Consider the following 57,671-nt stretch of genomic DNA (forward strand, 5'->3'; position numbering starts at 1 on the left):
CTCTGCCGCCGCTCGTGACGGGCGAGGGGTTCTCGGCGTCGAAGGCCGCGTCGGTCGCGGGGCAGTCCGTCCCCGCTCGCGTCTGGAATTTCTTCGCCTCGAAGGGGCTCGCCGCGCATCAGATCGCCGGCATCATGGGGAACGGCAAGGCGGAGAGCGCCTGGAACCCTGCGGCGATCGGCGATGGAGGCGCGGCCCTCGGTCTGTTCCAGTGGAACGATCGTGGTCCGGCCATGCAACGCCATGTCGGCGCGGACTGGCGGAGTGACGTCGACGGCCAGCTCGACTTCGCCTGGAAAGAACTCCAGACGTCGGAAAGCCGCGCCTATCGTGCCCTCCTGAAGGCGACCGACGTCACACAGGCGACGGAGGCCTTCCTCGGGTTCGAGCGCCCGCACGGCTACAACACCGGCGTTCGGAACTCGCACAATTATTCCGGTCGCGTCGCCAACGCCAACGAAGCGTATCGGGAGTTTGGCGGGCAGAACGTCGCGTCATCGACCAGCGACGCGCAGCTGCAGGCTCGCGCCGTTTCGTCCGGCATCGTCGATGCCAATCGCAAGATGGCGGGCGGGTCCGATCCTTGGGGCGGCATGCGGACGGCGACCGTCGCGCCGACCGCCGCAACCGGGATCCGCGTTGGCACGGATGGGCGTCCGACTGGCTGGAACGGGATGTCCAATCCCGGTTCCGTTCTCGGTATCCAGTATCCCGGCTTCACTGCCATGGGCGGCGTCTCTGCCGGTCTCGGCGGCTTTGGTGCGGGATACCAGTCGGGTTCGCCGATCAGCGGCGGCCTGCAGGGCGCCCTCGGCGGCTTCATGGCCGGCGGCCCGATCGGCGGTCTGATCGGCCTCGCCGGTGGCGCCCTCGGCGGCATCCTCGGCGGTCGTGCCAAGCGCAAGGCCGCGCACGAGGAGGCGGCGAAGAAATGGGAGGAGGTCCGCCCTCAATATGAGGCGTTCGATCGCTCGCTCTCGGGCGAGGGCACCGGGGATCTGCGCGCGCAGAACGAAGACCTGTGGGGCAAGCTGAACAGCTTCATGCAGGTCGGTGGCGCCGCCTGGAAGAACGGCACCGGCAACTCGTCGGCGCAGTTCGCCGAGACCTGGCGCAAGGCAGCCGAGAAGATCTTCGCGAGCTATGAGGAGTTCCGCGAGGGCTTCCGGCCCATGCTCGAAGACCTGACGTCGGGCGAGGGGTTGCAGGGGACCTTTGCCAAGGGTCGCGCTGGAGCCAAGGCGCTGGGCGAACAGGTGAAGAACTTCATCGACGACGTGAAGATCGCCTGGGGCTCGGCCGACAACGGTCTGCCGAGTGGTGCGCCAGGTGACGCCGCCGACAAGGAATGGAAGGCCTCGCGTGAGGCTGCGGTGGCCGAGGCCAAGGCTGCCGCAGGCGCCTATGCGCTGACGATGCTCTACACGGCCGACACGACGTCGGACGTGCAGAAGGCCATCGACAGCTTCCGGGGCACGGCGGCGGGTCTGCAGCCGATCCTCGAACAGCTGGGATGGTCGGCCGACGACGCCGCCAAGGCGATCGATGAGCGTCTGACACAGGCGCTCACGAAGATGCGGGGCGACTTCGAAGAGGGCATCAGCGACCAGGTCAACGATCTCGACGGCAAGGGCTATCTCGCCGAGGTACGCGAGATGCTGGAGGTCTTCGAGCAAACGAAGAAAGACGCCGAACTGCTCGGCGCCGACACGTCCCTCTTGCCGAAGCTGTTCGAGCTGCAGGGGCAGGCGATTGTCGACGGGGCCGAGCTGACCGGCGATGCCTTCGACGAGCTGATCAAGGCGTTTCCGGTCCTCGCCGGTGTCGTCGAGGCCTTCGTCGAGGGCGCCGTCAAGCGCACGGCGTCGCAGCTGAAGGACGTGATCACCGGCTATGGCGATCGCACCTTTGCGGCGACGAACGACGCAAGCGCCTTGGCGGGGCAACTCGCCATCTTCGACCGCCAGGCGCAGAAGGAGCGCGAGGCTGAGACTGCCGCTGGCGGCAAGGCTATGGCGGAGCTGGAGCGTGCTCTAGCTGCCGAACGCCTGAAAATCGTTCGCGACAGCGGGCGACAGATCGCCATGACGGCTTACGATGCCTCGAAGGCGCAGCTGCAGAGCCTGTACGATGGGCTCGACAGCTTCTCGACGAGCCTGAAAGAGTTCCTGTCCGGGATGAAGATCGGCGACAGCTCCACGCTGTCGGCGAAGGACAGGCTGGCCGAGAGCAAGCGGATCTATGAGGAGACCTTGTCGAAAGCGAACGGCGGCGACGCCGAGGCGCGCGATCGGCTTCTCGGCGTGACGCAAACCTATCTCGACAATGCGAAGGGCTACTTCGTGTCGTCGGAAGGCTACGGGAAGATCTTCGACGAGGTGCAAGCCTCGCTGAAGGCGACGGACGTGAAGACGACGTCGCAGCTCGACCTGATGCGTTCACAGGCGTCGTGGTTGTCGAAAATCAATGACAGCACCTTGTCGGTGGCGGATGCGCTCAAGGATTACCTTGCGGCGCAAACGACGCTGAACGCGGCTCGCAACTGGGGCGACCCCGGGTTCGAGAACCGCAACAAGGCGATCGTCGGCGATCTGTCGAACGCGGGCATCAGCTACACGGGCGATTTCGGCGGGGGCAAGTTCCTCGACTGGACGAACGCGCAGCTGCCCTCGCAACAGGCGATCATCAACGCGATCGTCGATCGGTACGACCGTCAGTTCCAGCTGAACGGCTATGATCCCAAGTACAAGGGAACGGCTCTTTACAAGGGCATGCAGCTCGGCGGGATCGTCGGCGCCTACCAGGGCGGCGGCACGGTCGGCAACGGGGTCTGGAACGTCGACAGCGTTCGCGCCCGCTTCGCCGGGGGCGGCGATATCGCCTTGGCCGGCGGCGAGGGCGTGCTCACGGCGCCGGCAATGCGGATGCCTGGCGTCTCGGCTTTCATGGAAATGGCGAACCGGGGTGTCGCGCCCCGTGTGGTCGACGTGCGCCGTCAGGCCGCAAACAGCATGGGGGGCAGCTCCTATGCCTCGCGCGCTGAGATGACGGCGCTCGGCGCCAAGCTCGATCGTCTGATCGACGTGACGAGCGGCGGGTTCGAGGGCTCGATCGCGGCCACCGATCGCGTCGGCTTCGCAACCGAACAGTCGGCCGCCGCGAGCCGGCGGGCGGCATCGAAGTCCGTACAGAGGGCAGCATGATCTACCTGATCGAGATCGAGGCGGCCGACGAGGCGACCGGGGCGTTGACGACGCTCCGGTTTGCCTCGCGGGCCTACACGACCCGGCCCGACGACGAGCCGGCGAATGCCGTCTTCCGGTCCCGCCTGAAGGATCCCGGCAATTATGAGCGGTATCTGTTCGGGCAGGGCCGGACGTTCGGCGAGAGCGAGGTCGGGGCAGGCGAGGTCGTTCTCGTCAACACCGATGGCGCGCTCGACTTCATGCTCGATCTCGCCTTCGACGGCCGGGCGCTGCGCATCTACTCGCTGAAGCGGGTGAACAGCGCCTGGTCCTCGCGCGAGACGGTTCTCATCGCCACGATGGAACAGGCGAGCTTCAATGGCCGCGAGGTGGCGATCCGCCTTCGCGACCGCCTCGAACTCCTGCGCGATCCCATCCAGTCGGCCGTCTACCTCGGCACGACGACGGAAGGCGGGCGGGCGGATGCCGAGGGCAACTCCGACCTGAAGGACACGAAGAAACCGATGCTGTTCGGGCGCGTGCTGAACGTCGCGCCCGTGCTCGTCGACCAGTTCGATAACATCTACCAGGTGTCGGCTAACCCGCTGGCGGCCGTCACCGCCGTCACCACGGCGCGCGATACCGGCGTCAAGCTCTCGGCCGCCGGCGACTTCCCGTCGCTCGCAGCGCTGAAGGCGGCGCCCATCCCGCAAGGGCATTACGGGACCTGTCTCGCCTCCGGCCTGGTGCGCACCTATGCTCGGCCGAACGGGACGATGACGGTCGACGCGAACGAGGGCGCAACGCTCGCCGATCGCTCGGCCGCGCGGATCGTGCGGCGGATCATTGGCGCGATCGGCGCAGTGAGCGAGGCCGACTTCGAGGCGCTGCATGCGGCCAACCCGGCCGAGTGCGGGATCTTCATCGCGCCGAGCGAGACCACGACGCTGGCGGTGGCGAGCACGATCCTCGCCTCGATCGGCGGCTTCCTTTCGGTCGACCTCCTCGGCGTCTTCCGGGTCGGCCGTCTCCTCCTGCCGAGCGGGCCGCCGGAGGCGCGCCTCATCCGCAATCGGATCATCGATCGCGGCGAGGGGTTCGCCCGGCTGCCGACCAACGATCCCGGCGACGGCGTGCCGGCATGGAAGATCACCGTCCGCTATGGGCGGAATTACACGGTGTTCTCGGAAAGCGACCTGAAGGAGGTCGCCACCGATGACGCCTTCCGCACCTTCGCGACGCTCGAATGGCGCCAGGTGATCGTCGAGGACGCGGCGGTCAAGCAACGCCACCCGAAGGCGTCCGAGCTGGTCTTCGAGACCTGTCTCCTGAACGAGGCGGACGCGCGGTCCTTCGCCGCGCATCTCCTCGCGATCTACTCGAAGCGGCGCGACCTCTTCCGCGTGGTCCAGCCAAGCGCCACCGTCGCCGGCGTCGACCCGAACGACGTCGTCGAGCTGGCGATCGACCGCTACGGGTTCGGCGCCGGCAAGCTGGTCCGGGTCCTTGGCGTCGTACCGACATTCTCCACCAATCTCACCGAGCTGGAGGTCTGGCTTTGAACAATCGCAAGATCCTGAAGCTCCTCGGCGACAACCGCAGCGACCAGCCCTATCCCGGCCGGTTCGGCCCGGTGCCCGGCGCGACGCTGGACGGGGGCAGCTGGACGCTACCACTCGTCAACCTGCAGGACCCGGAACTGGCGCTGATCGCTCGCTCGCAGTCGGCCAATGCGGACCATGCGCGCTTCTCCGTCCGCTTCACCCGCGAACAGACGCTGAAGGCGTTCTTTCTTGGGTACACGAACCTCACGATCTCGGCGGCGATCTCGCTCACCGGCTACTTCGACGAGGGGCGCACGGACATCGCGTGGCGCAAGCGGTTCCAGGCCTACCCGCCCGTCGCTTTCACAGGCGACCTCGACTGGCGGGCGCCCAACTGGTGGTCGGGCAAGCCGCTTGTGGAAAGTTTGGAAGGGTTTACGCAAAACGCCTTCGTGGTCTTCGATGGCGATGTGCGGGCACGGGTGATCGACGTCGAAATCGAGGATCCCGGCAACCCCGATGGCTTCATCGACTTCGGCCGTCTTCTGTGTCTGAACGGGTGGCAGCCGGTCTCGAACTACGTCCTCGGCGGCAGCCTTGCGTTCGAGACCGACACGGTGATCGAGAAGTCCATGTCGGGTGCTGAGTTCGCCGACGTTCGCGAACCCTTCCGCGTCTACAACGTCGGGTTCCAGCACCTGCCAGAGCAGCAAGCCCTCGACCAGGGGCTGGAGATGGTCCGGCGACAGGGCATCCACGGCGAGATCCTTGTCGTTGACGACTTCGCCCCGCTCAACCTGCATCGCCTCTCCTTCCTCGCACGACCACGCCAGATGGCCGCGTGGGAACGCTCGGCGCCCAAGCGCGCCAATATCGCTTTCCAGCTGAAGGAGCGCCTTCCATGAGCTTCACGCCCAACGAAGAGAACTCCGGGGATCGGCTGAACCGCTACAACGGGGGCAGCTACGATCCGACGACGAACCCGCTCGGCTTTGATGACGGTGGCAATCAGGCCGGCGTTTTTACCGCCATGTTGAAGGACGTTGTCACCTTCGGCCGAGGCGTCGTTCGTGTCACTCTGGAAGCGCTGGCGGCGATGAACACGACGGCCGCACGCTTCGAGGCGGCGGTCGCGGCGATCAAGGCCGGGCCGGTGTCGAGCGTCAACGGCCAGATCGGCGCCGTGACGATCGACCTCTCGACGATCTCGGCCGAGGTCGAGGAACAGCTCGCCGAGGTCAAGGCTGCACAGGCCGACCTCGTCGCAGCGCAGGCTGGACTCCTCGACGACGGTATTGCTTACACACTCGCATTCGGGAACTGAGCTATGTCTCGCACCGCAGCAACCGGCGGCGTCTCACTGACGACCGCGCTCCAGACCCTCGTGACGAACACGGCCGCCGACGCCAAGGTGCGGACCTACGTCATCGACTTCCTCAACATCAAGCCGGCGAACGCCACCGTCGACCCGGATGTGACGCAATGCGTCCTGATCGACGTCAGCGCCTCGAACGTGTCGCGGCCAATCCTGCCGACCAATGCCACCGTGAAGAAGCGCGACGCGCTCTCGCGCACGATCATTCTTGATCCCGGTGACAGCATCCAGGCGGCGGCATCCGAGTCATCAGGTGTCTATGCGCTGGTCCAGAAGAAGTTCGAGGAGCAGGCATGACGCGATCATTGAAAGGGGGGCTGGCCCGCTCGTTTGACCGTCTCAGCGACCGGCTTGGTGGGGTGAAGCCGGTCTTTGCTTCATTCGGCCCGGGCGACGCTAGTTGGATCGCGCCTGCGTCCGGCACGGTCATCATCCGCGCATGGTCTGGTGGTGCTAGCGGCGCGGTATTCGGCGGCGGATCTTCACCTCAGACCGTGACGGGTGGCGGCGGCGGCGCCTATGGCGAGAAGCGCCTTGAAGTCAGCTTGGGTCAGTCGCTGAGTGTGTCGGTCGGTGCTGGCGGGCCACCTGTCTCCGGCTATGGAGGGTCAAGCTACGACGGTAAAGATGGAGGACCTACGTCAGTCACGTTCCCCGGTGGTGGGTTGGCGCTCACGGGGGGGCGAAAGGGCGTCACTGCCGCTAACGCATCCCCCTCCGCAGGCGGGGTTGCGAGTGGTGGAGATGTCAACCGTGATGGTGGACGGGGTGGAACGCCCGCTCAGGCACCAGAGGTCGGTAGAGGAACCAATCCTGGCGCACCAGGAACGAATGATACGCAAACCCTCGTATACGGCGGCGGAGGGGCCGGCGGGCCTGACGACAGGGCTCCGGTTGGTGCGGGGCGTGGAGGATCGTACCTAACCTATGAGACAGGTGGCCCCGGTGCCATGCCCGGTGGCGGCGGGTCAACGGGATCCGCGTCGTCGTTCCGCGGCTTGAGCGGCGCCGGTGGCGACGGCTTGGTGATCATCGAGTTTTACGAAGGAGGGATGGCAGGATGATCGACCTCTACCGCCGTAGTGGTGGCGTGCCTGAGCCGCTGCCCTCGATCGCCTACACCGACGACGGTTACACCCGGACGAACCTTGCAAGCGAAGCCGATACTCGTTCTGAGCTAGGGTTCGAGTTCTTTGCGACCATCGATCCGGCGATGCAGCGAGTGGTGAAGCGGGGAGATGCCTACCTCGTCGAGATCTTGCCGCCCGATCCCGTGCGGGTCTCGGCCGATCTCGTCACCATGCGCCAAGCGCAGATTGCTCTTCTGGACGCCGGCTTGCTCGATCAGGCCGACGGCGCCATCGCGGCGATGACGGGAACGGCCGGGCGCCTGGCGCAGATCGAATGGGCGAAGGCGACGGTATTGCGCCGCGATCATCCGCTCATCGCGGCGCTCGGCTCGACGCTCGGCCTCGACGAGGCGGCGATCGATGCGCTCTTCGCGAAGGCCGCGCAGATCACCTGACGCCAACCAAGCCCCGCCCATCCGATCAATAGACCCGGCCGCCGAGAGGCGGCTTTTTCGTGTCCGCACTTCAGAGAGGGCCTTCCATGGTCTCGCAAACTCGCATCCGTCAGAACAAGACCAGCCTTGCCGGCGCGATCGGCGCCGGCGTCCTGCCGCCTGGCGGCGGTGGCGTCACGCCTCCGGTTCTCAAGGGGCTGACGTCCTCGATCTCCGCCGGAGCCGTAGGCTCTCCGCTCTCGGCGGCGATTTCGGGCAAGACGTCCGGGTCGGTGCTGTCTCTGACTGGCGCCGGCGCGGCGGGACTTTCGGTTTCGGGCGCAACCGTATCCGGCACGCCGACCGCCGTTGGCGACGTCAGCGTAATCGAGACGCTGGCCGGCGCAGCCGGCTCCCCGAAAATGTCCGGCCCGCTGATCTCTGTGAGTGCCGCCGCCGCAACCGTCCCGGCCGCGATGGCGGCGCCGTCACTGGTAGCCGGAAGCGGGCAGATCGCCGTTACGCGTGCCGGCGCGCCGGCCAATGGGGGGGCGTCCATCACGGGTTATGATATCCTCTACCGCACGGGCACCGGAGCCTTCACCGTGATTGCGATGACGTCGAACCCGCAGGCTCTGACTGGCCTGACGAACGGCGTTCTCTATGAGGTCACGACGCGCGCTGTGAATGCCGTCGGCGCTGGCCCGGCCTCACCGAGCGCCAGCGCGACGCCTGCCTTAAGCGTGTTCTTCGCTGACATGCCGCTGACGGACTCCGGTGACAGCATCACGGCGCTGAAGGACAATAGCGGGTGGCTGCCCTGGGCCGAGTTCCTATCCTATGGCCGTTTCGCTCTGCGCAGCGGCGCGGACCAGGCTATCTCTGGGTCGCAGATCAACGAAGCCAACGATGAACACGACGTTCTCCTGCGCGCCGATCGCCGGAGTTATTACACGTCCCAGCTCGGCCCCGGCATCGCCGCCCTCATGGCGATCGGCACCAACTCGATCGACCTGTCGGATACGAAGATTAAAGAGGGTCTGGATCTCGTCTGGGGTGACGCGACTACTGCCGGCTCCCCGAATATGGCGGCGACGATTCTGCCGAGCGCGTCCAATCAGTCGACGAGCGTCACGACCGGACTCGGTACCAGTCCGAAGCAACGCTATGACAGCGTCAACGCCTATATCCGCTCGAAGAAATCGAGCACGTTCCTCGTCGTCGACGGCGCTAGTGCCTGGGGTGAGACGTATGTCGGCCACACGGATACGGGGAACCTGCATCCGAACACGCCTGGAGCGATCAAATATGGCGGCGCGCTGAAAGCTGCGCTGGAGGACGCTGGCTACCCGATCGGATCCTTCTACGGTGCCGATGGAAATCCGGCCGACAACATCATCCCGGCTTCGACCTGGACGATGGACGGCACGACCGGCACGAAGTCCGGTACCTCGACGATCAACGGCACTGTCCCGACCGGCTTCACGATCACGAACTCGGTCGCTGGTCTCATCATCGACGTGTCGGTGATCACGTTGAACGTCCCGTTCATCGTCAACGGCTCGATCGAAATGCGGCCGATGAAGCTCCTGCAGCTGGATCTGTCTGGCTCGGTGACGACGCAAGGCACGATCTCGATCCTGCAGGCTTTCTCGATCTCACCGATCGAACAGGCAGGCGCGACGTTTGAGCATATGCACTATGCCAGCCTCTCGGCCGTCGACGACGTGTCAGCTCCGTCTGGCTGCAACATCGGGTCGCTGACGAACTCTGGCTCGCTGTCCTTCTGGTCGAACGCGAACACGGCTGCCATCGCCGGCGTAATTGATCGGCCCGTGAAGGGCATCGCACGCGGGCGCACGCAGATCGCCAACGCGGCGGTGGGAACGAACGGCATCCTTACACAGCTGCGGGTCGCGACCGGCACGGCGAACATTCGCCTGCGCTACGGCATGGGATACGTCCGCAGGTCGGAACGGGTCGCCTACTCGGCGCCTGGCGTCGTCTACACCGCTCGCGACGATCTCGGCGGACCGCTCGTCGGCCCGACCTTCACCGGCACGGCGGCGAACGGCAACACGCTGACTGGCCGGGTTGGCTACGGCTGGAAGGGCGGGGAGTACACATTCTCCTTCCAGTGGGAGCGCACGGCCGATGCCGGTGTGACTGTCGAGGCCATCAGCGGCGCGACGGCGATGACTTACGACGTCAGCGGGCAGACCGGCTACCAGCTTCGGTTGAAGGTGACGATGGCGGCGACTTCGAAGGGGCCAGCGGTTCCGGCGTACACGCCCTGGAGCGTCAAGCTGGCCTAGTCGCAAGCCTCCTTCCGGTCGACCGGATAGGACCTGGGGATGTTCGTCTGCCGGCCCTTCCAAAAGTGAGCCGCCTTGTACCTACTCGGCATGCTTAACCGGAGGGTGAAATGAAACGACTCATCGCAGTTATGACACTCCTGCCACTGGCCGCGTGCCAAACAGCGTCTGTCGAAAGCAACAATGTCGTTGTGACCGGCAACCCGGAACTTGTTCGGGGATGCCAGTTTCTTGGACAGGAAAGCGGTCGGCAGTACATGATGGGCGGGGTTATGCTCATGGGCGCGGCGCAAGAGGACGCAAACCGTCGTCTGAAGAACAAAGCGGCCGAGAAGGGGGCGACCCATCTCTTAACGACGAACTCGCAGATGGGTATGGGCGGCGCCTCCGCTACAGGTGATCTCTACAAGTGCAAACGGTAACGCACCAAAACTGTCAGAAAACGGAGGCTCCCTAGCGGGGGCCTTTTTCAATTGAGCATCAACCATGCCCGGCCTGCGCGCCGGGTTTTTTCTTGCCTGGAGATATCCCCGTGGAACTCGTCCCTCACTGGCGCCGGGTGCTCAAGCGCGCCTGGTCCATCCGCCTCATGGTGCTCGCCTTCGTCTTCTCGGCGCTGGAGATCTTCCTGCCCGCGCTAGACGGCGTTCTGCCGATCCCCGATCGGGCCTTTGCCGGCCTTTCCGCCCTCACTGCCGGCGCGGCGTTCGTCGCCCGCCTGGTCGCGCAGTCCAGCGTTTCGGAGCCCCGCTCATGAAGTGGTTCAATCCTTCCAAGCTCGTCACCACGTCGAAGGTCGGCGGCGGCTCGCGGCTGTCGAAGTCGAAGACGCTGATGCTCGCTGCCGTCGCGCTGGTTGGCGGTTATGAGGGCCTGCGCACCACGGCCTATCGCGACGTCGTCGGCATCCCGACCGTCTGCTTCGGCGAGACGCGCGGCGTGAAGATGGGTGACCGCTACAGCGTCGAGGACTGCCAGGCGATGCTTGGCACCGCACTCGTCGAGTTCGAGACAGGCATGCGCAAGTGTCTCGTCGCCCCGGACGCGATCAAGGATAAGCCCTACACGGCCTTCCTGTCCGTCACCTACAACATCGGCACCGGGGCGTTCTGCGGCTCGTCGATGGCCCGCCTTGTGAACGCTGGCGACATCCGCGGTGCTTGTGACGCTCTACTGAAATGGAACAAGGCCGGCGGGCGCGTCATCGCCGGCCTCACGCGGCGCCGGCAGGAGGAGCGGGCGCTCTGCCTGGACGGCGCCTGATGCGCGCCTTTGAGGCCACCATCGCGGCGATCATCCTTGTCGCCGGCATCGTCCTCGGCTGGCTCGGCGGATGCTTCTATGCCGACCTCGTCAGCATCCCGGCCGCGCGCGAGGCCGGGCGGATCGAGGAACGGCTCGTCTGGACGAAGCGCCAGGCCGAGGCCGAGGCACGGGCCGCCGCCGATCGCCAGGCGGCGCAGATCCGTATCGACGCGATCGAGCGCGAATACTTCGAGCGCGACAAGGCGCGCGTCCTGCAGATGGACGCGCTCGAACAATCCCTCCAAGAGGAGCAAGCGAATGTCCCGACACCCAGCCCGGCCGCTCGCGGCGCTCCTCCTGTGTGCCGTCCTGCCATCCCTCGTGGGGTGCGCGACGCGCTCGACGCCGCCGGTCGCGGCGCTGCAGCTCGCCCGCCTGCCGGCGAGCCTCCTGCAGCCCTGCGCTGACGTCGCGGATCTTCCCGAACGGGATCTGACGACGGCCGAGACGGCGCGCCTGTGGGGTCGCGATCGGCAGTCGCTCGGCGCGTGCCGCGATCGACATGCCGCACTTGCTGACGCGGCGCAGGCCTTGGAGGCGCAGGGACGCCCGCCGGCGGCACCCGATGCGGGAGGGGGCTAGGCCATGGTGATCGTCGTCCAGTTCGTCCGGCACTTCAGCGTCCGCCGGTTCGAATGGTTCATGGCGCTGGTCTTCATCGGCGTCGGTTGGGCGCTCGCCTCGCCGGAAGATTCATTCGGCAACTCGTCGAGCTATGACCTTCTCGCCCGGTGGGCGACGGAACAAACTTGGGCCGAGATCTTGATCGCGACCGGAGCGCTTCGGGCGATCGTGCTGTTCTTCAACGGCGTCGTGATGCGCCGTGCCGCCGAGATCCGCGCCCTCCTCGGCGTGTGGTCGTTCTCCATTGTCCTGATGATGGCGCTCGGTTTTGACGCCGCCGCCATGGCGCCCTCTACCGCAGCCCCGATTTACCTCCTCATGGCGGCCTTCGAACTGTCCAACATCTGGACGGCTGCGATCGACGCGCATGACCGCCGTGCAGGACGCAAGCATGCTGGACATACTCGCTAAGGCCCCCCCCTGGGCTGCCATGCTGTTCTGGGCGCTATCGGCGGTCTTCGCCTCGGTCTTCTGGGTCGCGGTGCCGAAGCTGAAGTCGATGATCACCCGCGTCGCGCCGGCGCCGCTTCCTGACACGACCATGCGCGTTGTCGGCGCCATGGTGGGGCAGGGGCTCGATGGCGCGAAGATCGCTCACGAGATCGAGCGCGCGGCCGACGCACTGGAGACGATCGCCGAGGGCGTCACGTCTCTCGCAAAGAGTGAAGAGCAAGGAACCGCGCGAACGTTGGCCGAGCTGGTCGATCAGATGCAACGGCTCGATCACAAGATCGACCGTCGGCCGTCAGCTTGAATGGTATTGAATGCAAGCCCCGTCACGGTCTCGGCCGTGACGGGGCTTTTTTCGTTTTGGCTCGAAAAACTTGACATTCAAAAGCATCGGAGTCTCGCTGTAAGCGCTCTGATTCTAGTGCTTTGCTGTCTTGTACTGCTCAACGTGAGGCATCATCTTCGTTATTCGCTAACGAAGGAATACGGTATGTCCCTACATCTCACAGCGGAATATTGCGGGATTGCGCTTGTTGCACCCGAAAGTGCCGTTGCAAACCTCAATGCAACGGTGATCGCGCGTCATTGCCAGCAAGGCGTCTATATCACCCCAAATGGCACTACCTCCGTCAGCCTCCCAGACGGGTCGAATCTCCAGCTGCCCGGGCAGTGGTCGGAGGATGACGTTCGCCAGGCGATCAACAGTTTCCGTGGTCCTATCGGAAACCCCGAGGCGGCGGCGCGTAGCACAAACTTGGGTAAATATCTCTTTGAGCGAGGGGACAAAGCTCTTGAGACGCTTGCGAATATCGCGAGCGCCTATCCGTTCTTTTTCGGATGACCGGTAAGAACGGCCCCCATAGGGAACAACGGTTTGGCCGAAATTCCTAATCTGGGGGCCACTGGTTCGAATCCAGTTGGGATCACCAAAGCGCTCCGGCCTGCCCCCTTTTCGGCAGCGGCGATGAATCGGACGCACTTGCGCTCGGTCGCTGTCCGAGTGTTGCCGGTCGCCATGCTCCGCCGGTTTGCCATGGCCTTCGATGTCGTCCAAATGTCGTTTCGATCGCGATCAGCCGTGCGCGATGACGAGCGATGGCCATCCCGTGGTCTCGTCAGACGCCATCTCGCTATCTTGTGACAACCTGGGATTGGGCGTGGCGCGCGGGCAACCCGGTGCCCTGAAAGGCAGCCGATTCAGTCATGAAGCCGGAGTGTGCGGCCGGCAATGGCAGCGGGAACATGCGGCCGATCGCGCTCTCGGGCGCGCGTCCTTGCCCGGCCGCCCCGGATTTTTTTCGGAACTCCCTCGTATTCCCGACATTGATTTCATGGATGAAGCGCGGGCCGCAACGGCCCCAACCGAACGAGGGTCCCCCATGAAGAAGATCATTCTCGCAGCTTTCCTGAGCACCGCCATGGTTCCCGCCGCCTTTGCGCAGGCCACCACGGCACCGGCAACCTCGACGACCCCGATGCAGTCCGGCACAACCGCGACGGGCACGATGGCGCCCGCGGCCGGAACCGAGGCGGCCGTCACCCCCGCGACGCCGTCGATGGACGGTCCCTTCGTGACGGTGGCCGAGGCCGGCATCCAGCGCGTGTCGGACATCCAGGGTCAGGACGTCTATAGCCGCGCCGGCGAGGACATCGGCGAAGTCAACGACGTGCTGATCGGACCCGATGGTCGTGTTGCCGCGGTCGTGGTCGGTGTTGGTGGCTTCCTCGGCATCGGTGCGAAGAACGTCGCCGTGTCGATGGACTCGTTGCAGCTGCCGACGCTCACCGATGACGATGTGACTGCATCCACCACCGCCGACACGACGGCGATGGCCCCGGCGACGACCACCACGGGCACCGCGATGGCGCCAGCTGCGACCGGCACGGCGATGGCCCCGGCAGCCACGGGCACGGCGATGGCACCGGCAACCGGTACGGCCACGACGCAGGTCGCTTCGGCGGAGACGATGGCGACGCGCATCGTGTTGGACGTCACGCGCGAGCAGCTCGAGCAGGCGCCGGCCTATGAAGGCAACGTGCGCGAAGTCGCGCAGTAACATCGACCGTTTCGGCGGACGGAAAGGGGAGCGCTCGGCGCTCCCCTTTTTCATGTCGGCAAGTGGCAAGCGAGTGACAAAATTCCAGCAACCGCCGTGTTTCGCGCCGTTTTTCCGGAACTTCGAGCGTGACCATGCGGCGCATCCCGTCAATCGGTGCCGCGCCTAGCTTCGTCGTCATCCTCCCGACCGATCGGATCTCATCGTGCTTCTTCGTTTTCTCGTCGTTGCCAGCGAAACCCCGAGCCAGCGCGACGAGCGACGGCGATACACGAATGAAGCCTCCGACGAGAGCTACGCGGCAACGCTGACCAACCTCGCGCCCGGATGCGTCTGCGAGCACGTGTCTTGCATCGACCGTGACGACGTTCCCTCCGCGGGCGAAATCCAATCCTATGACGGCCTCTTCTTCGCGGGTTCACCGATCCAGATGTCCGAGGATAGCAAGGAGGCGCGGCGCGCGGCCCGGTTCATGCGCGCGGTCTTCGCCGCAGGCGTGCCGGCCTTCGGTTCCTGCGCCGGTCTGCAGATCGCCGTCGTGGCCGCCGGAGGTTCGGTGAAGCCTCGCTCGCCCCGGATGGAGGCGGGCTTCGCGCGCGGGATCGTGGCAACCGCGGCCGGGCGCAAGCATCCCCTTCTGGCGGGGCGCCCGCTCACATGGGATGCCCCGGCCATGCATTCCGACGAGGTCGACCGGCTGCCCGAAGGGGCGGTGCTGCTGGCGAGCACTCAGACGACGCCGGTTCAGGCCGTGGAGATCCGCAGCGGTGCCGGGCTGTTCTGGGGCGTCCAGTATCATCCCGAACTGACGCTTGGCGAGATCGCCGCCTCGTTTCGACGGCAGGGCGACGATCTCATCGAAGAGGGTCTCTGCGCCGATAAGGACGACGTCGAACGCTTCGCCGGGCGCGTTGCGGCCCTCGGTGTCGAGCCGCACCGGCGAGATCTTGCCTGGCAACTCGGGCTCGATGCCGAGATGACGGATCCCGTGCGGCGCACCCGCGAACTCGGCAACTTCATCGAGCGCGTGGTGCACCCGCGCGCTAGGGAGCACGGGACGGCGAAGGCGGCCTGAACCCGCACCGGCGACGGCCTCCGCGAAATCCTTGGTGACGGGGGCGGCCCCGGCCGATCTTTCCTGCTAGAAGCTGCGGCGCAAGAAGCGATTCCGATGCGGCAGGGGGATGTTCCCTCGGGGCGCCCGGCGCTTTGCCGGAACATCGGGCGACCGGCCGCCTTCTTCCCACAGCCCCAACGCGGAGACCCGACATGCTCACCGAAGCCCAGACCGACGACATTTCCGAGAAGATCGCCTCGCTGTTCCAGGGCATGGATCTCGAGGACGTCGCCAGCGTCCTGAAGATCCAGATGGCGATGCTCGTCACGCAGGGCACCGACGACGCCGAAGGCGCGATGGAATTCCTCGACGAGATCTACGAGGACGTCGAGCAGATGATCGAGTCCTATCCCTTCGGCGAAGACGAGGACGCATCCGAAGACGGCGAGGACGAGACCACCGACGCTGACGGCAAGCCCGCGAGCAACTGACCAGCCAAGAGGGACCGCTCTCGGGCGGGAACCGCGCACCGGCGGCCGGACTTGTCCCGATGGGAGGTCCGGCCGTTTTCGTGTCTGCAGGGACGTGCCTCGCCGGAGTGTGTGACGATGTTTCTGGCCCGTCTCGACTATGCCGCCGACTTCGAGGGCTGGCGCGAAGCGGCCCGCACGGCCTTGGCGCTGGGCATCGCGCCAGAGGAGATGAGCTTTGCGGTCGGCGACGAGGCCGGCTCACTCTTTGCCGAACCCTTGCCCGAGCGCCCCGCGGATGCCGCGCCCCTGACGGTCGCCAAGGCCTTTCCCGATCTCGCCCGCAAGCTCGTTTGCCATGCCGACCCCGAGCGCTTCACCTTCGCCTACCGCCTGCTGTGGCGCCTGCAGCGCGAGCGCAAGCTTCTGGAGATCGTCTCCGATCCCGACACGGCGCGCGCGGTGGAGATGGAAAAGGCGGTGCGCCGCGACAGCCATAAGATGAAGGCCTTCGTGCGCTTTCGCGAGATCGAGACGGAGGAGGGCCGGGTCTACGTCGCGTGGTTCGAGCCCTTCCACCATGTCGTGGAACTCACCGCGCCGTTCTTCATGCGGCGCTTTCCCGGCATGGTCTGGTCGATCCTGACGCCCGAGCGCTCCGTCCACTGGGACGGGACGGATCTGGCCTTCGCACCCGGCGCCGACCCCAAGGACAAGCCCGGCGACGACGACATGGAGGCGCTGTGGCTCACCTACTACGCCTCGATCTTCAACCCGGCGCGGCTGAAGGTGAAGGCGATGCAGGCGGAAATGCCGAAGAAATACTGGCACAACCTGCCGGAGGCCGTGCTGATCGAGCCTCTGATCCGCGGTGCGGAAGCGGCGTCGCGCCGCATGATCGAAACCGCGCCGACCCTGCCGAGTTTGCGTCACGAACGGCAGGTGGAGCGCGACATGGCGGGCAAGAAAACGGCGGTACCGGCCTTCAACGGGTTCAACCGGCCGCCGGAGGATCTGGACGAGGCGCGCGAGCAGGCGCGCAACTGCAAGGCCTGTCCGCTCTGGGAGCCGGCGACGCAGACCGTCTTCGGCAAGGGCCCTGCCAATGCGCCGGTGATCTTCGTCGGCGAACAGCCGGGCGACCAGGAGGATCTGGCGGGCGAGCCCTTCATCGGTCCGGCCGGCAAGGTCTTCGACGCGGCGCTGGCGAGCGCCGGGATCGATCGAGCCCAAGCCTACGTCACCAATGCCGTGAAGCACTTCAAGTTCGAGCCGCGCGGCAAGCGGCGCATCCACGCCAAGCCGAACATGGGCGAGGTGAAGGTCTGCCGCTGGTGGTTGGAGCAGGAGCGCGAACTGATCCGCCCCAAGCTCATCGTGGCGCTCGGCGCCACGGCCGCCGCCTCGGTGCTCGGGCATACGGTGACGATCCGCGACACGCGCTCGAAGCTGATCGATCTGCCGGACGGCGAGACGAAGCTGCTGGTCACCGTTCACCCCGCCTACATCCTGCGCCTGCCCGACCCGGAGGCGCAGGCGCGCGAGCGCGAAGCCTTCGCCGCCGACATGGAGATGGCCAAGCGCTTCGTCCCGGCAATCGCCCGCCGGGGATAGCGGTCAGCGGCGGCGCAGGTCTTCCAGCTTCTCGCGGATGCGCCGGTAGAGATCGCGATAGGCGTCGAGGATCTGGCCGCGGCTGCCGTTGACGGCGGAGGGGTCTGGCATCGGCCAGAACTCGACGGCGGTGGCGTCGGCCTCGGTCGCGCTCATCGCGGCATGGTGGGCTTCGGGCGACAGGGTGACGATCAGGTCGAAGAAGCCGTCGGCGAGGTCGTCGTATTTCTGCGGCTTGCGATCGCCGAGCGAGAGGCCTTCCTCGGCGAGGATGACGTCGACGAACGGGTCGCGCTCGCCGTCCTTGACGCCGGCCGAGGCGACGTAGACCGACGTCGGCAGGACGGAACGCGCGATGGCTTCGGCCATCGGCGAGCGGATCGAGTTCATGCCGCAGACGAAGAGGATCGAGCCCGGCGCGGCGGAGGGATGCGTCTCGCTCACCGCGATCCCTCCCTCAAGCGGGGCGTTGCGGGGCGTCCGGTGATCTGCCGCATGCTCGAAGCCCCCGCCATTCTCAGTTGCGCCGATGGAGGACGCAGATCAGCGTGAACAGACGCCGGGACGTGTCCATGTCGAGTTCGATCTTGCCGGCCAGCCGCTCGCGCAGAAGGTCCGAGCCGTCATTGTGGATGCCGCGCCGGCCCATGTCGATCGCCTCGATCTGCGAGGGCGTCGAGGAGCGGATGGCCTCGTAATAGCTGTCGCAGATGAGGAAATAATCGCGGATCACCCGCCGGAACGGGGTCAGCGACAGAATGTGGACGGCGACCGGGGCGGCGTCCTCACCGGCGATATCGAAGACAAGGCGGCGTTCGGCCAGCGACAGCTTCAGCCGGTAGAGGCCGCGCTCGTCGCCCGCCGGCTGGAAGACGTTGTCCTCGACGAGGTCGAAGATCGCCACCGCCCGCTCGTGCTCGACATCGGGCGAGCCGCGGCCGATCGAGTCGTCGAGCTCCACCGCCACCAGCTTGCCCTTCGCCGTCATCCCTGTGCTCCTAAAGGTTCAGCCGGATGGCGACGGAGCGCCCGTGCGCATCGAGCCCCTCGACGCGGGCCAGTTCGATCGCGGCGGGTCCGAGTTCGCGCAAGGCTTCGGCCGAGAGTTTGAGGATCGAGGTGCGCTTGACGAAGTCGAGCACCGAGAGCCCCGACGAGAAGCGCGCCGAGCGCGCCGTCGGCAAGACATGGTTGGAGCCGCCGACATAGTCGCCGATCACTTCCGGTGTGTGGCGCCCAAGGAAGGCAGCGCCGGCATTGCGGATCCGGGCGAACAGCGCCTCGGGATCGTCGGTCGCGATTTCCAGATGCTCGGCGGCGATGCGGTCTGCCAGCGCCGGCGCGTCGCGGGTCAGATCCTCGACCACGATCACCGCACCGAATTCATTCCAGCTGGCACGCGCCGTCTCCTGGCGCGACAGGCGCGCGAGCTGGCGCTCCACCGCCGCTTCGACGGCGTCGGCGAAGCCGGCATCGTCGGTGACGAGGATCGACTGGGCGGCGCGGTCGTGCTCGGCCTGCGCCAGGAGGTCGGCGGCGATCCAGTCGGGATCGTTGTCGCCGTCGGCGATCACCAGAACCTCGGAGGGGCCGGCGATCATGTCGATGCCGACCGTGCCGAAGACCTGCCGCTTGGCGGCCGCCACATAGGCGTTGCCGGGGCCGACGATCTTGGCCACCGGCGCGATCGTCGCGGTGCCGTAGGCGAGCGCCGCGATCGCCTGCGCCCCGCCGATCCGGTAGATCTCGCGGACGCCGGCGATGTGCGCGGCGGCGAGCACGAGCGGGTTGAGCGCGCCGCGCATCGCCGGCACCACCATGGCGATACGTTCGACGCCGGCCACCGCCGCGGGGACCGCGTTCATCAGCACCGAGGACGGATAGCTCGCCGCGCCGCCGGGCACGTAGAGCCCGACCGATTCCACTGCCGTCCAGCGGCTGCCGAGCTCGGCCCCGATCGCGTCGACATAGCGGTCGTCGCGCGGGCGCTGGCGTTCGTGGTGGCTGGCGATGCGCCGGTGCGCGAGTTCGAGCGCGGCGATGGTCTCGGGCGCGGTGCTGCGATAGGCGGCCTCGATGGCCTCGGCCGGCACGCGCATCGTTTCGGGCGTCAGCTCGAGCGCGTCGAAGCGGGCGGTCAGCTCGATTACCGCCGCATCGCCCCGCCGGCGCACGTCGGCGACGATGGCGCGCACGGCGTCGTCCACATCTGCCGAGACCTCGCGTTTGGCGGCGAGCAGGTCGCGGAAGCGGGCCTCGAAATCCGGCGCGGCGCTGGTCAGCCTCTGGGGCAAGGGGCAGGTCTCCTTCGCGCAGGTCCGATCGGCCGCCGGTGGCCCCGGTCAGACCCGGTGATCGGGCCGCGACGCGGTGCTCCAGCGGGCGCCGAGATCGGCAAGCTGCGCTTCGATACATTCGACGTCGAGCCTTATCGCGGCTCCGCCTGCGAACACAAGGTCGATCGCGCCGGAGGGCTCGTCGGCCGGGTTCCAGCGGATCGCCAGCAGCGACAGGACCTCGGTTGGATCGCCGGAGGCGAGACCCGTGCGACGTGCGGCCAGCACCCGGTCGAAATGCAGCACCGAACGGCGACGCTCGTCCTGCGGCTTGCCGCCGAAGAAGCGGCGGCGGGGCTTGGCGATCTCCCAGACGAAGCGGTTCATCGTCACCACGAAGCGCTTCTCGCGCGGGCTGAAGACGCATTCGCCGGTCAGCACCACGGCGTCCTGCACATGCGCCGAAAGGACGCCGAGATCCTCGGCGTCGAGCGCCGCGAGGCGGAGTTGATCCATGATGCTGCTGCCTTCCGCGATCCGTCTGCGCGCCAGGCGCCGCTGACAGCTGAACTAGGGCGCCACGCGCGCAATGGCACGCGGCGCGGGGCTGCTCAATTGCTCTCGGCGTTGCGATACTGCTCGCCGACGAGGCCGAACTCGGCCTGGAAACGCCCGAGCGCCACCTGCATCGGATAGAGGCCGATCACGGCCGAGCGGGTGCGAAGCCCCAAAAGCAGCGAACGCGGCGGCGCGGCGGCGAGGAGTGCGAGACTCTTGGCGAGCGTGCGGGCGCGACCCGTGATGCCCCGCCGTGCCCGGTGCTCGATCAGCGAGGAAATGGCGCCGTTGCGCAGCGAGCGCGCGTTCAGCCAGGAGAACTCGGTGCGGCGCGCCGGCATGGTCTCGTGAACCACGGCCTCCGCGCACCAGCCGAAGGCGAAGCCGCGCGCCCGGCAGCGGGCGTAGAAGTCGCTGTCGCCGCCGCCGATGAAGTTGAAGGCGGTGTCGAGCACGGGATCGCCCACCGCGGCGAGCACACTCGCACGGATGCAGACATTGCCCGACGAATAGAGGATCGGCACCCGGCCCGTCGCCGGATAGGGCGGGCGGAACACCGGGTGGTGCGCGAGGAACGCCTGCGACCCCGCAGCGAAGACCGGCACCTGCGGCCCGCCCACGAGATCGGCCCCGAGCCGCTCCGCCGCGCCGACGAGCGCGTCGATCCAGCCGGGCGCGGCCTCCTCGTCGTCGTCGATGACGAGCGCGAAACGCAGCGCGGCGAAGCGTTGGCGCGCCATCGCGAAGCCCGCATTGTAGGCCGAGCAGTTGCCGCGCTCATGCTGCGTCAGGATGAGGCCGGACATCGCGCCGCTCTCGAAGAGACCGCGCGCGACGGCGACGCCCGCCCGCGCCTCGCCGTCGTTCTCTACGAGGATCACCGCGAAGCGCCGGGCCGTCGTCTGGGCCGCCAGCGAGGCGAGGGTTCGCAGCACCGCCTCTGGCCGGCGGAAGGTCGGCAGGATCACGGCGATCTCGACATCGTCGCGAAGGCCCGGCGAGACCGTCTCGACGACGACACCGGACGCGGAGGACAGGGCGGGCAGGGCGGCGGGCTCGTGTGTCATGGGGCCCGAGGCTAGCCCAAACCCTTCAACGTTCCCTCAAGACGCTGGTTGAAATCCGACGGTGATCGCGGTTTGCGGCGTCGTCCTTGACGAATTCGAAAGGCGGCGGGCCGAAGATGACGCAAAGGCAGAGGAGGCCGACCGTTGCATCTTCTCTTCATCTCGTCGCTTCTCCCGGACGGCCAGTGCGCGACGGGTTTCGAGATCGCCAATCAGGCGATCGTCGATGGCCTGCAGGCCGAGGGCACGCGTTTGACGCTGGCGGGCTTCCGCCGGCCGGGCGCCGCGCGTCCGGACACCGCTCATATCGACCTCGGCGAACTCGGCATCGAGAATGCCGGTGCCAGCCGCGTCCAGAAGCTGCGCTGGCTGGCCGATGCCTGGCGCTCCGGCCTGCCGGTGTCGGCTGCCAAGTTGCGCGTGATGGACGACGCGACCCTGCGCGCGCGCCTGGGCGAAGCCGGACCGATCGACGCCGTGGTGCTGTCCTCGGTGCAGATGCCGATCGCGTTTCCCTTCCTCGGAGGGCTCGCGCCCGCGATCCTCGTCGCCCACAATGTCGAGCACCTCTCGGCGCGCGAGAACGCCGAACATGCGCGTCATCCGCTGGCGCGGCTTCTCTATCGGCGGGAGGCGGGGCTTCTGGAGCGTGAAGAGGCCCGGCTCTGTGCGCAGGCGTCCGTCATCCACACGCTGGCGAGCGACGACGCCCGGCGCCTGGGTCTTGCCGACGATCCACGCTCGATCCCGCTCAGCCTCACCGTCGGCCATGCCGGTGCGCGCGGCGACGACGGGCGGCGCGACTGCGACGTCGCGATGATCGGCACCTGGAGCTGGGCGCCGAACCGGGCGGGGATCGACTGGTTCGCCGCCGAGGTCGCGCCGCTTCTGCCCGAAGACATCCGCGTCCACGTCGCCGGTCGCTTCGACGGCGCGCCGCCGGTCGCGCCCGCCAATGTCGCCTTCCTCGGCCGGGTGCCGGATGCGCAGGCCTTCGTGCGCTCGGGCCGCGTCGTCGCGCTCGCCACGCGCGGGGGCACCGGCGTCCAGCTAAAGACGATCGAGACGCTGGAGGAGGGGATGCCGGCCGTGGCGACCCCCGCGGCGCTGCGGGGCCTCGGCTCCGTCCTGCCTTCGAACCTGCGCGTCGCCGCCGAGCCGGCCGCGTTTGCCGCCGCACTGGTCGATCTCGTGCGCCGCGAGCGCGCCGGCGAACCGCTGCGTCTCGACGGCGGCGCCTTTGCCGAGCGCCAGCGCAGCGAGCTGCGGCGCGGACTGCGCGAAGGGCTGAGCCGTCTCGCCGCTCCGGCCATGGAAGCGGACCACGCCTCCCGCGAAAGGCGGACTGCCAGAGCATGAAGACGATCGCAGCGACATTTCCCACGTCGCCGGCTGCCCCGCCGGCGACGACGCAGGCGTCGGAGGGCTCGTCCGCGATCCGCCGGATCGGGCGGCTCGACGTCGCCGCCATCACCGGGCCGGAAGCGGCCGGGATCATCGAGCTGGCGCTGGACGAGGGGCTGGAGCTGCATGTCGGCTTTGCCAACGCGCACTGCGTCAACATCGCCGCGAGCGACGATCTCTATGCGCAGGCGATGCGTCGCTTCCTCGTGCTGCCCGACGGGATCGGGGTCGATCTCGGCTCGCGCCTCCTCTTCGGCGAGCCCTTTCCCGAAAACCTCAACGGCACCGACTTCGTGCCCTTCTTCTTCGCCAGCACCGGCCGGTCGCTGCGCGTGGCGCTTCTCGGCGGCAGACCGGGCGTTGCCGAAGAGGCGGCGGCGCGCTTTGCCGCGCGCTTCCCGCGCCATCGCTTCCTGCCGATCGGACACGGATATTTCGAGCCCGGCCAGGAGACCGAGGCGGTGATCGCGCAGCTGCGGCTGGTGCGGGCCGACATCGCCCTCGTGGCGCTCGGCGTGCCCCGGCAGGAGATCTTCGTCGCCCGCCACCTGACAAAGCGAGAGGTGCCGGTGGCGATCGCCGTCGGCGCGCTGCTCGACTTCACCGCCGGCAAGGTGGCGCGCGCGCCCCGCGTCGTCAGGCGCCTGCGCTCCGAATGGCTGTGGCGCCTGCTTCTCGAGCCGCGCCGGCTGGCCCAGCGCTACATCGCCGGCAATCCCGCCTTTCTCTGGCGCATGGCCCTGCAGATGTTAGGGCGCGGGAGCGGACCGCGATGACCCCCACTGTGGCGCTTGTCACCTCCAGCTATCGCGGCGATCTCGAACGCTGCCGGCTCCTGTGCGACAGCATCGACCGCTTCGTCACCGGCCATCGCCGGCACTACCTTCTCGTCGAGGCCGCCGATGTCGAGGCGTTCCGGTCCTTCGAGACGGCGACGCGCCGGGCCGTTTCGGAGCGCGACCTCCTGCCGCCGTGGCTTCGACCCGTCCGCGACCCGCTGAACCGGGGTCGCCGGATCTGGCTGCAGCCCTTCGGCCCGCCGCTGCGCGGCTGGCACGTGCAGCAGCTGCGCCGTTTCGCCATGGCCGCGACGATGGCGGAAGAGGTTCTCGTCTCGCTGGATTCCGACGTCGTGTTCGTGCGCCCCTTCGACGTCGGCCGGCTCTGCGAAGGCGACGCCGTCGACTTCACCCGCATCCCGAGATCGATCCGCCCGATTTCCGGGGACCGACGCGCCGACCACGATCGCTGGGACAGCCGCGCCGCCAAACTCCTCGGCCTTACGAACCGCGGCCCCGTCGATGTCGGCTACATCGCGACCCTGATCGCCTGGCGGCGCGACACGGTGCGCGAGATGATGGCACGGATCGAAAAGACCACCGGCCGGAGCGCGATGCGCGCGCTGGCGGGTTCGCGGGCCCTCTCGGAATGCACGATCTACGGCCGCTTCGTCGACGAGGCGGAGAACCGCCCCGAGCGCCACCGCCCGGTGTCGCAGGAGCTTTGCGCGGTCTACTGGTCCGGACCGGCGCTCGGTGAGGCCGAGCTCCGGCAGTATCTCGGGGCGCTCGCCCCGCATCAGGTCGCGGTGGGCCTCCAGTCCTTCACCGGCACCGACCCCCGCCTCATCCGGGCTGCCGTCGGCCTGTAAGGCCGGCGCGGCGCCAGACGAGGGCGCCGCGTCCCGCCCATCCGTCGATCGCCGTGTAGCTCGTGGTCGCCGAGGTAAGCCAGAGCGCGGCGAAGACGCCGTTGAGCCCGATGATCCAGCCGGTTCCCGTTCCTTCGCCGGCGGTGGCGAGCAGCAGCGTCAGGAAGCCGGCCTTCATCACGCCGAGAACCCCGAGGATGCCGGCCCGCGTGCCGGTGCGACCGCGCGCATAGAGCAGCTCGCTCTCGTACTCGACGAGATTGCGGAAGGCGGGGACGGCCAGCACCATGAGGACGAGCGGCGCGGCATCGGCGACGTTGCGGCCCAGCAGCGTCGGCGCGACATGGAGGATGATGCCGAGCCCGGCCATGCCCGCCACCGAGACGAGCGCGATGCCGGCCTCGATGCCCCAGCGCATCCGCCATGTCGAGAAGGCGGCGGGCGCGCGCATCACCTTCTGCACCACCATCGTGTTGAAGGAGCGCACGGGCAGGGCGGTGAGGTCGATGAGGCGCATCAGCATGGCGTAGATGCCGGCGATTTGCGGTCCGCCGATCGACAGGACGAGGATCTTGTCCATCTCGGACTGGAGGTAGAACAGCACCTCGGCGCCGGCCACTGCGAGGCTGTCGGACGCCCGGCGCCAGTAGAGCTTGGGGCGAAACCGCAGACGCTGGCGCGGATAGAGGAGGACGATGCCGGCGAGCGCCGCCGCCGTATTGGCGGCGAGATAGAACGCGCTCCACGCGGCGATGCCGCCCTCGGCGCCGAACGTCAGGGAAAAGGCCACCGCCGCCAGCGCCTTGGCGCCCGAACCCGCCACCACGAGGAGCGAGGCGCGGCCGAACCGCCGAAGCCCGTTGTTGACGATGCAGACGACCTCGAGCGAGCGCCACATGAGGACCTCCGCCACGACGATCAGCGCGAAGGGCAGGAGGGCGAGATCGCCGCGGAACACCGCGACGTAGAAGCCGGCGCCGGCCAGCGCCACGACGGGGAGCGACAGCGCGAGCGCGGCGAGATAGCCGGCGGTGTAGATCCCGACGAGATGGGGCTTGCGGGTGGAGACGCGGTAGAGCGGCGAGACGAAGCCGAAGCCGGCGATGCGCGACAGCACGACGCCGGTCGCCGAGGCCGTGGCGAAGAGGCCGAAATCGGCGACGGTCAGCGTGTTGGCGACGGCGGTGAAGTAGAGGAGCGACAGGACGAGCCGCCCCAGCGACCCGCCGATCAGCTTGGAGTAGTCGCGGACGAGATAAAGGTTTGCTTCAACCGTTTCTGCCAGGAATCGAAACCACCGCATTGCGAACCCGTGAGAAGGCGCCGGACCCATGGTGATTGCCGCAGAGCCCGCCGCGTTGGACGCCGTCGAGAGGACGACGCTGCCCTCTCATAGCGCCGCCAGCTTAACGCGCCGTTCGCTCCTGCGCAGCGGGGCGGGGGCTCTTGCCGCCGTCGCCGGCGCAGGTGCCCTGCGCCCGGCCCGCGCCGCTCCGGCTTCCGTGCCGTTCGGCGCGGCGATCCAGTTCGAGATGTTCGACATTGATGCCGCCTATCGCCACGCCTTCCGGGACGAATGCGCCATCGTCCTGCCGATGAACGAGCTGAAATTCGGCCTGCTGCGGCCGAGCCGCGAGCAGTTCCTCTTCGAACCCGCCGACCGGCTGGTCGACTGGGCGCTCTCCAACGGGCAGCGCTCGCGCGGCCACACCTTCGTCTGGTGGTCCACCAATCCCGACTGGTTGGAGGCGATCACCGACGAGGCGGAGGCCGAGCGGGTGCTCGTCGATCATATCGAGCGCACCGCCGATCACTTTCGCGGCCGGCTGGAGAGCTGGGACGTGGTGAACGAGGTGATGGCGCACGAGCCCGGCGGCCGCGACGGCCCGCTGCGCGACAGCTTCTGGCTCCAGCGTCTCGGGCCCCGCCACATCCCGCTGGCCTTCGGCACGGCGGCGCGCGCCGATCCCTCGGCCCGGCTGGTGATCAACGACTACGACCTCGAATTTGCCGGCGACCGCTACGACCGCCGGCGCGCGCTCACGCTCGATCTCGTGCGCCAGCTTCAGGATGCCGGCCACCGGGTCGATGCGGTGGGCATCCAGGGCCACCTCTATTCGCATCTGAAGATCGACCGCGAGGCGCTGGCCCGCTTCGGGCGCGATCTGAAGGTGCTCGGTGTCGGGCTCCTCGCCACCGAGCTCGACGTCATCGACTTCCAGGTGCCCGGCGGGCCGGACGAGATCGACGAGGCCGCTCGCGTCGTCGTGTCGGACTTTCTCGACGGGCTCTTCGCCGGCCAGCGTCCGGAGGCGGTGATCGCCTGGGGCCTCACCGACCGCTACAGCTGGGTGCCCGACGCGATGCCGCGCGCCGACGGCTCGCCCTCGCGGCCGCTGCCGCTCGATCGCGACTATCGTCCCAAGCCCTGGTTCGCGGACGTTCGCCAGCGCCTGACGCAAGGTTAGTTGTTCGCAGCGTTAACGGTTTGTTTGCCATGACGGGCGAATGTGCAGGGGCGACACGCTTCTGCCGTTCCTCGATCTGACGGGCCTTGCCGGATGTTCTACTCCGATCCTCTCGACGCCGGACGGCGATCGGCACCGCTGGCCTCGCAGACCTCGGCGCGCGCCGAGATCGGTCTGTTCGATCCCGTCCATCTGGCCGGAGCGATCTGGCGGGCGAAGGGCTTCGTCATCTTCGCCGCGCTGCTCGGCGCGCTTCTGGCCGGGGCCTACGCCTTTTCCACGCCGCGCCAGTTCACGGCGGTCTCGCAGCTGGTGATCGACCCGCGCGATCTCAAGCTGGTCCAGAACGAGGTGACGGAGACCCCGAACGGCATGACGACGGACGCCACGCTGGCGTTGATCGACAGCCAGATCGCGGTGATGACCTCCAACAGTGTGCTCGGTCGCGTCGTCACGCAGACCTCGCTCACCGCCGATCCCGAGTTCAACGGCACGCGCGTCGGGTTCCTGTCGAACCTCAACCTCCTTCTCGGCGCGCTCTTCTCGAGCGATCCCGAGGCCGCGATCCGCAATCGCGAGCAGGTGACGATCAACGCCCTGCGCGAGCACATGACCGCGACGCGCAACGCCAACAGCTTCGTGATCAACCTCGCGGTGAAGTCCGAGGATCCCGAAAAGGCCGCGCGCCTCGCCAACCTCACCACCGAGATCTTCATCGCCGAGCAGGGCCGCGCCCAGTCCGAGGTCGCGCGCCGCGCCACCACCTCGCTCTCCTCGCGCCTCGCCGAACTGCGCCAGCGCGTGGTCGAGACCGAGGGCGCCGTCGAAGCCTACAAGGCCGAGAACAAGCTCGTCGGCGTCGGCGGGCGCCTGATCGACGACGACTACATCACGCGCATCAACAACCAGCTCGCAGACGTGCGCGCCCAGATCACCTCGCTGAACGTGCGCGCCGAATCGCTGCGCCGCGCCGATGTCGACGACGTGGTGGGCGGCTCCTACCCGGAAGGCCTGAACGCGGAGTCGCTGCTGCGCCTGCGCCAGACCTATGCCGAGGCCGCGCAGAACCAGGCGATCCTCGCCACGCGCCTCGGGCCGCGCCATCCCCAGCGCATCGCCGCCGAGCAGGCCATGGCGACCGCCCGTCGCGCCATCGCCGGCGAGCTCTCGCGCATCGTCGCCTCCGCGCAGACCGAGCTGGCGCGCGCCCAGCAGACCGAGCGCGACCTCACCACCCAGATCGATGCGCTGCGCTCGCGCCAGATCGAGACGAGCGGCGCCTTCGTGCGGCTGCGCGAGCTGGAGCGCGAGGTCGATGCCTCGCGCGCCGTCTACGAGGCCTATCTCCTGCGCGCCCGCCAGACGAGCGAACAGGAAAGCCTGAACACCGCCAATGTGCGCGTCATCTCCGACGCCACCGTGCCGATGGATCCCTCCGGCCTCTCGCGCAAGATCGTCGTGGCCGCCGGCGGCATCGTCGGCCTTGGGCTCGGCGTGGCGCTGGCGGCGCTCGCCGCGATGCTCGGCAGCCTTCGCCGGACCACCGACAGCCGCGCCGCCGCCGATCGCGCCGGTCTCGTATCCGCCGCGCCCGTGCCGCGGACCGTCTCGATCGCCGAAGCCGCCGAACAGAGCGCGCCGGAAGCCTTCGGTCCGCCGCGCAAGTTCGCGATCCCGCTCGTCGATCGCAGCCGCGATGACGCGCCGGAGACCGATGCCGCCGGGGATGATCGCTCGCCTGCAGTCGAGCCGGCCATCGTGCCGACGCCCGTCGCCGCACCGATCGCGACCGCCGGCTGGAGCCTGCGCGGCCCCGCGGGGGACGACGTGACCGAGCCGGGCGCTCCCGCCCGCAGCGACGAGGTCGCCAAGGTCGTGGCCGCCGCTGACGAGACGCCGGTTTCCGTCGAGACGAACCGCGACGAGACGCCAACCATTGCTGACGAGGCCGAACAGGGCGGCGAGAAAACCGCACCGGCGCCCGCCACGACGCTCGGAGACGATCTCGACGCGCGCCACCAGGTGCTGCGCCAACGCATTCGGGCCATCGGCGCCCGCCGCAACATCGAGGCGCCGCCGCTCGATCACGGCCATGGCGCCACCGCCGAAGCGTCCGCACCTGTCCCAGAAGGGACCGAGGATCCGGAAGCGTCCCGCGAGCGCATCAGCCTTCGCATCGCCGCCGCCCGCGGCCGGCGCCGGGCCAAGCCGCTCCTCGAAGAGAGCTGACCGATGCCGCCATCGCGCGCTTCTTAAAGGGGCGCACGATGGCGTGATGATGCTCGGCCCGCGTGTCTCTCCTGTTCAAAAGCATGAAAGCGGGTGCGGGCGGACTTCCCAAACTTTTCCGATGATCCAAGTCTTGGCTCAGGAACGCGGACAGGCTGGTGCACCGTCGCAGCAAGACGGGTGCCGAGACCGGACGCGGGCACCGGACGATCGCTCCTCGATCGCCCGGCGAGCGGGAGGATCGGGTCGATGAAGCGCATGGGGATCGTGGCGGTCATGGCGGCCGTTCTGTCGATGGGAACGGGAGCGGCCGGTGCCGCCGACCTGTCGATCGTGCTCGGCTCGATCGGCAAGGACGTCGAGGAGATGCGCGGGCAGCTCGACAAGTTCCAGGCCGCGAGCGGCCACACCGTCAGCATCGTCACCATGCCGGCCTCCACCACCGACCAGTTCGGCCAGTACCGGCTCTGGCTCTCGGCCGGAAACAAGGATGTCGACGTCTACCGGACCGACGTCATCTGGGCGCCGCAGCTCGCCGCCGGCTTCGTCGATCTGACGGCCGCGATGCAGGACGTGCTGCCGCAGCATTCCCCGGCGATCATCCAGTCGCAGACCGTCGACGGCAAGCTCGTGGCGATGCCGCTCTATGCCGACGCGCCGGCCCTCTACTACCGCAAGGATCTTCTCGAGAAGTACGGCAAGTCCGTCCCGAAAACGTGGACCGAGCTGACGGCAACGGCGCAGGAGGTGCAGGACAAGGAGCGTGCTGCCGGCAACGCCCAGATGAACGGCTTCGTCTTCCAGGGCGCCGCCTACGAGGGGCTGACCTGCGACGCGCTCGAATGGGTGGCCTCGAGCGGCGGTGGCCAGATCGTCTCGCCCGAGGGGGAGATCACCATCAACAATCCCAAGGCCGCGGCCGCTCTCGATATGGCCAAGGGCTGGGTCGGGACGATCGCTCCGGCCGGTGTGCTCGGCTACATGGAAGAGGAGTCGCGCGGCGTCTGGCAGACCGGCAACGCCGTGTTCATGCGCAACTGGCCCTATGCCTACCCGCTGAGTGCCAGCGACGATTCCGCCGTGAAGGGCAAGTTCGACGCCGTGCCGCTGCCGGCGGGCGAGGGCGGCCAGTCCGCCGCGTGCCTCGGCGGCTGGAATCTGGCGGTCTCGCAATATTCCGAGAACAAGGACGCCGCGATCGAGCTGGTGAAGTTCCTGTCCTCAGCAGAATCGCAGAAGGCGCGCGCGCTCGGAACCGCCCGCCTGCCCACCATCCCGGCGCTCTACGACGATGCCGAGATCAAGGCGCAGCAGCCGCTCGTGGCGCAGTGGAAGGGTGTCTTCGAGAACGCCACGCCGCGGCCCTCGGCCCCCACCAAGGCCAAGTACAACGAGGTTTCGCAGCAGTTCTGGACGGCCGTGAACAAGACGCTGTCGGGACAAGGCGACGCCGCCACCAATCTCGACGCGCTGGAAAAGCAGATGCGCCGTCTGAAGCGCAGCGACTGGTAATCGACCTCGGCGGCGCGGCTCCGGTCCGGTCGTTCCGCCGATCGCCGACGTGATGGCGCCCGGCGATGCCGCCGGGCCAACCGCTGACGTCATCTCCTGCCGCCCTTCATCGATGTCCGTCGAGGCGTTCCCATGGATCCTGTCACCGTCGGCGCTCCCCCGACCGATCCGCCCGCATCCGTCGCCCGGCCCCCGGAGGGGCGCTCGGCGCTGACGCGCCAGCGTCGGCGCGCGGCCTGGATCTTTCTCGTGCCGATGCTGGCGGTGCTGGCGCTGGTCGCCGCCTATCCGCTGCTGCAGACGATCCGCTTCTCGCTCACGGATGCCAGTCTCAGCGATCTCGCCGGTGCGAAGTTCGTCGGTTTTCGCAACTATTACGAATGGGTCGACTACGGCGACGGGGAGGGCGAGGCCTTCGGGCTCCTCGTCGATCCCGTCTGGTGGCAGGCGGTGTGGAACACCGTGCGCTACACGCTGATCTCGGTGTCGATCGAGACGGTGCTGGGCTTGATTTTCGCGCTCGTCCTCAACGCCAACTTCCCCGGCCGCGCCCTCGTGCGCGCCGCCGTCCTCATTCCCTGGGCGATCCCGACCATCGTCTCGGCCAAGATGTGGGCCTGGATGATGAACGACCAGTTCGGCATCCTCAACGACATGCTCGTCTCCATCGGCCTCATCTCGGCGCCGATCGCCTGGACCGCCTCGCCCGACACGGCGATGCTCGCGGTGATCATCGTCGACGTCTGGAAGACGACCCCCTTCATGGCGCTCCTCATTCTCGCCGGCCTGCAGATGGTGCCCGGCGACGTCTACGAGGCCGCGCGGATCGACGGGGTGAACCCGGTGAAGGTCTTCTTCAAGGTGACGCTGCCGCTGATCCGCCCGGCGATCCTCGTCGCCGTGATCTTCCGGGCGCTCGACGCGCTGCGCGTCTTCGACCTCATCTACGTGCTGACGCCCAACAACAACCAGACGAAGACGATGAGCGTCTACGCGCAGGAGAACCTCTTCCAGTTCGACAATTTCGCGCAAGGCTCCGCCGCCTCGACGGTGCTCTTTCTCGTCATCGCCATGATCACGCTCGTCTACATCAAGGCGGCACGCCTCGACTTCGACGGAGGCGGCCGATGAATACGCGCGCGCTCAAACGCACCGCCGGGCAGGTCGGCTTCTACGCCCTCGTCGCGGCGATCGTCCTGTTCTCGGTCTTCCCGTTCTACTATGCGATCCTGACGAGCTTCAAAACCGGCACCGATCTCTTCCGCATCGACTACTGGCCACGCTCCTTCTCGCTCGCCAACTACGAGGGCGTGCTGAACTCCGGTTCGTTCCTGCGCAACGTCCTGAACTCGGTCATCGTCGCCTTCTCGGTGGTGACGATCTCGCTGTTCCTCGCGGTCACCGCCTCCTACGCGCTGTCACGCGTCTCCTTCCGGGGGCGGGGGCTTCTGCTGATGACCATCCTCGCGGTCTCGATGTTCCCGCAGATCGCGGTGCTCGCGGGCCTCTTCGAGATGATCCGCGCGATGGGTCTCTACAACACGCTGTTCTCACTGATCTTCGCCTACATGATCTTCACCCTGCCCTTCACGGTCTGGGTGCTCACCACGTTCATGCGCGACCTGCCCATCGAGATCGAGGAGGCGGCGATCGTCGACGGCGCCTCGCCCTTCACCATCATCCGCCGGGTGTTCCTGCCGCTGATGGGGCCCGCCTTGGTGACGACGGGGCTTCTCGCCTTCATCGCCGCCTGGAACGAGTTCCTCTTCGCGCTCACCTTCGTCGCCAACAACGATACGCGCACCGTGCCCGTCGCCATCGCCCTCCTGTCGGGCGCTTCCGAGCAGGAGGTGCCGTGGGGTACGATCATGGCGGCCTCGGTCATCGTCACCGTGCCGCTGATCGTTCTCGTGCTCGTTTTCCAACGCAAGATCATCTCCGGCCTCACCGCCGGCGGCGTCAAAGGCTGATCGTCCGCATGCTCGAATCCGAAACAATCCGCCCGGATCATGCTACGGCAGCTCTTGAGGCCGTCTCGTTACCCCTCGCCGACCGGGACTGGTGGCGCGGCGCGGTGATCTACCAGGTCTATCCCCGCTCGTTCCAGGATTCGAACGGCGACGGGATCGGCGATCTCGCCGGCATCGCCGCGCGCCTGCCGCATATCGCCGGCCTCGGCGTCGACGCGGTCTGGATCTCGCCGTTCATGACGTCGCCAATGGACGATTTCGGCTATGACGTGTCGGACTATCGCGACGTCGATCCGATCTTCGGGACGCTCCACGATTTCGATGCGCTCGTCGCGCGGGCGCACGAACTCGGCCTCAAGGTGATGATCGACCTCGTCCTGTCGCACTCCTCCGACCGGCATCCCTGGTTCGCGGAGAGCCGACGCGACCGCACCAATTCCCGCGCCGACTGGTATGTCTGGGCCGACGCCAAGGCGGACGGGTCGCCGCCGAACAACTGGCTGTCGAATTTCGGCGGCTCGTCCTGGGAGTGGGACGCCGGTCGTCAGCAATACTACCTGCACAACTTCCTGATCTCGCAGCCCGATCTCAACTTCAACCATCCGGCGGTCCAGGACGCAATGCTCGACGTCACCCGCTTCTGGCTGGATCGCGGCGTCGACGGGTTCCGGCTCGACACCGTCAACTTCTATGTCCACGACGCCGAGCTTCGCGACAACCCGCCGCTCGCCGAGGCCCACTGGAACGAGCGCACCGCACCGCGCGACCGGCCCTACAACCGGCAGGACCATCTCTACGACAAGAACCGGCCGGAAAATCTCGCCTTCCTCCGGCGCTTCCGAGCGCTTCTCGACGCGTATCCCGCCGCCACGGCGATCGGCGAGGTCGGCGAGCTGATCCGCGGCATCGAACTGATGGGCGAGTACACGCGGGGCACCGACCGGCTGCACATGTGCTACGCCTTCGACTTCCTCAACACGGTGCTGCCCGAGGTCGACGACATCCGCCCGGTGATCGAGCGCTTCTCGCAAGCCGCGGCCGACGGCTGGCCCTGCTGGGCCTTTTCGAACCACGACGTGGTGCGCCATGCCACGCGCTGGGCGGCTGGCCACGAGGACCGCGAGGCGATCCTGCGGCTGGCGGCGGCGATCCTTCTCTCGGTGCGCGGCTCCGTCTGCCTCTACCAAGGCGAGGAAATCGGGCAGACCGAGGCCGAGATCGCCTACGAGGACATCGTCGACCCCTGGGGCAAGCGCTTCTGGCCGACCATCAAGGGCCGCGACGGCTGCCGCACGCCGATGGTCTGGGAGAGCGACGCCCCGCAGGGCGGCTTCACCACGGCGGCGCATCCCTGGCTGCCCGTACCGCCCGAGCACCTGCCGATGGCGGTGGATCGTCAGGTCGGGCAAGCCGGTTCGCTCCTCGAATATTATCGCGCGTTCCTCGCCTTCCGGCGGAGCCATCCCGCGCTCGTTCGCGGCGACATCGCCTTCCTCGACTGGGCGCCGGGGCTTCTCGCCTTCCGCCGCGAGTTCGAGGGCGAGCGCATCGTCTGCGTCTTCAACCTGTCCGGCCAGCCCGTCGACATCGCGTGGCCGTCCGATCTGGAACGCGTCAGCGCGCTGGGCCCTGAGGCAGGCGGCCCGGCCAAGCTCGCGGCGGGCCGGCTGGCGCTCGGGCGGCACGACAGTTTCTTCGCGCAACTGAATTGAAGCATTCGCGCCGGCGTCCGGCCGGCGCGCCGCAACCGCTCAAGGGGAGGAAACGGACCATGGCGACCCTCAGGCTCTCGGGCGTGCGCAAGTCCTTCGGCGCGATCGACGTGTTGCACGGCATCGACCTCGATATCCGCTCCGGCGAGTTCGTGGTGTTCGTCGGCCCCTCGGGCTGCGGCAAGTCCACGCTGCTGCGGGTCATCGCGGGGCTGGAGGAGATCTCGGGCGGCACGTTCGAGATCGACGGGCAGGTGATGAACGACCGCACGCCGAAGGAGCGGGGCATCGCCATGGTGTTCCAGTCCTACGCGCTCTACCCGCACATGACCGTCTACGAGAACATGGCCTTCGGCCTGTCTTTGGAGAAGGGCACGCCGAAATCGGAGATCGACGCGCGGGTGCGCCGCGCCGCCTCGGTGCTGCAGATCGAACCCTATCTCGACCGGCTGCCGAAGGCGCTGTCGGGCGGGCAGCGCCAACGCGTCGCCATCGGCCGTGCGATCACCCGCGACCCCAAGGTCTTCCTCTTCGACGAGCCGCTGTCCAATCTCGACGCGGCGCTGCGCGTGCAGACCCGCATCGAGATCGCCCGCCTGCACGAGCGCATGCAGGGCACGACGATGATCTACGTCACGCACGACCAGGTGGAAGCGATGACGCTCGCGGACCGGATCGTGGTGCTGAACAAGGGCCGCGTCGAGCAGGTCGGGGCGCCGCTCGACCTCTATTCCGATCCCGACAACCTCTTCGTCGCGCAGTTCATCGGCTCGCCCGCGATGAACATCCTGCCGGCGACGCTGGCGCGGGCCGGTGAGGCCAGCGAGATCGCGCTGCGCGACGGGCGCACCGTGCGCTTTCCCGGCGCGACGGCGGCGGGCCTGCAGGGCGCGGCGGTGCATCTGGGCGTGCGTCCCGAGGACCTTCGCCTCGGCGATCCCGGCGATGGCATCCTGTCGGGCACGGTGACGCTGACCGAGCCGCTCGGCGAGGTCACGCTCGTCTATGTCGATCTCGGGCAGGGCGGCGAGCCGCTCGTCGCCAAGCTTCCCGGCGCGGTGGACCTGGCGCGCGGCGCCACCGTGCATCTTCATGCCGATCCGAGCGCGATCCGCCTGTTCGGTCCGGAAGGCCGCGCGATCCGGGGCCTGCGTCGCCTCGCGGCCTGAACGGTCATCTCCAGCGTGCCGGGGTCTCGATAACTTCGATCCCGGCCGGTGGTCAGCTTTCGGGCGGTGCCAGCAGCCGGGTTTCCTCCAGGCCGATCAGCGCCGGCTCGCTGCGCGAGCGGCCGTATTCCGGCACGATATGGGCGAGAAGTTCGACGGCGCGCGCCGCGTCGCCTTCGCGCAGCGCCAGCGTGATCGCCTCGAAATTGCGACGCAGGAAGGTGATGTCGGAGACGCGCGAGCGCGCGATGAGAAGGCCCGAACGCCCGGTCTTCTCGCGCGTCTCGCCGTCGCCGAACAGCTCCTCGAACAGCTTTTCACCTTTGCGAAGGCCGGTGTAACGGATCTCGATGTCTTTGCCCGGCCGCAGCCCCGCGAGCTGCACGAGGCGCTCGGCGAGGTCGCCGATGCGGATGGGCTCGCCCATGTCGAGCACGAAGATCTGGCCTTGCGCCGCGTTCGAGCCGAGCCCGTGGCCGGCGGCATGGAGGATGAGGCGCGAGGCCTCGGGGATCGTCATGAAGAAGCGGGTGATGTCGCGATGGGTGACGGTCAGCGGGCCGCCGCGCGCCAGCTGCGCCTGGAAGAGCGGGATGACCGACCCCGCCGAGCCCATGACGTTGCCGAAGCGCACGGTCATGAAGCGCGTCCCGCTCTGCGAGAGGTCGAGCGCCTGGCAATAGGCCTCCGCCGCCCGCTTGGTGGCGCCCATCACGTTGGTGGGGTTCACCGCCTTGTCGGTGGAGACCATGACGAAGGCGAGCGCGCCGCAGGCGAGCGCGGCGTCGGCGACGTTGCGCGATCCCAGGAGATTGGTCTCGATGCCCTCGAGCGGGTTCTCCTCGACGATCGGAACGTGCTTCAGCGCGGCGGCGTGGAAGATGACCTCGGGGGACCACTCGGCGAACGTCGCGCGCACGCGGTCGGCCTGGCGCACGTCGATGATGCGCTCCACCACCTCGACGCTCGGGTGCTGGTGCTCCATGCGCTTGCCGATCGAGTAGAGATTGAACTCGTTGGCATCCACCAGCAGCATGCGGGCCGGGGCGAAGGAGGCGATCTGGTTGACGAGCTCGGAGCCGATCGAGCCGCCGGCGCCGGTCACCGCGATGCAGCGGCCGCGGATGAGTTGGGCGACCTCGGCGATATCGAGATCGATCTCGGTGCGCCCGAGCAGATCCTCGAGCGAGACGGGCAGCGCCTCGATCGGCCGGTCGCGGTCGACGCCGCCGGCGCGCGAGATGTCGGGAAGCCGTTTCACCGCGATCTGGAAGGGCGCCGCGGCTTCGACGACCGAGGAGAGTTCGGCGGGCAAGATCGCGGTGTTCGTCACGATGAGCTGCGTCACCGGCGTCGCGCCGTGCTCGGCTTTCCGGACGATCTCGCCGAGATCGGTGAGCGCCCCGAGGACGCGCACGCCGTGGAGCTGGCGCTTGCGGTTCTTCGGCCGGGAATCGAGAAGACCGAGAATGTGGACGTGGTTGTGCGAGCGGCGGGCGTCGCGGATGAAGAGATCGGCATTGTCGTTGAAGCCGTAGAGCAGGATGTGCTGCGCGCGCACCGGCGCCGAACCGGTGTCGAAGAAGCGCTCGGAGAGCCCCCGTTCCTTGTAGAGCCGGTAGGCGAGGCGCGGGCCCCCGAGCCCGACGATCATGATGAACCACGTCATGATGAAGGCCGAACGCGGGAAGTACTGGCCGCGGAACAGGATGAAATTGCCGATGAGGAAGACGACGTTGATCGCCGTCACCGCCTTGACGATCGACACGACGTCGAGGAGCGAGGCATACCGCCAGGCGCCGCTATTGAGCGAGAAGAGCGGGAACATCGCGGCCGAGAGCGCCGTGAACGTGGCGATGAGGGCCCAGAGCTGCCAGGAGATCGCGAGCGGATAGAAGTCGAAGGCGAGGCCCAGCGACAGCGTGATCGCGATCGCCGCGATCACCACGTCGTGGACGATGCCGAAGGACCGCAGCGAGCCTCTGGGCAACCGGGGGAAAAGGCGACGCAACATGACGAGAACCCGATCGAGGACGGCGGACCCGGTGGGCGACAAGCCGCGCCGGATCAGGGCCAAGCTCTAGCCGATCCCCGCGCCGAGGGGAAATCACGTGCGGCGCGGCGTCATGCAGGCGGCTCGGATCGGCGGGCGGGCGCGAGGGCTCCGAGATCGCCGGCGAGAAGCCGCTCGAAGGCGGCAGGCTCCAGCCGCCCCGGCTCGGCGAACGGGTTGGCGAAGCCGTAAATGAAGAAGAGGATCACGCCCGCATAGGCGCCGAACAGCGTGATGAGGGCGAGATGCGTGCGGGTCGGGCGGAACACGTACAGCGGCGCCGCGACGAGCGCGAGGCCGATGATCGCAGGCGCCCAGAACAGCGTGTGGAACCGGTCGATCGAGGTCGCCTCGCGCGACTGGCGCAGCCGGGCGACGGCGGTGATGCGATCGAGCATCCGCCCGCCGAGGAAGCGCTGGCGCTGGCTCTCGGGTTCGAGGTCGAGCAGCCGGCCGTAGGCCGCATCCCACTCCACCCAGGCGGCGGGCGACAGGCCTTCGCCGCGCCCGAGCCGGTCCCATTCCTCGTCGACGACGATCCGCACGTAGCGCGACAGGTTCGCCTGCACCGGCGCCACCGCCGGCCCGCCATAACGGTGGATGTCGTTGAAGACGTCGGAGATCGCCACCGCCTCCTCGACGAGGTCGGCGCGCAGGTCGCGATAGCCGTCGAGCTCCTGCGCATAGACGAGGGCCAGGATCAGCCCATGGAGGGCGGCGATGCGCACCGCCACCGTCGAGGCGACGTCGGGCGTCCGCTCGTCACCGCCGATCTCGAAGATCCGCCGGGCGCCCAGATAGCTGCCGAGCGTCAGCGCCGAGGTGACGGCGACGAAGACGAGCCCGATGAGGGCCGAGACGATGAAGGTCTGCATCCCATCCTCCGCCGAGCGACGACATCCGTTCGCCGGCCCGAAGGGCCGCTCGCAGGGCGTGCGCTAGAAGACGCTGGCGCCGGTGTCGGCGGTGCCGACCGCGCGGCGGAACACGGCGAAGAGTTCGCGCCCGAGGCCGAACTCGTTCGAAGAGAGGTCGGCTTCGGCGAGCGGGCGCGCAGCCCATTCCTCGGCGTTGACGATGATCTCCAGCGTGCCGGCGTCGCCGTCGAGACGGATGAGATCGCCGTCGCGGATCTTGCCGATCGGTCCGCCGTCCTTGGCCTCGGGCGTCACGTGGATCGCCGCCGGAACCTTGCCGGAGGCTCCCGACATGCGCCCGTCGGTGACGAGGGCGACCTTCTGGCCTCGGTCGAGCAGCACCCCGAGCGAGGGCGTCAGCTTGTGCAACTCGGGCATGCCGTTGGACTTCGGGCCCTGGAAGCGGACGACGGCCACGAAGTCGCCGGTGAGTTCGCCCGCCTTGAAGGCGCGCTGCATGTCGTCCTGATCGTGAAAGACGCGCGCCGGTGCCTCGACGAATCGGCGCTCGGGCTTGACCGCCGAGACCTTGATCACCGCCTTGCCGAGATTGCCGTTCAGCATCTTCAGGCCGCCATTGGCCGAGAAGGGCGTCGCCGGCGTCGTCAGCACCTTGGGATCGCCGCTGAGTTCGGGCGAGGGCACGCGCATGACCGACTGCCCGTCGGCCCCGAGGCGCGCTTCCACCGTATAGGCCGAGAGGCCGGCGCCCCAGGCCGTGCGGACGTCCTCGTGCAGGAGGCCGTGGGCGAGCAGCTCGCGGATGAGGAAGCCCATGCCGCCGGCGGCCTGGAAATGGTTCACGTCGGCAAGGCCATTGGGATAGACGCGGGCGAGCAGCGGGGTGATGTCGGAGAGATCCGAAATGTCCTGCCAGGTCAGCTTGATGCCGGCCGCCGCCGCCATCGCCACGAGATGCATCGTGTGGTTGGTCGAGCCGCCGGTGGCGTGCAGGCCGATGACGCCGTTGACCACGGCCTTCTCGTCCACCACGAGCCCGGCCGGCGTGTACTCGTTGCCGAGCGCGGTGATGGCGAGTGCGCGGCGCGTCGCCTCGCGGGTCAGCGCGTCGCGCAGCGGCGTGTTGGGGTTGACGAAGGAGGAGCCCGGCGTGTGCAGGCCCATGATCTCCATCAGCATCTGGTTGGAGTTGGCCGTGCCGTAGAAGGTGCAGGTGCCCGGCCCATGATAGGACTTGGACTCGGCCTCCAGCAACTCCTCGCGCCCCACCTTGCCCTCGGCATAAAGCTGGCGGATGCGGCTCTTCTCGTCGTTCGGCAGGCCCGTGGTCATCGGCCCGGCGGGCACGAAGATCGCCGGCAGGTGGCCGAAGGAAAGTGCGGCGATGACGAGGCCGGGCACGATCTTGTCGCAGACGCCGAGATAGACGGCGGCGTCGAACATGTCGTGAGAGAGGCCGACGGCCGCCGACATCGCGATGACGTCGCGCGAGAAGAGCGACATCTCCATGCCGACCTGGCCCTGCGTGACGCCGTCGCACATGGCGGGCACGCCGGAAGCGACCTGCGCCGTGGCACCGGCTTCGCGCGCCGTCTGGCGGATGATCTCGGGGTAGGTCTCGAAGGGCTGATGGGCCGAGAGCATGTCGTTGTAGGATGTGACGATGCCGAGATTGATCGTCCGGTCGCCGGCGAGGCGCTCCTTGTCGGTCGGGCCGCAGGCCGCGAAGCCATGGGCGAGATTGCCGCAGGTCAGGCTCGAGCGCTTCGGGCCCTCGGCGGCGCGGGCATGGATGCGCTCGACATAGACCTCGCGCGTCGCCCGCGAGCGTTCGCGGATCCGGTCCGTGATGGCTTCGATGCGGCGATCTGCGGACATGGCGGCTTCCTCTTCGGGCTGCGGCGCCTCTCCTCCCGGAGAAGCCCGCGTCGTCGTCGGTGCCCGAGCCTTGCGAGGCTCCGGCATGGGGGCGCCGTGTCAGGGCGCCCAGAACACCTGCAGCGGCTCGTTGCGCTCCAGCCGCAGCACGGCGCGAACGGGCAGCGCCTCGGCCGGACCATCGGCCAGCGCGGCGTCCAGCGTCTGGCGTTTTTCCTCGCCCTCGATATGGAGCGCCAGAAAACGCGCGTCGGCAAGCCGGGACAGGGTGAGCGTCACGCGTGGCTCGCTGGCGCCGGGCGCGCGCATCGCGACCACGGCCTCGTGGCTCGTCAGGTCCAGCGCGCGGGCGAGGTTGTCGCCACCGGGAAAGAACGAGGCGGTGTGGCCATCGCCGCCCATGCCGAGGATCACCGCGTCGAAGGGACGGGCGAGGCCGCCGAAGCGGCGCGTCAGCTCGGGCTCGGCCTCCTCGGCGGTGACGCCCTCCTCGAAGAAGAGTTCGAGATGGGCCGCGGCAGCCGGACCCTGCAGGAAGTTCTCGCGCAGGAACGCGGCGTTCGAGCGGGGGCTCGTGTCCGGCACCCAGCGCTCGTCGACGAGACAGACGGTGACGTGGGCCCAGTCGATCTCGGCGCGGGCGAGCGTCTGTAGGAAGAGCTTCGGCGTCGAGCCGCCGGACACGGCAAGAACCGCCGAACCGTTGGTGGCGATGCCGCCGCAGAGCACTGCGGCCACGCCGGCGGCCAGCGCCTCGGCGAGATCGCCCCGTGTCGCATAATCGTGACGCTTGAGGGTCATCGCGCTCAATCCGGCTCGTGCCACGTGCGCCCGTCGCGCTCGATGAGAGCGATGGAGGAGGAGGGGCCCCAGGTGCCCGACGTGTAGCCCTGCGGCTTGACGCTCATCTGCTCCCAGGCCTTGAGGATCGGATCGACCCATTCCCACGCGGCCTCGACCTCGTCGCGGCGCATGAACAGCGACTGGTTGCCCCGGATGACGTCCATCAGCAGGCGCTCGTAGGCGTCGGGATTGCGGACGTGGAAGGACTCGGCAAAGCTCATGTCGAGCGGCACGTGGCGAAGGCGCATGCCACCCGGACCGGGGTCCTTGATCATCAGCCACTGCTTCACACCCTCGTCGGGCTGCAGGCGCATCACCAGCTGGTTCTGCTGCACGTGGCCGGCGGAGTTGTCGAAGATCGAATGGGGGATCGGCCGGAAGGTGACGACGATCTCGCTCATCCGCTCCGACAGGCGCTTGCCGGTGCGGATGTAGAAGGGCACGCCGGCCCAGCGCCAGTTGTTGATCTCGGCCTTGATGGCGACGAAGGTCTCGGTATCGCTCGAGGCTTCGCCGAGATCGTCCAGATAGCCCTTCACCGCGCCGCCCTTCGAGGCGCCGGCCTTGTACTGGCCGCGAACAGTGGCCTGCTCGATGTTCTTCGTGTCGATCGGCTTCAGCGAGCGCAGGATCTTCAGCTTCTCGTCGCGCAGCGGATCGGCGCCGAGCGAGGAGGGGGGCTCGAGCGCCACGAGGCAGACGAGCTGCAGGATGTGGTTCTGCACCATGTCGCGCAGCGCCCCGGCCTTGTCGTAGTAGCCGGCGCGGCCCTCGAGGCCGACGCTCTCGGCCACCGTGATCTGCACGTGATCGACGAACGCGTTGTTCCACAGCGGCTCGTAGAGCATGTTGGCAAAGCGCAGCGCCATCAGGTTCTGCACGGTCTCCTTGCCGAGATAGTGGTCGATGCGGAAGACCTGGTCCTCGCGGAAATGCTCGCCGATGAGGGCGTTCAGCTCCTTGGCGGAGGCGAGGTCGCGCCCGACCGGCTTCTCGACCACGAGGCGGGTGCGCTCGTTCGACAGGCCGTGGCGATCGATGCCGGAGGCGAGATCGCCGAACAGCGCCGGGCCGACGGCGAGATAGAAGGCGCGGATGCGCTCGTCGCCGGCCTCGTCCAGCAGGCCTTTCAGCTCGGCCCAGCCGGTCTCGCTCTTGGCGTCGACCTGCCGGTAGAAGAGGCGCGAGAGGAAGCGGTCCACCGCGGCCGCGGGCCGGTCGGTCTCGGCGACATGCTCTTCGAGCGCGGCGCGGGCGAAAGCGCGGTAGTCCTCGTCCGAGATCGGCGTGCGCGAGGCGCCGATGATGCGGGCGCCATCGGGAATCTGGCCGTCATGGTCGCGGTGGTAGAGCGCGGGCAGGAGCTTGCGCTCCGCCAGATCGCCGTTGCCGCCGAACACGATGTAGTCGAAACATTCGACGGGAATGATCTGACTGGACACCTTGGCACCTCCAAAGGGCTTTGCGGCAGGGCGTTCGGCCCTGGACCGGCTATAATCTAATCGATTGAAGTTTGGAAGGGCGACCACTTGGCCTCGTGCCGTGGCGAAGGCCGTCGCCTCATCCGCCGGCCCGTCCGGGATTCAGGTCCGGCGGGGCTTGCGGGCGACGGCTTCGGCGATGGCCTGAACGAGCTGGTCGGTGGCGAAGGGCTTCTTGATGGCACTGGCGTCCTCGGCCCCTTCGGGCAGTTCCACCCTCTCGCCGTAGCCTGTCACGAAGACGAAGGGAATGCCCCGGGCGTTGAGGTCGCCCACAAGCGGGAAGCTCGTCTCGGACCCGAGATTGACGTCGAGCAGCGCCACGTCGACAGGCTGGCTCTCGATGATCTTGCGCGCCTCGGCGACGCTGGCGGCGGTGAAAACCCCGTGCATCCCGCTGTCGAGCATCAGCTGCTCGGCATCGAGCGAGATGATCATGTTGTCCTCGACGATGAGGCCGCGAAGCCCCTGCAGAGAGGCGGGTCCAGCGGCGGCGATGGGCATGGGGCTCGTGTCCTTGTCCTCCCACTCGTGGGCCGAGGTCGGCGGCCGGTCGAGGTGAAATACGGTCTGGGGGAGCGTGAAATGGGCGCGGAGGCCGACAAGGCGGTAGTCGAGCCTCGCCTCGCCCCCGAGGTCGTAGGGGATCGAGCGCTCGATGATGGTCGAGCCGAAGCCGCGGCGCGAGGGCGGCGCGACGGGCGGGCCGCCCGTTTCGGTCCAGACGATCCGGCAGCTCTCGTCCTCGTCGATGTGCCAGCGCACGTCGACATGGCCGGTGGAGTCCGACAGGGCGCCGTACTTGGCCGAGTTGGTAACGAGTTCGTGGAACACGAGAGCGAGCGTCGAGAAGGTGACCGCCTCGACGAAGATGTCGGGGCCCTCCAGCCGCACCCGGCTCGCCTTCGAGCCGATATAGGCGGAGACTTCGGTCTGCACGACGTCGCGCAGCGAGGTCGTGGAGAACTGGTCGCTGGTGATCTGGTCGTGGGCGCGCGCCAAGGCCTGGATGCGCCCGCCGATGATCTTGGCGAACTCGTCGACGCTGGCCGCACCGGGCTTCGACTGGACGATGAGCGCGCGGATGAGGCTGAGGATGTTGCGGACGCGGTGGTTCAGCTCCGCGATCAGGAGCTCCTGGCGCTGCGTCGAGAGGTTCTGCTGGCGCTCGCTCTCCTCGTTGAAGCGCAGCAGCACTTCGAGGATGGAAACGCGCAGCGCTTCGGCCGCCTTGCGCTCGGGATCGGTCCACGGTTGCGAGCGCCCGTAGACGGTTTCCTTCCAGGCCTCGAAGCTCTTGCGCGGCGTCAGCCGCACGCCGTTCGGCCCCGTCCCGATCTCCTTCGTCGTGGGATCGCCGGCCCAGGTGACGGTCTGCACCATCTCGCGGCGGAAGAAGAGAAGGTAGTCGCGCGGTGACCGCGAGATGGGGATGGCCAGCACCCCGGCCGCGCGCACGATGTAGTCGGCGGCCGGCGGATGGAAGGCGGAGAGCTCGTCCGTCGCGTAGATCCGGCTGGAGCCAGCGCGGTTGAGGAAGCGCGCCAGCCCGGTCAGTTCATCCTCGGTCGGGCAGTGCCCGTAGCATCGGGCCTTTCCTTTGGCGAGGACGGCGAACCCGTCGCTCGGAATGATCTCGCGCAGCTCCTCGGCGAAGTCCGCGATCGATTCGAGCGTCGCCGAGGTCGCGGCGATCTTCGAGACGAAGCGGTCGTGCAGTGCCCGCGAAACCTCCTCGACGCGCTGCTGCTCCTTGTAGAGCCGGCCCTCAATGATCAGCGAGACCATCTGGCCGAAGAGTTCGGCGGCGCTGCGGATCTCCATCCCGAGATGACGCGGCATGTAGTGGTGGAGGGCGAACAGGCCCCAGAGCTTGCCGTCGATCACCACGGAGATCGACATGGAGGCGGAAACCCCCATGTTGCCAAGATATTCGATGTGGATCGGTGACACCGAGCGCAGCACCGAAAGCGACAGATCGAGCGGCCGGCCGTGCGGGTCAAGCTCGGGAACGATCGCAACCGTCGGGGCACCGACATCGGCGATGATGCGGGTCTGGTTGCGGATGTAGAGGGCGCGCGCCTGCGCGGGGATGTCGCTCGCGGGATAGTTGAGGCCGAGAAACGCGCCGATGCCCGAGCGCGCGTTCTCCGCGATCACCGTGCCGGCGCCGCTGGCGGAGAAACGGTAGAGCATCACGCGGTCGAAGCCGGTGATACCGCGCAGCTGGCGCACGCATTCGCGATAGAGCGCGTCGAGGTCGCCGCTCTTCTGCACGCGGGAGATCATGCTCTTGACGAGCGCGCCGGGATTGGTCGTCGTGCGCTCCGTCACCGCCTCGGCCTCGATGATGATCGAGTTGCCGGACACGTGGATCGCGACGTCGAAGGGCTGGCCGGTCTCGAGGAGGTCGAAGCCGAAGAGGCGTTCGGTGCCGTCGTTGGAGGAGAGGATTTGCAGACGCCCGCGAACCGCGTGGATGCTGGCCTCCGGCAGCACGGAGACGACGGGCTCGCCGAGCAGCGCCTCGACGTCGACCTTGAGGTAGTCGCCGATATTGGCCGAGACGCGCTCGATCAACCAGTCCATCGACACGGCGATCAGGAACCCGAAATTCTGGATCTGCCCGAGCAACTGGATCGGCTCGCGATCGCAATTGGTCAGGTCGACCTTCTGGTCCAGCATCGACGGTTCAACGTTCAACGACTTGCAACCCCCTGGTGGGCCGCGGCCCGTGCCTCTCCCCGGTCGAGGATCTTCCGGAAGAAGCGGAAGGTCTCGTCGGCCGCGAGGATCGAACGGGTCTCTTCGTCTTCGCTCAGTCCGGCATCGGCCATGGCCGTCAGGAGGGTGCGGAAAGGCGCAGGGTCGCTCGACACTTCGAGATAGGCCACCGGCATCGCGTTTCGAGGCCCATCATGCGTGGGTTGCAACGCTTTGGCCATGAAGCGCGCGCCGAGCCGCGATCCTTCCAGCACGTAGGCCATCCCGAAGGCCTCGGCCCGCGAGGGCGCATCGAGCGGAAACGCGGCGGTCTCGACCTCGAGATCGAGGTCGGCGGCGTCTTGCTCCAATGCTTCGAGCCGGCCGTCGGGAGACCAGCCGAGGCCGACGAGCGGGCTGACGGCGAGCACCGGCTCGATCGCACGGTGAGCCGCGAGGTTCATCGCCAGGAAGTTGCGATAGCGGGGAAGGCCGGGTTCCGCGAACATGCCGGCAAAACGTGCGTCCAGCGCCTCGTGCTCGGTCCGCGTGTCCCGGCGCAGCCGCTCACGCAGCGTCGCCGTGCGGTCCGGCGTCGGCGCTGCGGGATCGGAACGGGCGGTGGAAGCGTCGGCGGTCAAGGATAGGCGTCCGGTGCTGGAGGCGGGAAGAGCGGCCATGACAGCCGATCCGTCAGGTGGCGGTTTCGCGCGGTCCGTGCAAGTCCGTCAAAACCGATCGCGCAGCGCATACCACGTCATGGCGAGAAACAGGAGCGGCGCCCGCAGCGCCGTGCCGCCGGGAAAGGCGGGTACCTTCAAGGCCTCGAGTTCCGCCAGCCGGTCGCGGTTTCCCGCCACGCGTTCGGCATAGAGGCGTCCGGTGAAGTGCGAGAGGAGGACGCCGTGACCCGAGAAGCCGCCGATCGCGGTCAACCCCGGTTCGGGCGAGGCGACATAGGGCATGCGCGTCATCGTCACCGCCACCGAGCCGCCCCAGGCATGGGTGATGCCGACATCCTTGAGGTGCGGATAGACGTCGGCGATCTGCGCCCGGATCTGCCCGGCAATGTCGCCCTCGGAGGAGGAATAGGCCTCGCGCCCGCCGAACAGCAGCCGCCCGTCGACGCTTTTGCGGAAGTAGCGCACCACGAAGCGCGAGTCGTCGGCCGCCTCGCCGCCGGGCAGCACGCGTTCGGGCTCGGCCAGCGGCTCGGTCGCGGCAATGAAGGAGCGGATCGGCATGACATGGGCGGCGTTCCGCCGGTTGAGCGTGCCGCCGTGACCGTTGGTGGCCAGAAGCGCGCGATCGGCCGTCACCGTGCCGAACGTGGTCTCGGCCCGGATGCGCCCGCCGACGCGACCGACGGAGGCGACCGGCGTCTCCTCGAACAGCAGCGCGCCGGCCGCAGCGGCGGCGCTGGCGGTGCCGACGAGGAGCTTCATCGGATGAATGTGCCCGGTGCCGGTGTCGTGCAGGCCGGCGAAGTAGGTCGAGGAGCCCAGGCGCGCGCTCGTCGCCTCCCGGTCGAGGAAGTTTATGGACGCATAGTCGTAGCGTTCGCGTAGGATCTGCGCATGGCGGCGGAAATCGTCGACGTAGCGGCGCTTGTGGGCGAGCGAGACCTGGCCCGGGCGGTAGTCGGCGTCGATGTCGTTCGCCGCCATCATCTCGTGGAGATGGGCCTTGGCGTCCTCAGCCAATGCGAAGAGCCGGCGGGCGCGCTCCAGCCCGACCTGGGGTTCGAGATCCTCCGGCCAGACGCGGTGTCCGGTGCCGAACTGGCCGCCGTTGCGCCCCGAGGCGCCGTCGCCGATGCGGGCGGTCTCGAGAAGACAGACGCGCACGCCGCTTTTGGCCAGATGCAGCGCCGCCGACAGGCCGGTATAGCCGCCGCCGACCACGAGAATGTCGACGTCGAGCGAGCCGTCGAGGCGTGGGTAGCGCGGCCGCTCGGACACGCTGTCCTCGTACCAGGAGCGGCCGGGCGAGATCGGGGACTGGTAGGGGGCGGGGCCGGTCACGGAGCGCCGTTTCTCAGACGTTCAGCAGCAGGAACTCGCGCTCCCATGGGCTGATGACCTGCATGAAGGTCTCGAACTCGCCCCGCTTGATGCCGGCATAGGTGCCCACGAACTCGCGGCTGAGAACCTCCTGGAAGGCCTCTTCGGCCTCGAAGGCGGCGACGGCCTCGAGCAGCCCGCGCGGCAGCGAGATCACGCCGTCCTCGTTCACGGTGCGGTCGGTCGGCTGGTCCGGCTCGATCGCGTTGACCATGCCGAGCCAGCCGCAGGCGAGCGAAGCGGCGAGTGCCAGATAGGGATTGGCGTCGGAGGAGGGCAGACGGTTCTCGACGCGTCGCGAGGAGGCGTCGGAGGAGGGGATGCGGAACGCGGTGGTGCGGTTGTCGTAGCCCCAGGCGTTGTTCGTCGGCGCCGACATGCCGTAGGTCAGGCGGCGGTAGGAGTTCACGTAGGGCGCCATCATGATGAGCGCCGCCGGCACGTAGCGCTGCATGCCGCCGATGAAGTTGTAGAACAGCGCCGAGGGCGAGCCGTCCTCGTTCGAGAAGACGTTGGCCCCGGTCTGGAGATCCACCACCGACTGGTGGATGTGCATGGCCGAGCCCGGCTGGCCCTGGATCGGCTTGGCCATGAAGGTGGCGTAGATGTCGTGCTTGAGCGCGGCCTCGCGGATCGTGCGCTTGAACATGAAGACCTGGTCGGCCAGCTCGATCGGGTCGCCGTGGCGAAGGTTGATCTCGAGCTGCGCCGCGCCGTCCTCGTGGATCAGCGTGTCGATCTCCAGGCCCTGCCGGTCGGAGAAGTGGTAGATGTCGTCGATCAGTTCGTCGAATTCGTTGACGCCGCCGATCGAGTAGGCCTGGCCCCCCGAGATCTGGCGCCCCGATCGCCCGATCGGTGGCGTCAGCGGATAGTCGGGATCGACGTTCTTGGAGACGAGGTAGAACTCGATCTCCGGCGCCACGATCGGCTGCCAGCCGCGATCCTCGTAGAGCTTCAGGACGCGTTTGAGGACGTTGCGCGGCGTGTAGCCGACGGCGGCGCCCGCCGTGTCGACGAGATCGCAGATCACCTGCGCCGTGGCGTCCGTCTCCCAGGGCACCTCCGACAGGGTGGAGAGATCGGGCACCAGCTTGAGGTCGCCGTCGTTCGGCGAATAGCGGAACTCGCCGGTCTCTTCCGGGTATTCGCCCGAGATCGTGTGCATGAACAGCGCCGAGGGCAGGGCCAGCGAGGTGTTGCCGGTGAACTTCTTGGCCGGCATCATCTTGCCGCGCGCCACGCCCGCGAGATCCGGCGTGATGCATTCGAGATCCTCGATGCCGCGGACCTTCAACCACTCGGCGGCCTCGGCCATCGAGCGCACGCCGCGCCGCCGGTCGAGGAAGGCGGGACGCTCGGGCTCGGCGCCGCGCGCGCGCGCCGGGGTCGTCCGGCCGTTTCCAACGCCGCCGATCTCTCCCGTCCGCCGCTTGGGCTTGTCGCGCTTGATCTTCGAACGCGCATTGGCGTCGAGCTTCGTCGGGCGGATACGGTCGGACATGCAATCCTGCTGGCGGTGGCGGTTGGGCGACCATAGCCTGTCGCCCGGCGCCGCGAAAGGCTGCGCTCAAGGGCTTTGCGGCGTGTGGCCGGCCGTTCGACGGCCGCAGCCTCCCTCGCGCGAGGGTGCGATGAAATTTCGATGACGGCGCGGCGCGGGCGGTTGACGCGGCGCGTCATTGAAATGACACGGAGCGGGCTATTGGAAACGAGGACCGTCGCGACGGCGGGGCACGGAGGCCGTGGAACCACGGCGGGACAGATGACCGACACCCAGCAGAAGACCAAGACCGCGGGCCTCGAGGACACGATGGCGCGGCCCGGCGCGGTGGCGCGCGCCGTCCAGTCGCTCGTCGATGGGGCCGAGCGGCTGAACCTCAAGCATGCCTCGCGCGGCAACCCGCCGGTCTATCCGACCGACGACTTCCCCTGGGCCCGCGAGGTCGAGAGCGAGTGGCATCTCATCCGCGCCGAACTCGACAAGGTCCTGGTGCGCAAGGGCGACCTGCCGGCCTTCCACGAGATCTCGTCCGAGGTCCGCTCGATCTCTTCGGACCAGAACTGGAAGACGTTCTTCCTCTGCGGCTACGGCATCAAGTCCGAGGAGGCGATCCGCCAGTGCCCCGAGACTTGGCGCATCCTCCAGAAGATCCCCGGCATGAAGTCGGCGATGTTCTCGATCTTCGAGCCCGGCAAGCACCTGCCGCCCCATCGCGGCCCCTATAACGGCGTCCTGCGCTTTCATCTCGGCCTCGTCGTGCCCGACCAGCCCGACAAGATCGGCATCCGCATCGCCGACGACACGCGCCACTGGGAAGAGGGCAAGGCGCTGATCTTCGACGACGCCTACGAGCACGAGGCCTGGAACCATTCGGACGGCGTGCGGGTCGTGCTCTTCGTCGACTTCGAGAAGCCGCTGAACTTTCCGGCCAACCTGACGAACAAGGCCGTGCTGAACCTCGCCGTCTTCACGCCCTTCATCCGCGAGGGCTACAAGGCCCACAAGGCCTGGGAGAAGATGTTCTACGGCGCCGGCCAGAAGCACCGTTGACGATGGACGAACCGGCCTCCTGGCGCGCCATGACCGTGGCCGACCTGCCGGCGGTGATGGCCATCGCCGACCGCGTCCATCCCGCGTTTCCAGAGGGCGAGGCGACGATCCTGGATCGGCTCGCGTTGTTCCCGCAGGGATGCCTCGTCCTCGAAGCCGTGGGAAGATCTGGCCCGTCCGGGATCGGAGGCTACGCCATCGCCTATCCGGCCCCGCTCTTCGCCCCGCCGCCGCTCGACACCGTCCTCGGCACGCTGCCCGCGTTGGCCGATTCGCTCTACGTCCACGACGTCGCGCTGCTGCCGGACTGGCGCGGCGGCGGACGTTCGGATGCGGGCATCCGCCTCCTCCTCGATCTCGCAGACGCGTTTCCCGCGGCGATGCTCGTCTCGGTCTACGGCACCGCGCCGTTCTGGGGCCGCTACGGCTTCGTTCCCAATGCCGATCCGCGGCTCGGCGACAAGCTCGCTACCTACGGCGAGGGAGCGGTTTTCATGGTGCGGGAGAGGGCGTCGTCGAGGCCGGATGGCGCAAAATTCGCCACGGTCTGAAAATCGGCAGCGGGGGCTAGGAATCGGAAGGTGGCTCGACAATAGTGCGTGGGAACGCCGCCGGCCGCTTGGCCGGGACAGGCCGATCCGAAAGGTGGACCGCATGAAGTTCCTTCCCGCATTCCTGGGCGCGGCGCTCGCGGCGACCGGCGCGCATTCGGCAGCGGCGCAGGAAAAGGTCCTCAACGTCTTCAACTGGTCGGACTACATCGACACATCGATCGTCGACGAGTTCACGAAGGAGACGGGAATCCGGGTCGTCTACGACACCTACGATTCCAACGAGATCCTCGAGACCCGGCTGCTTGCCGGCGGCAGCGGCTACGACATCGTGGTGCCCTCGGCCGAGTATCTGGCGCGCCAGATCGAGGCCGGGGTCTTCCAGAAGCTCGACCCCGCCAAGCTGCCTAACATGAAGAACATGTGGCCGCTCATCACCGAGCGCGTCGCCGCCTACGACCCCGGCAACGCCTATTCGGTCAACTACATGTGGGGCACCACCGGCGTCGGCTACAATCCGGCGAAGGTGAAGGCCATCCTGCCGGATGCGCCAGTCGACAGCTGGGCGCTGGTGTTCGACCCGAAGTTCGCCGAGCCGCTGTCGAAATGCGGCATCGACATGCTCGATGCGCCCGGCGAAATCATTCCCGCGGCGCTGCGCTATCTCGGGCTCGACCCCGATGCGCGCGATGCCGAGACGATCGGCAAGGCCGAAGCCCTTTTGATGAAGGTGCGTCCCTTCATCCGTCGCTTCCACTCCTCGGAATACATCAACGCCCTCGCCAATGGCGACATCTGCGTCGCCGTCGGGTTTTCGGGCGACATCTTCCAGGCGCGCGACCGCGCCAAGGAGGCCAATAACGGCGTCGAGGTCGCCTACGGCATTCCGAAGGAGGGCGCGATGATGTGGTTCGACCAGATGGCGATCCCCGCCGATGCGCCGCATGTCGCCGAAGCCCACCAGTTCATCGACTACATGATGCGCCCCGAGGTGATCGCGAAGGCCTCGAACTTCACCGTCTACGCCAACGGCAACCTCGCCTCGCAGCCGCTGCTCGATCCCGCGATCATCAGTGATCCCGCGATCTACCCCGATGCGGCGACGCTCGCGACGCTCTTCACCAAGAAGCCCTACGACGCCCGCTCGCAGCGTCTCGTCACGCGCGCCTTCACGAGCGTCAAGACGGGGCAATAATCGCTCGCTAGAAGAGGGGAGCGGGCGCTCGTGCGTCCGCTCTCGCCACGGGCGCGTATCGGGGATGGAATGGCAACGGCACTGAAGTCTCTCGGCAATATCCGCCGCTCCTTCGACCCCTGGAACGATCCCGCCGCTAAACCCCTCATCGAGTTCGACCGCGTCACCAAGCGCTTCGGCAATTTCACCGCCGTCGACGACCTGTCGCTGAAGATCTATGAGCGCGAGTTCTTCTCGCTGCTCGGGCCGTCCGGCTGCGGCAAGTCCACGCTGCTGCGCATGCTGGCGGGATTCGAGGAGCCCGGCGAGGGCGACATCCGGCTCGCCGGCGCCAGCCTTCGCGGCGTGCCGCCCTATCGCCGTCCGCTGAACATGATGTTCCAGTCCTACGCGCTCTTCCCGCATATGACCGTCGAGAAGAACATCGCGTTCGGCCTGCGCCAGGACGGCATGGCGCGCTCCGAGATCGACGCGCGTGTCGCCGAGATGCTGAAGCTCGTGAAGCTCGAATCCTTCGCGCGCCGCAAGCCCCAGCAGTTGTCGGGCGGCCAGCAGCAGCGCGTGGCGCTGGCGCGTTCGCTCGCCAAGCGGCCGAAGGTGCTCCTCCTCGACGAACCGCTCGGCGCGCTCGACAAGAAGCTGCGCGAGGAGACGCAGTTCGAGCTGATGGACCTCCAGCAGGAACTCGGCCTCACCTTCGTGATCGTCACGCACGATCAGGAGGAGGCGATGACCATGTCGGACCGCATCGCCGTGATGCGCGCCGGCAAGCTCTGCCAGGTCGCGACGCCCGCCGTGATCTACGAGGCGCCGTCCTCGCGCTACGTCGCCGATTTCGTCGGCAACGTCTCCCTGATCGAAGGAACGGTGGAAAGCGTGGCGAACGGCATCGTGCGGCTGGCCACCCCCGTCGGAACCATCGAGACCGAGAGCCAGGCGGAGGCCAAGCCCGGCATGACCGCCGCCTTCGCCATCCGGCCGGAGAAGATGCGCCTGTCGCGCACCGTGCCCGGCGATGTCGGCGTCAACGCGCTGCGCGGCACGGTCTGGGACATCGCCTATCTCGGCGACGTCACGCTCTTCAACGTCAAGCTCGAGAGCGGCGCGATCGTGCGCTCCACCGTCATCAACGCCGCGCGCGTCGCCGCCGAGCAGATCGGCTGGGACGAGGAGGTCTGGCTGACCTTCCCGCGCGATGCCGGCATGGTGCTCGTGCAATGAGCGGGCTCGCCGGCGGTCCCGTGCCTGCAACGCCCGCGCCGCCGGCGCCCGCACGCTCCGGCGGCGGCTGGTGGAAGGGCGTCGTCATCGGCGTGCCCTATCTCTGGCTCGCGGTCCTCTTCCTCGTGCCCTTCCTCATCGTCTTCAAGATCTCGCTGTCCGAGACGGCGATCGCGCAGCCGCCCTATCTGCCGGTTTTCGAATGGGGCAGCGTGTCGGGGCTGGTGGAGAGCGCGCGCGAGTTGAGCCTGCAGAGCTACAACTGGCTCGTCAGCGATCCGCTCTATATCAACGCCTATCTCTCGAGTCTGCGCATCGCCGCGATCTCGACGCTGCTGTCGCTGCTCGTCGCCTATCCGCTCGCCTATGCGATGGCCCGCGCCTCGAACCAACTGCGGCCGGTGCTGGTGATGATGACGATCCTGCCGTTCTGGACGAGCTTCCTGATCCGCGTCTATGCCTGGATCGGCATCCTGCGCAACGAGGGCTATCTCAACCAGTTCCTGCTCGGCACCGGACTGGTGTCCGCGCCCCTGCAGATCCTCAACACCAACATCGCCGTCTATATCGGCATCGTCTATTCCTACCTGCCTTTCATGGTGCTGCCGATCTACGCCAGCCTCGAGCGGATGGACCGGCGCCTGCTGGAAGCCGCCGAGGATCTCGGCTGCACGCCGGTGCGCGCCTTTTGGAGCGTCACCTTCCCGCTGTCGCTGCCGGGGGTGCTGGCCGGCGCCTTCCTCGTCTTCATTCCGGCGGTCGGCGAGTTCGTGATCCCCGACCTTCTCGGCGGGTCGGAAACGCTGATGATCGGCAAGACCTTGTGGGACGAGTTCTTCGCCAATCGCGACTGGCCGGTGGCCTCGGCGGTGGCGGTGATCCTGCTCCTCATCCTCGTGGTGCCGATCGCGCTGTTCCAGCGCATCCAGGCCAAGACCGTCTGAGGAGAACCGCATGGGCCGGGGCCTGACACCCTTCAACATCCTGTCGCTGACGCTCGGCTTCGCGTTCCTTTACGTGCCGATCGTGCTCCTGGTGGTCTACTCCTTCAACGCCTCGCAGCTCGTCACCGTCTGGGGCGGTTTCTCGACGCGCTGGTACGGGCAGTTGATGGAGAACCGGCTGTTTCTCGACGCCGCCTGGGTGACGCTGCGGGTCGCCTTCGTCTCGGCCTGCGCCGCGACGGTGCTGGGAACGCTCGCCGCCATGGCGCTGGTGCGCCACGCGCGGTTTCCGGGCCGGCTCCTGTTTTCGGGCATGGTCTTCGCCCCGCTCGTCATGCCCGAGGTCATCACGGGCCTGTCGCTGCTGCTGCTCTTCGTCGCCATCGGTTTCGACCGCGGCTTCTGGACCGTGACGCTGGCGCACACGACGTTCACCATGTGCTTCGTCGCGGTGGTCGTGCAGTCGCGGCTCGTCTCGTTCGACCGCTCGCTGGAAGAGGCCGCGCAGGATCTCGGCTGTCCGCCGGCCAAGGCCTTCCTGCTGATCACCCTGCCGGTGATCTGGCCGGCCGTCGCCGCCGGCTGGATCCTCGCCTTCACCCTGTCGCTCGACGATCTCGTGATCTCGTCCTTCACGGCGGGACCGGGATCGACCACCCTGCCGATGCGCATCTACAGCCAGGTCCGGCTCGGCGTGACGCCGGAGATCAACGCGATCTCCACCATCCTCATCGGCGTCGTCTCGGTCGGGGTTGTCGCCGCCTCGATCCTCACGCGGCGGCAGGAGCGGCGCCGCGTACGCGACGAGCGTCTCGCCGCGGAAGCCGCCTGACGGCCGGTCTCTCGGCCCTCTGGAGCCGATCCGACGAGCATGGGTTCGCCAAATCGGCTTTCGGTTCCTGTTTGCCGCATTGTCGGTACATGAAAGCCGGCTCGGCTTTCACAGGAAATGATCTATCGGGACGCGCCGGCTGCGGCCGCGTGCGCGGCCTCGATCGCATCGAACGTCGCGCCCATCGCGGCACCCAGCGGATCGGCCGGCGCTTCGGCGGCGACGCGCAGATAATCGAGCGCCTCGAGATCGGCAAACGCCCCGACGAGCGCCATGCGCAGGCGCGGATCGCGGATCGGCGCTCCCGCGCCGACGAGCCGCGGCCGGATCTCGGCGAGGCGCACGAGCACGGGACGGCCGGGAGCCGGGGGCGCGATGCTGCCGGTGACGAGACCCGCATCGACATCCGATCCGACCGTTTCGGCGGGCGCCATCTGGCCGGCCGCCGTCGCCGCCGCGGTCAGGGCATCGACCGCCGCCAGAATGTCGGCCTCGCTGGCGAGCGGGCGTTCTGTCGGGCTGGCGAGCGGCGGCAGGTCGGGATCGATGCTGCTCTCCGAAATCAGTGTCTCGCCGGTTCCCTCGCGATGGGCCATCAGCATGGGCGGGCCCATCGGCTCGCGGTCCGGAAGCCCGACGCTGGAGCGCAGCGTCTGCGACACCACGGCCGGATCGGGACGGTCGGCGGGGGCAGCCATCGGCACGGGAACGGGCTTCAGCGCCGTGAACGCGGCGGCGAGGCTGACGCTTGCGGCGCGGCGCTGCGTGTCGAGGTTAACACTGCGACGGTCGCTCGCGACGCCGATCGTGTCGGCCTGGCGCCGCAGCACCGTCAGGTAATTGTCGATGCCCCCGCAGAGGAAGGGCGAGGGCTTCTGCGTCAGGAAGTCGGCGAGATCCTCGCGGATGCGCGCGGCGACCCAGCGCGTGTTGGCATCGCTCGGCCCGGCCGTGCGGCCGGCCCGGCGCGCCAGCGACGCGGCGCTGCGGAGCGCGGCGGTCTCGGCGACGCTACGCGGGCGCGGGGCCGGCGCGAAGATCAGCTGCCCGGGCAGCGCAGCTGCGATGGGCTCCGCCGACATCGCCGGCGCCGGAGCGGGCGATCCCATCGCCGCCTTCATCTGCGCATAGGGCCCCGCCAGAATGCCGGCGAAGCTCGCGTGGAAGTCGGCCGCGCAGGCGGCGGGGCTGCGGCGAGACGCGGTCTTGGCCGGGGCGACTTCGACGGTGCTGAGCGAGCGGCGCGCCGTCTCTTCCGGGCCGACGCGCGTCACCGACGAGGCAGCGGCCGGCGACGCGAGGGCGCCGGTAAGGGCGGTCGCGGCCAGCGCGAACGCCGCGAATGCGGCAAGGCGAGGCGAGAAGGCGCCGTTGCGGGCTTGGGTCGATGCCATGATCGGCTCCGTTCCGGGACAAGGCGGATGCCGCGGCGAGGGCGCCCGTCAGATCGGCTTGGCCTGCGGACCGACGGTCATCACGGGCTCCGGCCACTGGCCCTTGAGTGTGAAGCCGATGGGTTGCGATGTGGTGAACGAATCGTCAGTACCTGACGCCTCGGCGGTTGAGCGGTGGAATTGTCCGCCGAGTTCGAGGTCGGCCGTGCGCACGTCGTAGACGCCGCTGCCCTTCGCCTCGCCGCCGGCCATGGCGATCGACAGCGTGTCGAGGCGCAGCTTCGTGCCGAGGGTCCGCGCTTCGAGAAGCAGCCTGTCGAAGGGCTGCGCGGTGCCGCTCGCGGCCATGTTCACGGGATGGGCGCCGACCCGCGCCAGCAGGCTGGAATCGAGGCCGCGCAGCGTGCCGTCGGAGACGCGCAGCGTTAGCTCCCCCCGGTTTCCGGCCAGGATCTCACCCCAGTTCGTGGCCGGCGCGCGCAAGGTCAGGTCGGCATCGGCGAGCCCGGTGGCGAGCGGCAGCGTTCCATCCACGAGAGACGAGAAATCCCCGGCGCGAACCCCGCGAAGGCTACCCGAAACCGTCACGGCCGGCCGGGCGAGGCGGGCGTCGAGGGCCACGCGCATCTCGCCGCGCCCGCCGAAGATCGACATGTCGCCAATGTCGATCGTTCCGACGCCCCCGGCAAGCTTCACCGTGGCGGCGACGTTGGCGGCATTGGCGCGGCCGAGGGTCGCTTCCGAGGCCGAGAGGCGGAGGTCGAGGTCGAGGCCGCGAACGAGGTCGGTGCGCAGCGGCCGCTGGAGATCGAGCAGCGTGCGAGGTGCCGGGGCGATCGCCTGCGTCAGCATGGCGAAGTCCATCTGGTCGAAGGCCAGCGTCCCCGAGACCGACGGCCGGCGCTGGCCGGACCCGGTGATCGCCTCCAGCGCACCGCGCGCGCTGTTGCCGCCGAAATCGAGCTTGGCGGATCCGAGGGTGATGCGATCCTGCAGCATCTGGATCTGCGTCTCGATCGTGAAGCTGCCGAAGTCGGGAAGATTGACCTGCGTATCGCCAAGCCAGCGCAGGGCGCGCGACAGCGAGGGAGCGCTCACCCGCAGCGCACCGCCGAGCTGCAGCGATTCGCCGGCCGCGCCCTGGCCGACGAACGCCGCCTCGATCGAGGGGGAGGTGAGGCCGAGATGCACCGGGCTCTGCGTGCCCGCGAAGAACAGGAGCGGCGTTTCGATCCGCGCGTCGAGCTCGGTCGGCTGGCCGTTCCAGACGTAAGTGCCCGACAGCTTGGCGGGGGTCGTACCCCCGGCCCAGGCGAAGGCGAGGTTGGCGTTCGAGATGCCGCGCCCGTCGGGCAGCCGGAACAGGCCGTCGCGGATGCGCAGTTCGCGAAGGCCCTCGAAGCGGGCGAGGAACGTGCGCGTCAGTCCGGACGCGGCCCGCGCATCGACGGCGACGGGCGCCGGGATGGGCGGCGGCGGGGATCCGGCATCCGGTTCGACCAGCGGGGCTAGCGCATCGCCGACCCGCACGATCTCCGGCCGGATGAGGGTGACGCGCTCGATCT

The 57,671-nt window shown here is 68.0% G+C and carries 51 protein-coding genes (2 of these 51 cut by a window edge); 34 read left to right on the plus strand and 17 right to left on the minus strand.

Features of this window, described 5'->3' with window-relative positions:
* The 18 genes from AUL33_RS09095 to AUL33_RS09175 form a co-directional block, all read left to right on the plus strand.
* A protein-coding gene (locus tag AUL33_RS09095) for a phage tail tip lysozyme (protein ID WP_062206797.1) crosses the window boundary here: on the plus strand, positions 1–3,203 show its 3' portion. 2,800 nt of this gene lie to the left of the window's left edge; only the last 3,203 of its 6,003 coding nucleotides appear in the window; its start codon lies off the left edge, out of view; its stop codon occupies positions 3,201–3,203.
* Positions 3,200–4,747 (plus strand): hypothetical protein, encoded by a 1,548-nt coding sequence (locus tag AUL33_RS09100; protein ID WP_062206799.1) that lies wholly within the window; start codon positions 3,200–3,202, stop codon positions 4,745–4,747. The genes AUL33_RS09095 and AUL33_RS09100 overlap by 4 nt, the downstream gene beginning before the upstream one ends.
* Positions 4,744–5,634, plus strand: coding sequence for a hypothetical protein (locus tag AUL33_RS09105; protein ID WP_062206802.1), 891 nt, complete (start codon positions 4,744–4,746; stop codon positions 5,632–5,634). Before AUL33_RS09100 ends, AUL33_RS09105 begins: the two co-directional genes overlap by 4 nt.
* The gene (locus tag AUL33_RS09110; RefSeq protein ID WP_062206804.1) at positions 5,631–6,053 is read left to right on the plus strand and encodes a hypothetical protein; all 423 of its coding nucleotides are present in this window, start codon (positions 5,631–5,633) and stop codon (positions 6,051–6,053) included. The genes AUL33_RS09105 and AUL33_RS09110 overlap by 4 nt, the downstream gene beginning before the upstream one ends.
* A gap of 3 nt (positions 6,054–6,056) precedes the next feature.
* On the plus strand, positions 6,057–6,401 hold the full coding sequence (locus AUL33_RS09115; RefSeq protein ID WP_062206806.1) for a hypothetical protein: 345 nt from the start codon (positions 6,057–6,059) through the stop codon (positions 6,399–6,401).
* Positions 6,402–7,164: 763 nt separating this feature from the next.
* Positions 7,165–7,629, plus strand: coding sequence for a hypothetical protein (locus AUL33_RS09120; protein ID WP_062206808.1), 465 nt, complete (start codon positions 7,165–7,167; stop codon positions 7,627–7,629).
* A gap of 86 nt (positions 7,630–7,715) precedes the next feature.
* Complete coding sequence (locus AUL33_RS09125; RefSeq protein WP_062206809.1) at positions 7,716–9,923, plus strand: fibronectin type III domain-containing protein; 2,208 nt, start codon at positions 7,716–7,718, stop codon at positions 9,921–9,923.
* A gap of 110 nt (positions 9,924–10,033) precedes the next feature.
* Positions 10,034–10,345: a DUF4156 domain-containing protein gene (locus AUL33_RS22105; protein ID WP_156419339.1), complete on the plus strand. Its 312-nt coding sequence runs from the start codon at positions 10,034–10,036 to the stop codon at positions 10,343–10,345.
* A 110-nt stretch (positions 10,346–10,455) separates the two neighbouring features.
* On the plus strand, positions 10,456–10,680 hold the full coding sequence (locus AUL33_RS09130) for a hypothetical protein (protein WP_062206812.1): 225 nt from the start codon (positions 10,456–10,458) through the stop codon (positions 10,678–10,680).
* Positions 10,677–11,186 (plus strand): lysozyme, encoded by a 510-nt coding sequence (locus AUL33_RS09135; RefSeq protein ID WP_374754416.1) that lies wholly within the window; start codon positions 10,677–10,679, stop codon positions 11,184–11,186. Before AUL33_RS09130 ends, AUL33_RS09135 begins: the two co-directional genes overlap by 4 nt.
* Positions 11,186–11,635, plus strand: coding sequence for a hypothetical protein (locus AUL33_RS09140; RefSeq protein WP_062206814.1), 450 nt, complete (start codon positions 11,186–11,188; stop codon positions 11,633–11,635). Before AUL33_RS09135 ends, AUL33_RS09140 begins: the two co-directional genes overlap by 1 nt.
* A 178-nt stretch (positions 11,636–11,813) precedes the next feature.
* On the plus strand, positions 11,814–12,263 hold the full coding sequence (locus tag AUL33_RS09145; protein ID WP_062206815.1) for a hypothetical protein: 450 nt from the start codon (positions 11,814–11,816) through the stop codon (positions 12,261–12,263).
* The gene (locus AUL33_RS09150; protein ID WP_156419340.1) at positions 12,244–12,606 is read left to right on the plus strand and encodes a hypothetical protein; all 363 of its coding nucleotides are present in this window, start codon (positions 12,244–12,246) and stop codon (positions 12,604–12,606) included. The genes AUL33_RS09145 and AUL33_RS09150 overlap by 20 nt, the downstream gene beginning before the upstream one ends.
* A 186-nt stretch (positions 12,607–12,792) precedes the next feature.
* Positions 12,793–13,143, plus strand: coding sequence for a hypothetical protein (locus tag AUL33_RS22110; RefSeq protein WP_156419341.1), 351 nt, complete (start codon positions 12,793–12,795; stop codon positions 13,141–13,143).
* 244 nt (positions 13,144–13,387) lie between these two features.
* The gene (locus AUL33_RS22775; protein WP_244492082.1) at positions 13,388–14,359 is read left to right on the plus strand and encodes a PRC-barrel domain-containing protein; all 972 of its coding nucleotides are present in this window, start codon (positions 13,388–13,390) and stop codon (positions 14,357–14,359) included.
* A gap of 205 nt (positions 14,360–14,564) precedes the next feature.
* Positions 14,565–15,434 (plus strand): type 1 glutamine amidotransferase, encoded by an 870-nt coding sequence (locus AUL33_RS09165; protein ID WP_062206822.1) that lies wholly within the window; start codon positions 14,565–14,567, stop codon positions 15,432–15,434.
* Positions 15,435–15,628: 194 nt separating this feature from the next.
* Positions 15,629–15,907, plus strand: a complete 279-nt coding sequence (locus AUL33_RS09170; protein ID WP_062206824.1) for a hypothetical protein — start codon at positions 15,629–15,631, stop codon at positions 15,905–15,907.
* Positions 15,908–16,024: 117 nt separating this feature from the next.
* Positions 16,025–17,500, plus strand: a complete 1,476-nt coding sequence (locus AUL33_RS09175; protein ID WP_062206826.1) for a UdgX family uracil-DNA binding protein — start codon at positions 16,025–16,027, stop codon at positions 17,498–17,500.
* A 3-nt stretch (positions 17,501–17,503) separates the two neighbouring features.
* On the opposite strand, the gene AUL33_RS09180 is transcribed toward AUL33_RS09175, so the two are convergent.
* The 5 genes from AUL33_RS09180 to AUL33_RS09200 all read right to left on the minus strand — a co-directional run bounded on the left by AUL33_RS09180 (position 17,504) and on the right by AUL33_RS09200 (position 21,401).
* Positions 17,504–17,944 carry a low molecular weight phosphatase family protein gene (locus AUL33_RS09180; protein WP_280137806.1) on the minus strand — a complete coding sequence of 147 codons (441 nt, stop codon included), beginning with the start codon at positions 17,942–17,944 and terminating at the stop codon, positions 17,504–17,506.
* Positions 17,945–18,017: 73 nt separating this feature from the next.
* A complete protein-coding gene (locus tag AUL33_RS09185; protein ID WP_062206830.1) occupies positions 18,018–18,488 on the minus strand; it encodes a UPF0262 family protein in 471 nt (156 codons plus the stop codon).
* Positions 18,489–18,498: 10 nt separating this feature from the next.
* Positions 18,499–19,794, minus strand: coding sequence for a histidinol dehydrogenase (gene hisD, locus AUL33_RS09190; protein ID WP_062206832.1), 1,296 nt, complete (start codon positions 19,792–19,794; stop codon positions 18,499–18,501).
* A gap of 48 nt (positions 19,795–19,842) precedes the next feature.
* On the minus strand, positions 19,843–20,292 hold the full coding sequence (locus tag AUL33_RS09195; protein ID WP_062206833.1) for a DUF2948 family protein: 450 nt from the start codon (positions 20,290–20,292) through the stop codon (positions 19,843–19,845).
* 95 nt (positions 20,293–20,387) lie between these two features.
* A complete protein-coding gene (locus AUL33_RS09200; protein WP_082652464.1) occupies positions 20,388–21,401 on the minus strand; it encodes a glycosyltransferase family 2 protein in 1,014 nt (337 codons plus the stop codon).
* A gap of 144 nt (positions 21,402–21,545) precedes the next feature.
* Here AUL33_RS09200 and AUL33_RS09205 point away from each other — a divergent pair, with 144 nt between their 5' ends.
* Genes AUL33_RS09205 through AUL33_RS09215 form a run of 3 tightly spaced genes read left to right on the plus strand, consistent with a single transcriptional unit; the run spans position 21,546 to position 24,456 of the window.
* Positions 21,546–22,760, plus strand: a complete 1,215-nt coding sequence (locus AUL33_RS09205) for a glycosyltransferase family 4 protein (protein WP_062206835.1) — start codon at positions 21,546–21,548, stop codon at positions 22,758–22,760.
* Positions 22,757–23,581, plus strand: a complete 825-nt coding sequence (locus AUL33_RS09210) for a WecB/TagA/CpsF family glycosyltransferase (RefSeq protein ID WP_062206838.1) — start codon at positions 22,757–22,759, stop codon at positions 23,579–23,581. The genes AUL33_RS09205 and AUL33_RS09210 overlap by 4 nt, the downstream gene beginning before the upstream one ends.
* Positions 23,578–24,456: a DUF6492 family protein gene (locus tag AUL33_RS09215; protein ID WP_062206840.1), complete on the plus strand. Its 879-nt coding sequence runs from the start codon at positions 23,578–23,580 to the stop codon at positions 24,454–24,456. The genes AUL33_RS09210 and AUL33_RS09215 overlap by 4 nt, the downstream gene beginning before the upstream one ends.
* Here the strand turns inward: AUL33_RS09215 and AUL33_RS09220 are convergent.
* Positions 24,431–25,759 carry a lipopolysaccharide biosynthesis protein gene (locus AUL33_RS09220; protein WP_062206842.1) on the minus strand — a complete coding sequence of 443 codons (1,329 nt, stop codon included), beginning with the start codon at positions 25,757–25,759 and terminating at the stop codon, positions 24,431–24,433. The genes AUL33_RS09215 and AUL33_RS09220 overlap by 26 nt on opposite strands.
* A 28-nt stretch (positions 25,760–25,787) precedes the next feature.
* On the opposite strand from AUL33_RS09220, the gene AUL33_RS09225 reads away from it, so the two are divergent.
* From AUL33_RS09225 to AUL33_RS09255, 7 genes are all read left to right on the plus strand, one after another.
* On the plus strand, positions 25,788–26,924 hold the full coding sequence (locus AUL33_RS09225; RefSeq protein ID WP_082652465.1) for an endo-1,4-beta-xylanase: 1,137 nt from the start codon (positions 25,788–25,790) through the stop codon (positions 26,922–26,924).
* 93 nt (positions 26,925–27,017) lie between these two features.
* Positions 27,018–29,153 (plus strand): GNVR domain-containing protein, encoded by a 2,136-nt coding sequence (locus tag AUL33_RS09230; protein WP_062206844.1) that lies wholly within the window; start codon positions 27,018–27,020, stop codon positions 29,151–29,153.
* A 249-nt stretch (positions 29,154–29,402) separates the two neighbouring features.
* Positions 29,403–30,665, plus strand: coding sequence for an ABC transporter substrate-binding protein (locus tag AUL33_RS09235; RefSeq protein WP_062206846.1), 1,263 nt, complete (start codon positions 29,403–29,405; stop codon positions 30,663–30,665).
* Positions 30,666–30,797: 132 nt separating this feature from the next.
* A complete protein-coding gene (locus AUL33_RS09240) occupies positions 30,798–31,796 on the plus strand; it encodes a carbohydrate ABC transporter permease (protein ID WP_062206848.1) in 999 nt (332 codons plus the stop codon).
* Entirely contained in the window at positions 31,793–32,635 is an 843-nt protein-coding gene (locus AUL33_RS09245; RefSeq protein WP_062206850.1) for a carbohydrate ABC transporter permease, read from the plus strand. Before AUL33_RS09240 ends, AUL33_RS09245 begins: the two co-directional genes overlap by 4 nt.
* Before the next feature lie 8 nt (positions 32,636–32,643).
* Complete coding sequence (locus AUL33_RS09250) at positions 32,644–34,347, plus strand: alpha-glucosidase family protein (protein ID WP_062206852.1); 1,704 nt, start codon at positions 32,644–32,646, stop codon at positions 34,345–34,347.
* Between the two features lie 59 nt (positions 34,348–34,406).
* Positions 34,407–35,516: an ABC transporter ATP-binding protein gene (locus AUL33_RS09255; RefSeq protein ID WP_062206855.1), complete on the plus strand. Its 1,110-nt coding sequence runs from the start codon at positions 34,407–34,409 to the stop codon at positions 35,514–35,516.
* Positions 35,517–35,568: 52 nt separating this feature from the next.
* Here the strand turns inward: AUL33_RS09255 and AUL33_RS09260 are convergent, their stop codons facing one another.
* The 9 genes from AUL33_RS09260 to AUL33_RS09300 form a co-directional block, all read right to left on the minus strand.
* Positions 35,569–37,530, minus strand: coding sequence for a nucleoside-diphosphate sugar epimerase/dehydratase (locus tag AUL33_RS09260; RefSeq protein ID WP_062206925.1), 1,962 nt, complete (start codon positions 37,528–37,530; stop codon positions 35,569–35,571).
* A gap of 110 nt (positions 37,531–37,640) precedes the next feature.
* A complete protein-coding gene (locus AUL33_RS09265; RefSeq protein WP_062206856.1) occupies positions 37,641–38,444 on the minus strand; it encodes a DUF4239 domain-containing protein in 804 nt (267 codons plus the stop codon).
* Positions 38,445–38,507: 63 nt separating this feature from the next.
* Entirely contained in the window at positions 38,508–40,325 is a 1,818-nt protein-coding gene (gene edd, locus AUL33_RS09270; RefSeq protein WP_062206858.1) for a phosphogluconate dehydratase, read from the minus strand.
* A 99-nt stretch (positions 40,326–40,424) separates the two neighbouring features.
* Entirely contained in the window at positions 40,425–41,126 is a 702-nt protein-coding gene (gene pgl, locus AUL33_RS09275; RefSeq protein WP_062206860.1) for a 6-phosphogluconolactonase, read from the minus strand.
* Positions 41,127–41,131: 5 nt separating this feature from the next.
* A complete protein-coding gene (zwf, locus tag AUL33_RS09280; protein ID WP_062206862.1) occupies positions 41,132–42,610 on the minus strand; it encodes a glucose-6-phosphate dehydrogenase in 1,479 nt (492 codons plus the stop codon).
* Between the two features lie 141 nt (positions 42,611–42,751).
* Positions 42,752–45,334, minus strand: coding sequence for an HWE histidine kinase domain-containing protein (locus tag AUL33_RS09285; protein ID WP_062206864.1), 2,583 nt, complete (start codon positions 45,332–45,334; stop codon positions 42,752–42,754).
* Positions 45,335–45,348: 14 nt separating this feature from the next.
* Positions 45,349–46,032, minus strand: coding sequence for a biliverdin-producing heme oxygenase (locus AUL33_RS09290; protein ID WP_062206866.1), 684 nt, complete (start codon positions 46,030–46,032; stop codon positions 45,349–45,351).
* Between the two features lie 48 nt (positions 46,033–46,080).
* A complete protein-coding gene (locus AUL33_RS09295) occupies positions 46,081–47,376 on the minus strand; it encodes an FAD-binding oxidoreductase (protein WP_062206868.1) in 1,296 nt (431 codons plus the stop codon).
* Positions 47,377–47,389: 13 nt separating this feature from the next.
* The gene (locus AUL33_RS09300; RefSeq protein WP_062206870.1) at positions 47,390–48,919 is read right to left on the minus strand and encodes a glutamine synthetase family protein; all 1,530 of its coding nucleotides are present in this window, start codon (positions 48,917–48,919) and stop codon (positions 47,390–47,392) included.
* 261 nt (positions 48,920–49,180) lie between these two features.
* Here AUL33_RS09300 and AUL33_RS09305 point away from each other — a divergent pair, with 261 nt between their 5' ends.
* The 6 genes from AUL33_RS09305 to AUL33_RS09330 all read left to right on the plus strand — a co-directional run bounded on the left by AUL33_RS09305 (position 49,181) and on the right by AUL33_RS09330 (position 54,712).
* Positions 49,181–49,969, plus strand: a complete 789-nt coding sequence (locus tag AUL33_RS09305; protein ID WP_062206872.1) for an aspartyl/asparaginyl beta-hydroxylase domain-containing protein — start codon at positions 49,181–49,183, stop codon at positions 49,967–49,969.
* Positions 49,970–49,971: 2 nt separating this feature from the next.
* Entirely contained in the window at positions 49,972–50,520 is a 549-nt protein-coding gene (locus AUL33_RS09310; protein ID WP_062206874.1) for a hypothetical protein, read from the plus strand.
* A gap of 103 nt (positions 50,521–50,623) precedes the next feature.
* Positions 50,624–51,715: a polyamine ABC transporter substrate-binding protein gene (locus AUL33_RS09315; protein WP_062206876.1), complete on the plus strand. Its 1,092-nt coding sequence runs from the start codon at positions 50,624–50,626 to the stop codon at positions 51,713–51,715.
* Between the two features lie 81 nt (positions 51,716–51,796).
* The gene (locus tag AUL33_RS09320) at positions 51,797–52,936 is read left to right on the plus strand and encodes an ABC transporter ATP-binding protein (RefSeq protein ID WP_062206927.1); all 1,140 of its coding nucleotides are present in this window, start codon (positions 51,797–51,799) and stop codon (positions 52,934–52,936) included.
* Entirely contained in the window at positions 52,933–53,880 is a 948-nt protein-coding gene (locus tag AUL33_RS09325) for an ABC transporter permease subunit (RefSeq protein WP_082652466.1), read from the plus strand. The genes AUL33_RS09320 and AUL33_RS09325 overlap by 4 nt, the downstream gene beginning before the upstream one ends.
* A gap of 10 nt (positions 53,881–53,890) precedes the next feature.
* On the plus strand, positions 53,891–54,712 hold the full coding sequence (locus tag AUL33_RS09330; RefSeq protein WP_062206878.1) for an ABC transporter permease: 822 nt from the start codon (positions 53,891–53,893) through the stop codon (positions 54,710–54,712).
* 122 nt (positions 54,713–54,834) lie between these two features.
* Here AUL33_RS09330 and AUL33_RS09335 read toward each other — a convergent pair whose 3' ends face one another.
* Both AUL33_RS09335 and AUL33_RS09340 read right to left on the minus strand, forming a co-directional pair.
* Entirely contained in the window at positions 54,835–56,106 is a 1,272-nt protein-coding gene (locus AUL33_RS09335; protein WP_062206880.1) for a hypothetical protein, read from the minus strand.
* Positions 56,107–56,154: 48 nt separating this feature from the next.
* On the minus strand, positions 56,155–57,671 hold the 3' portion of the coding sequence (locus tag AUL33_RS09340) for an AsmA-like C-terminal region-containing protein (protein WP_062206882.1). It continues 367 nt past the right edge of the window; 1,517 of the gene's 1,884 nt are visible here — the last part of the coding sequence; its start codon lies off the right edge, out of view; it ends in the stop codon at positions 56,155–56,157.

Origin of the sequence: Aureimonas sp. AU12, assembly GCF_001463705.1 — a bacterium.
Classification (GTDB): Bacteria; Pseudomonadota; Alphaproteobacteria; order Rhizobiales; family Rhizobiaceae; genus Aureimonas.

Bases quoted from the DNA above. Each gene is read 5' to 3' on its own strand.
- AUL33_RS22775 (WP_244492082.1), top strand. From the start codon at position 13,388: ATGACGAGCGATGGCCATCCCGTGGTCTCGTCAGACGCCATCTCGCTA.
- AUL33_RS09115 (WP_062206806.1), top strand. From the start codon at position 6,057: ATGTCTCGCACCGCAGCAACCGGCGGCGTCTCACTGACGACCGCGCTC.
- AUL33_RS09135 (WP_374754416.1), top strand. From the start codon at position 10,677: ATGAAGTGGTTCAATCCTTCCAAGCTCGTCACCACGTCGAAGGTCGGC.
- AUL33_RS09300 (WP_062206870.1), bottom strand. From the start codon at position 48,919: ATGTCCGACCGTATCCGCCCGACGAAGCTCGACGCCAATGCGCGTTCG.
- AUL33_RS09290 (WP_062206866.1), bottom strand. From the start codon at position 46,032: ATGGCCGCTCTTCCCGCCTCCAGCACCGGACGCCTATCCTTGACCGCC.
- AUL33_RS09215 (WP_062206840.1), top strand. From the start codon at position 23,578: ATGACCCCCACTGTGGCGCTTGTCACCTCCAGCTATCGCGGCGATCTC.
- AUL33_RS09305 (WP_062206872.1), top strand. From the start codon at position 49,181: ATGACCGACACCCAGCAGAAGACCAAGACCGCGGGCCTCGAGGACACG.
- AUL33_RS09285 (WP_062206864.1), bottom strand. From the start codon at position 45,334: ATGCTGGACCAGAAGGTCGACCTGACCAATTGCGATCGCGAGCCGATC.
- AUL33_RS09325 (WP_082652466.1), top strand. From the start codon at position 52,933: ATGAGCGGGCTCGCCGGCGGTCCCGTGCCTGCAACGCCCGCGCCGCCG.
- AUL33_RS09210 (WP_062206838.1), top strand. From the start codon at position 22,757: ATGAAGACGATCGCAGCGACATTTCCCACGTCGCCGGCTGCCCCGCCG.
- AUL33_RS09150 (WP_156419340.1), top strand. From the start codon at position 12,244: ATGCTGGACATACTCGCTAAGGCCCCCCCCTGGGCTGCCATGCTGTTC.
- pgl (WP_062206860.1), bottom strand. From the start codon at position 41,126: ATGACCCTCAAGCGTCACGATTATGCGACACGGGGCGATCTCGCCGAG.
- AUL33_RS09235 (WP_062206846.1), top strand. From the start codon at position 29,403: ATGAAGCGCATGGGGATCGTGGCGGTCATGGCGGCCGTTCTGTCGATG.
- AUL33_RS09185 (WP_062206830.1), bottom strand. From the start codon at position 18,488: ATGACGGCGAAGGGCAAGCTGGTGGCGGTGGAGCTCGACGACTCGATC.
- AUL33_RS09330 (WP_062206878.1), top strand. From the start codon at position 53,891: ATGGGCCGGGGCCTGACACCCTTCAACATCCTGTCGCTGACGCTCGGC.
- AUL33_RS09250 (WP_062206852.1), top strand. From the start codon at position 32,644: ATGCTCGAATCCGAAACAATCCGCCCGGATCATGCTACGGCAGCTCTT.
- AUL33_RS09100 (WP_062206799.1), top strand. From the start codon at position 3,200: ATGATCTACCTGATCGAGATCGAGGCGGCCGACGAGGCGACCGGGGCG.
- edd (WP_062206858.1), bottom strand. From the start codon at position 40,325: ATGTCCGCAGATCGCCGCATCGAAGCCATCACGGACCGGATCCGCGAA.
- AUL33_RS09125 (WP_062206809.1), top strand. From the start codon at position 7,716: ATGGTCTCGCAAACTCGCATCCGTCAGAACAAGACCAGCCTTGCCGGC.
- AUL33_RS09140 (WP_062206814.1), top strand. From the start codon at position 11,186: ATGCGCGCCTTTGAGGCCACCATCGCGGCGATCATCCTTGTCGCCGGC.
- AUL33_RS09110 (WP_062206804.1), top strand. From the start codon at position 5,631: ATGAGCTTCACGCCCAACGAAGAGAACTCCGGGGATCGGCTGAACCGC.
- AUL33_RS09195 (WP_062206833.1), bottom strand. From the start codon at position 20,292: ATGGATCAACTCCGCCTCGCGGCGCTCGACGCCGAGGATCTCGGCGTC.
- AUL33_RS22110 (WP_156419341.1), top strand. From the start codon at position 12,793: ATGTCCCTACATCTCACAGCGGAATATTGCGGGATTGCGCTTGTTGCA.
- AUL33_RS09315 (WP_062206876.1), top strand. From the start codon at position 50,624: ATGAAGTTCCTTCCCGCATTCCTGGGCGCGGCGCTCGCGGCGACCGGC.
- AUL33_RS09230 (WP_062206844.1), top strand. From the start codon at position 27,018: ATGTTCTACTCCGATCCTCTCGACGCCGGACGGCGATCGGCACCGCTG.
- AUL33_RS09175 (WP_062206826.1), top strand. From the start codon at position 16,025: ATGTTTCTGGCCCGTCTCGACTATGCCGCCGACTTCGAGGGCTGGCGC.
- AUL33_RS09260 (WP_062206925.1), bottom strand. From the start codon at position 37,530: ATGTTGCGTCGCCTTTTCCCCCGGTTGCCCAGAGGCTCGCTGCGGTCC.
- AUL33_RS09120 (WP_062206808.1), top strand. From the start codon at position 7,165: ATGATCGACCTCTACCGCCGTAGTGGTGGCGTGCCTGAGCCGCTGCCC.
- AUL33_RS09255 (WP_062206855.1), top strand. From the start codon at position 34,407: ATGGCGACCCTCAGGCTCTCGGGCGTGCGCAAGTCCTTCGGCGCGATC.
- AUL33_RS09170 (WP_062206824.1), top strand. From the start codon at position 15,629: ATGCTCACCGAAGCCCAGACCGACGACATTTCCGAGAAGATCGCCTCG.
- AUL33_RS09225 (WP_082652465.1), top strand. From the start codon at position 25,788: ATGGTGATTGCCGCAGAGCCCGCCGCGTTGGACGCCGTCGAGAGGACG.
- AUL33_RS22105 (WP_156419339.1), top strand. From the start codon at position 10,034: ATGAAACGACTCATCGCAGTTATGACACTCCTGCCACTGGCCGCGTGC.
- AUL33_RS09200 (WP_082652464.1), bottom strand. From the start codon at position 21,401: ATGACACACGAGCCCGCCGCCCTGCCCGCCCTGTCCTCCGCGTCCGGT.
- AUL33_RS09310 (WP_062206874.1), top strand. From the start codon at position 49,972: ATGGACGAACCGGCCTCCTGGCGCGCCATGACCGTGGCCGACCTGCCG.
- AUL33_RS09220 (WP_062206842.1), bottom strand. From the start codon at position 25,759: ATGCGGTGGTTTCGATTCCTGGCAGAAACGGTTGAAGCAAACCTTTAT.
- AUL33_RS09335 (WP_062206880.1), bottom strand. From the start codon at position 56,106: ATGGCATCGACCCAAGCCCGCAACGGCGCCTTCTCGCCTCGCCTTGCC.
- AUL33_RS09145 (WP_062206815.1), top strand. From the start codon at position 11,814: ATGGTGATCGTCGTCCAGTTCGTCCGGCACTTCAGCGTCCGCCGGTTC.
- AUL33_RS09265 (WP_062206856.1), bottom strand. From the start codon at position 38,444: ATGCAGACCTTCATCGTCTCGGCCCTCATCGGGCTCGTCTTCGTCGCC.
- AUL33_RS09240 (WP_062206848.1), top strand. From the start codon at position 30,798: ATGGATCCTGTCACCGTCGGCGCTCCCCCGACCGATCCGCCCGCATCC.
- AUL33_RS09245 (WP_062206850.1), top strand. From the start codon at position 31,793: ATGAATACGCGCGCGCTCAAACGCACCGCCGGGCAGGTCGGCTTCTAC.